The organism is Novilysobacter antarcticus (assembly GCF_019802285.1).
Classification (GTDB): domain Bacteria; phylum Pseudomonadota; class Gammaproteobacteria; order Xanthomonadales; family Xanthomonadaceae; genus Novilysobacter; species Novilysobacter antarcticus.
In genome coordinates this window covers 169093-226210 of record NZ_JAIEUJ010000003.1, presented here as the reverse complement: position 1 = coordinate 226210, position 57118 = coordinate 169093, and the positions used below count along the sequence as shown (strand labels likewise).

Genomic DNA, 57118 nt, shown 5'->3' with positions numbered 1-57118 from the left:
GAGGTGTGAAGCTCGATGCGCCAACCGCCAGGATCACCGCATCTGGCGCCAATGCCATCACGTTTTCGGGGGTCGCGATTTTGCCCAAGCGCAGTTTTACGCCCTCCCTGCGTACCGCGTGGACAAGATCTTCTGTGGCGCGGCGTATTTCTATCTTGCGCGGCGGCACGTCGGCAATGTTCAGCTGCCCGCCCAGCCGGGCTTCTTTCTCGAACAGCGTGACGCTGTGGCCCTTTTTCGCAGCCACCCTCGCCGCCTCAAGCCCTGCAGGGCCGCCTCCGATGACCACGACGTTTTTCGCTGTCTTCGCAGGTGTGATTTTTCGGGTTTCCTCAAAGCCGTTCTCGGGATTAACCACGCAGGCGATAAACCCACGGTTCAAGACAGCGTCGACGCAACCCTCGTTGCATGAAATGCACCGGACGATTTCCAACGCCTTTCCTGCCGCGGCCTTGTTCGCCCAGTCGGGATCGGCCAATAGCGCACGACCAATGCCGATCATGTCGGCCTTGCCGGACTGCAGTACACCCTCTCCCATTTCGGGGTCGATGATGCGCCCCGACGTACTGACCGGTATCGAGACGGCCTCTTTCACCGCGCCTGTGATCTCCACAAAGAACCCGTAGGGCTGAACGCCCATCGGCGGGATCGTGTCTGCCATGTTGCCCGTGTGGTTGGCCTGCCCCACATGCAACATATCGACGCCAGCTTCCTCAAGGCATTTCGCGAACTGCGGCGCGTCGACCTCATCAATGCCGCCCTTGCCGCGCTCTGGCGTGACAACGGACAATTTGTATTCAAGGACCATACTCGGCACGGCCCTTTTCAGCGCACGCACCAGCATCAATGCAAAACGCGTGCGGTTCTCAAAAGAGCCGCCGTATCTGTCTGCCCGCTGGTTCATTTTTGTGCTGCACAGCGCACCCACAAGCCTGTCGCCGTGCATCTGAACCACGTCCACACCCGCTTTCTGCGCGCGCAGCGCACAGGCGCACATCTTGTCGATGATTTGCATCAGGGTGTCTTCGGTCACGTCATTGACGAAGTGCTGCATATCGTGGTGCAACCGCGTGCGCACGTTGTCCATTTCGCCGTTGTCAAACAGCGCGTTGAGGGCATCAACGTCGTATTCGGGGTAAAAAATCTGCACACCGAGCTTTGCACCATAGGCATGCACGTTGTCGGCGAGTAGGCCGAAGCTCTCGATCTGGCGGTCGTCAAACAGCTTGGGGGTAGGAGCAAAGCTGCGGATAGGTGCTACATCCCCCAGAACGATGTAGCCAGTGCCGCCCTTGGCAAGGCGCGTGTAAAACGCCCGGCTCTGCGCGCTGATGCTGCCGTCCTTGGCCTCATACCCTGTCGTGAGCGGAGGGAACATGATGCGGTTCCTGAAAGTGACACCGCCGATACTGATCGGTTCCAGTAGTTTCATGACGAATGGTCTTCTGTGTTTAATCTGAAAAGGATATCGGCACGATTGCGGCGCACCGTCCCTTTCAACGTATGAGAGCTACCGACTAGCAACATCCATCTCAATCCGCAGTCAACCTTACGCTAGCAAAGCCACGATGCATCGCTATTTGCAGTGCCGGAGGTTTGTTTTGCTACTCGGCGGTCGCACCCTGCAACTTGCTGGGCTCGCCTCATCAGCCGCTGTCGAGCGCAGACGCCAAGGACTGCTCTTGGCCGAAAGCCGGCACCGCTGATTATCCGGGCCGGCTCAAGCGTTTCGATGCTCGCTGCGGGGATGTATACTCTCCCCCAGTATCCGAGGCCCCGCTCCATGCCGCATTCGCCCGAAGAGAAAAAGCGTGTTCTGGCCAGAGTCCGCCGTGTGCGGGGGCAGCTGGAAGCGCTGGAGCGATCGCTGGAAGCGGGCGCAGACTGTGGTCCGGTGCTGCAGCAGATCGCCGCGGTCCGCGGTGCGGTCAACGGGCTGATGTCGCAGGTGCTGGAAAGCCATCTGCGCGAAGAGCTGGGACAGCCTGCTGAAGATCCCTCCCGCCGCCAGGCGGGCATCGACGATGCCGTGGCCCTGGTGCGCGCCTACCTGAAATGAATTGGAGAACACCATGAAATCCCGTGCCGCTGTTGCCTTCGAGGCTGGAAAGCCGCTGCAGATTGTCGAGATCGATGTCGCACCGCCCCAGAAGGGCGAGGTGCTGGTCAAGATCACCCACACCGCGCTGTGCCACACCGATGCGTTCACCCTGTCTGGCGACGACCCCGAGGGCGTGTTCCCGGCGGTGCTCGGCCATGAGGGTGCGGGCGTTGTGGTGGAGGTGGGGGAGGGTGTGACCAGCGTCAAGCCGGGCGACCACGTGATTCCGCTGTACACCGCCGAGTGCGGCGAATGCCTGTTCTGCAAGAGCGGCAAGACCAACCTGTGCACCGCCGTGCGCGCGACCCAGGGCAAGGGCGTGATGCCCGACGGCACCACCCGGTTCTCCTACAACGGCAAGCCGATCTACCACTACATGGGCTGCTCGACGTTCAGCGAGTACACCGTGGTGGCCGAGGTCTCGCTGGCCAAGATCAATCCGGACGCGAACCCTGAGCAGGTCTGTCTACTGGGCTGCGGCGTGACCACCGGCATCGGCGCGGTGCACAACACCGCCAAGGTGGCCGAGGGCGACAGCGTTGCGGTATTCGGTCTGGGTGCGATCGGGCTGGCGGTGATCCAGGGCGCGGTGCAGGCCAAGGCCGGCCGGATCATCGCGATCGATACCAACCCGGACAAGTTTGAGCTGGCCCGGCAAATGGGCGCCACCGACTGCGTGAATCCGAAGGATCACGACAAGCCGATCCAGGAAGTCATCGTCGAGATGACCGGCTGGGGCGTGGACCACAGCTTCGAGTGCATCGGCAACGTCAATGTGATGCGTGCGGCGCTGGAATGCGCGCATCGTGGCTGGGGCCAGTCGGTGATCATCGGCGTCGCCGGTGCCGGTCAGGAGATCAGCACCCGGCCGTTCCAGCTGGTGACCGGGCGCAAGTGGATGGGCACCGCGTTCGGCGGGGTCAAGGGCCGCACCCAGCTGCCGGGCATGGTCGAAGACGCGATGCGCGGCGATATCCAGCTGGCGCCGTTTGTCACGCACACCCTGCCGCTGGACCGGATCAACGAGGCCTTCGAGCTGATGCATGCCGGCGAGTCGATCCGCGCCGTGATCCATTACTGATTGGCAGAGGTGAGTCATGAAACAGATTGAACAGCACGCCAGTTTTGGCGGCAGCCAGGAAGTCTGGCAGCACGCGTCTAGTACATTGGGCGTGGACATGAACTTCGCGGTCTACCTGCCGCCACAGGCCAAACAGGGGCCGTGCCCGGTGCTTTACTGGTTGTCGGGGCTGACCTGCAACGAGCAGAACTTCATCACCAAGGCCGGCGCGCAGGCGTATGCGGCCAAGCACGGGGTGATCCTGATCGCGCCTGACAGCAGCCCGCGCGGCGAGGGTGTCGCCGATGACGAGGCCTACGACCTCGGTCAGGGCGCGGGCTTCTACCTCAACGCGACGCGCGAGCCGTGGGCCAAGCACTACCGTATGTACGACTACATCACCCAAGAGTTGCCGGCGCTGGTGGATGCGCATTTTCCGACCACCACCGCGCGCGGCATCAGCGGCCACTCGATGGGTGGCCACGGCGCGCTGGTGATCGCGCTGCGCAACCCGGGCATGTTCCGCAGCGTGTCGGCGTTCTCGCCGATCGTCGCGCCCAGCCAGGTGCCGTGGGGCGAGAAGGCGTTCAGCGCGTATCTGGGCGACGACCGCGAGGCATGGAAGCAGTGGGATGCCACCGCGCTGGTTGCGAAGGCCGGTGAGCGGCTGCCACTGCTGGTCGATCAGGGCGATGCGGACAACTTCCTCGATGAGCAGTTGCGGCCGCATTTGCTGCAGCAGGCCTGCGAGGTCGCCGGCCATCCCCTGACCCTGCGCATGCAGCCCGGCTATGACCACAGCTACTACTTCATCGCCAGCTTCATCGGCGAGCACATTGCCCACCACGCCAAGGCGATGAAGGGCTGAGGCTGGGCTATCGGTCGGTAAGGGCGTAGTCGGTAAACGCGAAGCGCCCGTCGCGCAGCACGGTTTCCCCGCGCTGCAGGCGCAACGGCCCGGTGAACATCGGGCCGTCTTCGACCAAAGTGTGGAACTCGCCGTTCTCGCCGCAGGGGTCCGCCCCGGCCGGCAACTCGGCCAGCAGTTCCGCATCGAACAGGCGGCCGGCAAAGCGTGCGTCCAACTGCTGGGTATCAACGCAACACAGGTAAGTACGCAATCCGCCATCGAGCATCTCCTGCGCCAGTGCGGTGGTATCGCGACCGAACAGCGGGGTCAGGATGTTCCAGCCATGGCGTGCGCACAACGCCTCGCGCCACGCACGCACATCGGCCAGCAGCAGATCGCCAAAGGCGATGGTGTCGATTCCTGGCCAGCGCTGGCTCGCCTCGGACAGGGTGGCGGCGAACGCGGTTTCGTAGACGTGGTTGTCGGAGCCGTGCGGAATCATCGACTCCAGCAACGGCAGGCCGGTTGCCGCGGCCTGGGCCAGCAACACATCGCGGCGGATGCCGTGCATCGCGACGCGCTGGAAGTCGCTATTGAGTGTGGTCAGCAGTCCGACGACCTCGACATCGTCGCGGCCGCGCAGATGGTGCAGGGTCCAGGCGGCGTCCTTGCCGCCACTCCACGCGAGCAGGATCTTGCGGGGCATCGGCGGCTCAGGCCGCCTTGACGTCGCGCAGTTCCCACGCGCTGCCGGCCAACAAACGCAGGCGCTGTTTCAGCACCGCGCCGGGGATGCTGGTGGTCACCACCAGGTCGATATGCAGGTCGCGCTGCGCACCTTCCACCGTTGCGTCCGGGTCCGTCGCAGCGAGCGACCGGTCGACCTCGTCAGGCTCGTCCTGCTTGAGGCGCCAGCGCTCGAACAGGGTGTTCCCGCGCAAGGCGGACTGCAGTTCGGCGGCGAAGCCCTCGCCGCTCTGGGCGGTGAAGGACAGGTCCGGATCGGCGCCGCGTGCGCGCGCCCCGTCGGGCAGGGTGATGTAGTAGCGAGTGGCCATGCGGAATCTCTGGATGGAATGACGCCAGCTTACGGCCGGCGCCATCGGGTCACGGTGAACGCAGGTCGGGCGCAGCGCTCTGCGCCGGCACGTGGCCGTGTCCGGATGCATCACCGTCGAGGCGTATATCCAGGGGCACGGTCAGCGCGTGCGCATTGAATTCCGAGCTAGGGAGAAATCGTTTATGGCACGACGCGTGAGGGTTTTTCGGGCGCCCGACATGGCGTTGTGGGCCTTGGTACCAGCCGTACTGGCGGCGATCTTGGCAGCGGCACCGGCTGCGGCGATGGAGTCGCAGGCCGACTTCATGTTCGAGATGCTCGGCCCGACGACGTGTGCGTTTCCGCCCGCGGAGTTCGACCTGGACCAATACCGGCAACTGGTCGCCGACAACCCTGACCTGCCCCTGACGAGGGGCACGATGCAGGGAGGAATCAGCAGCGGCATTGCCGGTGGCACGGGCTACGGTGACGACGGCCGGGGCAGCTACATGGTCGGAATGCAGGGCATCCTGCTCGACCAGAGCGAGGAGGTCACCGTGCTGTGCGTCATCCTGGCCCACATCGGCGCGAAGGAGCCGGGGCCGGTCTCGGGAGCGATTTTCGGCGAGGAGCACATCGACGCGTCCCAGAGCGGGGACTTCCTGGGTGTATTCAAGCTGGTCAGGGCCGGTGAGGGCGACCAGTCGGATACCTACGCGACCGGCACCGTGAGCGGTGGCAGCCTGACACTCGATGAGCTGGAAAGCGACGTCGTGGCCGGCTCGCTCTTGCTCGAGGGCTCCTACACGCCCGTGGGCACCAAGGGCGTCATGCCCCTAAGTGTGAACGTCGCGATTCCCCGCGCCGAGAATGTGCTTGAGCCTGTCTGGACGCTGGAGCGCAAGTGAGGGCGCCCGGCCCCCTGCGGCGGTGGCATGATCGGTTTCCCGGGAGCGGTGTCGCTCCCACGCCACCTGGAGTGCCCATGCGTCGCATCCTTGCCGTCTCCGCGTTGTCCCTTGCCCTGTGCGTCGCGTGCTCGACCGGCGCGCCGACAAAAACCCAGGCGCCTACCGCCACAGCCCCCCAGACCTCTGCTGTCCAGGCCGCCACCGAGGACGCGCGGCTCAACGCGTGGTTCGAGCGCAAGTATGAGGAGCAACTCCAGTTCAGTCCCATCCAGATGACGTTCCTCGGGCGAAAGGACCGCTACTCCGAGATCGACGACATGTCGCGCGCGGCCGGCGAACGCCAACTGGCCTGGGAGGTTGCCGCGCTGGAGGAGATGCAGTCGAGTTTCGATTACGACGCCCTGGGGGATGACGCCCAACTGTCGTGGGACCTGTTCAAGTATCAGGTCGAGCAGTCCAAGGCCGGCCACCGGTTTGTGGACCACCAGTACCCGTTCGAGCAGATGGGCGGCATGCAGTCGCAGTTGCCGACGTTCCTGATCAATTTCCACAAGGTGGACGACGAGTCGGACTACCTCGCCTACATCGCGCGTTTGCGTGCGGCGCCGCGCGCATTCGGGCAGTTGATGGACCAGGTCCGCGCGTCCGCGAAGAAGGGCATCCGGCCGCCGCGTTTCGCCCATGAGGGGGTGATCGAGCAGGGCGGCAAGGTGGTTACCGGCGCGCCGTTCACCGAAGGGGCCGACAGCGCGTTGTGGGCCGATGCGCAGGCCAAGGCCGATGCGCTGGTGAAGGCCGGAAAGATCGACGCGGCGCGCGCGTCCGAGCTGAAGGCCCAAGCGCGCGCGGCGCTGGTGGAGGCAGTGCAGCCGGCCTATGCCGAGGTGCTGGAGTGGTTCAAGGCGGACCTCCCGAACGCGCGGGAGAATCCGTCCGGCGTCGGCACCACGCATCCCGATGGCAAGGCCTATTACGCCCAGCGCCTGCAGGCATCGACCACCACCAACCTCACCCCGGATCAGGTGCACCAGATCGGTCTGGACGAGGTGGTTCGTATCCGCGGCGAGATGGAAGCGCTCAAAGAGCGAGTCGGCTTCAAGGGAGATCTGCAGGCGTTCTTCCACTTCATGCGGACCGACCCGCAGTTCAAGTATCCCAACACCGATGCCGGGCGCCAGGCGTACATCGACGACGCCAGCAAGGCGATCGCCACCATCAAGCAGCAGTTGCCGAACTACTTCGGCCTGCTGCCCAAGGCGGACATCGTGGTCAAGCGCGTGGAGGCGTTCCGCGAGGTCGACGGCGCGGCGCAGCACTATTACCCGAGCACGCCCGATGGCAGTCGTCCGGGCGTGTACTACGCGCACCTGTCGGACATGAACGCGATGCCCAAGACGGAGCTGGAGGTGATCGCGTACCACGAGGGACTGCCGGGCCATCACATGCAGATCGCCATCGCGCAGGAACTGGACGGCGTGCCGGAATTCCGCAAACAAGCCGGGTTCACCGCCTACGCCGAGGGCTGGGGCCTGTACGCCGAGTGGCTTGCGCGTGAGATGCCGGGCACCTACACCGACCCGTACTCGGAGTACGGCCGGCTGACGTCGGAGATGTGGCGCGCGATCCGCCTGGTGGTCGATACCGGGATGCATGCCAAGGGCTGGACCCAGCAGCAGGCGGTGGCGTATTTCGCCGAGAACAGCTCAATCCCGACGGAGGCGGTTGAGGCCGAGGTGCGTCGCTACATCACCTGGCCCGGCCAGGCTACGGCCTACAAGATCGGCATGATCAAGATCCAGGAGCTGCGCGCCAAGGCCGAAGCCGAGTTGGGCGATGACTTCGACATCCGCGGTTTCCACGATGCCGTGCTCGGCGGCGGTGCAATGCCGCTCACCCTGCTGGAGCGGCGTATCGACCAGTGGATCGCTGGCGAGAAAAAGGCCGGGTGAGGTTGAGGCGGGACCTGCCGACCTTCGCGGCGAATGTCCCCCGGCCTCCGCCTGCGGCGGAGGCCTCCTCCTTTATTTCGCCCCGAAGGCCGGCAGGTCCCGCCCCTGCGCTGTCGGTGCACAGCCGCCGGGTTTACCTTCTGCAACCGCCGCCACTACGTAACGTCGGGGATGCATGCCCTTGGGTGTGAAGTAAAGGAGGAGGCACCGGCTTCACCGGTGCCGGGGGACATTCGCACCCAAGGGTATGCGTCCTCGGCGCTTCTACTAACGCACTGCCGCTGGATACGCCGGCGGCAGGCCGCCGCGCTCGGCCGGAACGTGCGGCTGCAGATATCGGTCCCGCAGATCCGTCTGCCGGCTGCGCATCTGGATCGGTTTGCCGTCGAACCAGACCTGGGTGGCCACCGCGTTGACCTCCAGCGGGTCGCCGCTCCACAGCACCAGGTCGGCGCGCTTGCCGACGGCGATGCTGCCCAGCGTGTCAGCGACACCAAAGACCTTCGCCGGCACCGAGGTCAATCCGGCGACGCCGGCCTCCCAGGGCAGACCGTTGGCCACGGCATTGCCCGCCGCCTGGCGGATCTTGCGCGCATTGTGGGACCCGTCGCCGCTCTGGCTGAAGCCAACCGCCACGCCGGCCGCTGCCAGCCGAGCGGCGTTTTCCGGCGTCGCACCGATCTGGTCGAAACCGCCCGGCAAGGTGTCCAGCGGATTGACGAACACCGCCACGTCGGCAGCGGCCAACTCGCGCGCCAGTTTCCAGGCCTCAGCGCCGCCAAGAATGGCGATCTTCACCTTGTTTTTCGCCGACCAGCGCAACAGCTGGCGGATATCGGCGGCGCGATCCACGCCAACCAGGACGCGGCCGCCGTTGTCGAGATAGGTGGCCAGGGATTTGCGTCCGGCAGGCGTCAGCAATGCCACCTTGGCGTCGCCCGGGATCCGGCCGCGCACCTCGTCCACGAGCTGGTCCAGGATCATCCACTGCGCGGCGCGCGAGTGCCCGCTCAGTCCGGCCGCATCCGCCCCGATATCGACATACAGGACTTTTGGTCCGATCGGATCCGCGCTGCCGTCGAGGCGGAACACACCGCCCTGACCACCGATGATCGAGCCCTCGCTGTCACTGCCGGCGCTCACCAGGGTCCAGCCAATGCCCTCGATGCGGGCAACCGGCAGCAGCAGGGAGTCGGGGTTGTAGGCCAGCGTCACGTCGAACTCCGGTCGCACCGGCATGCCCGCTGCGCCCAGCCCGAGCCGGCTGTCCACGGTCGACCGCTCGCCGGAGACCTCCTCGATGCCGATACCAGTGACCCCGCCGAACAGCCCCGGGGTCAGCCGGCGCTCGTTGGCCTCGACGACGCGGACGCCGGCCGGGGCGGTCAGTGCCGCACCCATCTGCCGGATGACGCCGCCGCTGACGAGCACGTCGGTGTTGGTCAAGGTGGCCGGGCTCGAGCCGGTATGCACGGTGGCGTTGCGGATCAGCAACTCCTGCGCGGTGGCAGGGAGTGCGCACAGGGCCAGCACGGCCGCAGCCAGCGACCTCATGGCGAGGCGCTTCACAGGGCACCTCCGGTGGTGGCGGGCTGGCCGAGCATGAAGTCGGAGGTCGCCCGGCGGGAAGCATCGTTGATGTCGTGCACGCGCGCGCCGTCGATATAGACCTGCTCGGCCTTGGTGTACACGCTGAAGGGGTTGCCGCTCCAGAGCACCACGTCGGCCATTTTTCCCGTTTCCAGGGTGCCGGTCTGATCGGCGATGCCCATGGATTTGGCCGGATTGGCGGTCAGCCACTGGATTGCGCGCTCGGGCGCGATCTCGATGCCGGCCAGTTGCGCGTGCGCCATCACCTTGGCGGCCTCCTGGTTGAGGCGCTGGATGTCGTCGGCCGAATCACTGTGCAGGATCGCGCAGCTGCCGGGCTGGCGGTCGACCAGCGCCAGGTTTTCCTGGATGCCGTCGAAGGCTTCCAGCTTGAAGCCCCACCAGTCGGACCAGAGCGCGGCGCAGGTGCCGGACTGGGCCAGTTTGTCGGCAATCTTGTAGGCCTCCACGCCGTGGTGGAAGGCGGCGATGCGAAAGCCGAACTCGTCAGCCAGATCGAGCATCGTGGCCATCTCATCGGCGCGGTAGCAGTGGATGTGCACGCGGATGTCGCCGTTGATTGCGCCGGCCAGGGTTTCCAGCTTCAGGTCCTGCTTGCCGGCGCTTTCGGCTTCGTCGGGCTTGCCCCAGCCGCGTTTCTTCTTCGCCGAATCGTTGCCGCCGCCGTTCTTTTTCAGGTACTCGGCGGCCTCGATGAACGCGGCCCGATAGCCGGCGACGTTGCCCATGCGCGTCGCCGGACCGCCCTTTTCGCCGTAGACGCGCTTGGGATTCTCGCCGCAGGCCATCTTCAGCCCCCACGGGGCGCCGGGAAACTTCATTGCCTGATAGCTGACCGCGGGCACGTTCTTCAACGTCACTCCCCGGCCGCCGATCAGGTTCGCCGAGCCCGGGAGGATCTGCAGCGAGGTGATGCCGCCGGCGCGGGCGGCGTTGAAGCCCGGATCCTGGGGCCAGACCGAATGCTCGGCCCAGACCGCGGCGGTCACCGGCGCTGTCATCTCGTTGCCGTCGCTGTGCGCGCGCACGCCCGGACTGGGGTACACGCCCAGGTGCGAGTGCACGTCGATGATGCCGGGGGTGACCCACTTGTTGCGTCCGTCCACGACGGCGGTGTTGGCCGGCACGGACAGGTTCTGACCCACCCCGGCGATTCGCCCGTCCACCATCAGCACGTCGGCGCCGTCCATCCGCTCGCCGGTGCCGGTGAGCACGGTGGCGCCCTGGATCAGGACGGCGGGCGAGGCGATGACCTGATAGGTGCTTGGGTAGGGGTCGGGGAGCGCGGAGGCGCGCGCGTCGGCAGTGGACGTCGCAACGCCCAGTGCCAGTGTCAGCGCTGCCGTGAGGAGCGCGGTGTGTGGTCGTAGCATTTGGATTTTTCCCCGGTATGTCGCGGCGGCGATGGCGCCAGCATGGTCATGTATTGACCGTAGCCGCGGACCGCAACGGTGCCAAGAGTGACAATGGTCATGCAGCCGGCCGGGATGGCGGCTCACCGCGCCTTAAACGCATGCCCTGCTACCTTCGGTACCCATTCCCATTGACGAGGTGCCTGATGGACACGACGGCCGAAGCGGTCCTTGAATTCTGGCGTGAGGCCGGCCCAGACAAGTGGTTCGGGGGCGGCGAAGCCTTCGACCGGCGCTGCCGCGAGCATCTGCTGGAGGCGCACATGGCGGCGTCGCGCGGTGAGTTGCAGGGGTGGCTGGAGTCGGCCGAAAGCGCGATGGCGCTGGTCCTGCTGCTGGACCAGATCCCGCGCCACATCTTTCGCGGCAGCGCCCACGCCTACGCGACTGATCCCCTGGCCTGCGAAGTCGCCACGCGCGCGGTCGGGCACGGCTTTGATACCCAGATTGATCCGGAGCTGCGGCGGTTCTTCTATCTGCCATTCACGCACAGCGAGGACCCGATGCAGCAGCAGCGGTCCGTCGAACTGCACCGGACCATGCCCGGAGAGGAACCCGACAAGTGGGCCTTGCACCATCAGGCGATCATCGAGCGGTTCGGACGGTTCCCGCACCGCAACCCGCTGTTCGGGCGCGCCACCACCCCGACCGAGCAGGCGTGGCTGGACGAGGGCGGCTTCAGTGGCTGAAGCCGCTCCCGCAGTGCTGACTCAGTAGGTCGGGACGCCCGGATCGACCTTCGCGCTCCAGTCGGCGATGCCGCCGGTAACGTTGTACAGGCGCTTGAAGCCGAGCGCGCGGAAGTCCTCGGCCAGTTGGGCACTACGTGCACCGGTGTGGCAGATAAACGCCAGGCCGGTGTCCTTGGGCAGGGCCTCCAGCTGCTCACGGCCGCTGCCGTCGAGCGTCTTGAACGGAACCTTGACCGAGGCCATCGCACGCTCCTCGGCGGGGCGCACGTCCACCAGCACGATGCTGCCGTCGGCCACCTTGGCGGCTGCCTCCGTCACATCCAGAGCGCCGACCTTGGGTGGCGCGTTGGGATTGTCGATCACCAGACCGCGGCCGCGCTCATCCTCGACCCAGTCAATCGTCAGGCCGCGCGCGCGCTGGGCGCTGGCGATGTCGAACTGCACGCGCAAGCCTTCGGCCTCGCTGGCAATGGCGTTGTCATCGACCGGGGCCAGCTGCAGGCGGGCGTTGAAGCGAGGGTCGATCTCGACCTGGAGCGCGTAACCCTTGCCGGCGTTGCCCACGGCCTCGCCAAGCATTTTCGCCGCTGCCGGGGTGATGGTGATCGCCGGTGGGGTGCGGTCCGGGGCCGGCACGCCCAGCGCGGTATACAGCTCGCCGGAGCGCGCGATCTGCTCGATGATGTCGCTGCCGCCCACCAGCTCTTTGTCGATGTAGAGCTGGGGGATCGTCGGCCATTCGCCGTAGACCTTGATGCCTTCACGGATCTCCGGGTCCGAGAGCACGTCGACGTGCTGGTACTTCACCCCGGTGGCGCCCAGCAGTCCGACCGCTTTGGCCGAGAACCCGCACTGGGGCGCGGCTGGCTCGCCTTTCATGAACAAGACGACGCGGTTGTTGGTAAGCAGTTCTTCGATGCGCGAACGCAGTGCGGGATCAAGTGACATGGCAAGGCTTCCGTAAGGTGCGGACGGATTACGTCCCGGGTTGGCTCGCCAGTGTAACGAGGGGTGGCTGACGCTGGCATGATCCAGATCATGGCGATCCCCGTACCGCACCGCGTTCCCCGCCGCCCCCACGCGTGGTGGATGCTCCTTCTCGTCTCGCAACTGCTGGTAGCGGCAATCTGGTGGCGCTGGGATTGGCCGGTCGGCCTGGCGGCGATGCTGGCCAGTCATCTGTCCTTCCTGTGGGGCACGCTGAAACCCGACTCGCGGCTATTCAGTCCTGTTCTCACCCGCCTGCCCACCCGCGAGCGCGCGGTCTGGCTCACCATCGACGACGGTCCATCCGCGGACACCGCAGCGGTGCTGGACCTGTTGGATGCCCACGGCGCCAAGGCGACGTTTTTCCTTGTTGGCGAGCGCGCGCGTGAGCGGCCCGAGCTGGTGCGGGAAATCGTGCGGCGCGGACATGGGATCGGCAACCACAGTCACAGCCATCCTCAATCGATGTTCTGGGCGCTGGGTCCGGCCCGCATGCGCGAGCAGATCGGACGTGCGCAGGCAGAGCTGACCGCAATCGCGGGTGTGCAGCCGCGCTGGTTCCGCGCCGTGGTCGGCATGGCCAATCCGTTCGTGGCCAGCGCGCTGCGCGAACACGGCCTGGCCCGTGTTGCATGGAGTGCCCGCGGGTTCGACGCCGTGGCCGCAGATCCGCAAGCGGTGGTTGCCCGCATCGAACGCGATCTGGCACCGGGCGTGATCGTGCTGATGCATGAAGGCGCCCGGCATGGACGCAACGTGGAGACGCTGCAACTACTCCTGCAGCTGCTGGAGAAGCAAGGATTTCGGGCGGTACTGCCGGTAGCGAATCCTGTCCACGGCAAAACGCCGCCCGGAGGCGGCGTTTCCTGATGCATCGGATGTTTTCGCGAACGCGGGGTGCCGCTCAGTAATCCAGCGCAGACTTCTCGCGTGCAAACGGGTTGAGCTTGCGCCAGTCGCCCGGGAACTTCGGCCAGCTGCCCGCCAGATACGGATGACTCGGATCGGCCTTCTGCAGGCGGTCGCGGGTATCGGCGGCCAGGGTCTCGTTGCCCAGGCCCGTGTACGCAGCAGCCAAGGCGGCGATCGCGTCATTCTGGTACTTGCTGTCCGGGTAAGTCTCCAGCAGGTAGGTCGCGCGTTCCACCGCCGCGACATAGGCGGTGCGGCGCAGGTTGTACAGCGAGACTTCAAGCTCATGTCGGGCGAAGGTGTTCTGCAGCTCCGCCATACGCTCACGCGCGTCGGCGGAATAGCGGCTGTTGGGATAGCGCTCTACGACGATGGAGAAGTCGTTGTAGGCCTGGTGCGGCGTGGCCAGGTCGCGGCGGCTGGGATCGAGCTTCCAGACCTTCTGCAGGAATACGGTATCGCGGCTGGAGTTCACCAGCCCCCGCAGGTAGTACAGGTAGGCGATGTTGCGGTGGGTCGGGTAGGTGCGGATGAAACGGTCGATGCTGCTGATCGCCTCCTCGTGGTTGCCGGCCTTGTACTGCGCGTAGGCGGTCTCGATCAGCGCCTGCTCGGTATAGGGACCGTACGGGTACTGGGCCACCAGGCCCTTGAAGTTGGCGGCACCGGCGGACCAGTTGCCACGCTTCATGGCGGAGTGGCCTTTCTCGTAGAGTTCCTCGACCGGCGCGGCCTCCGGAGTGGTGTCTTTCTTCTTGAACATCGAGCAGCCGGGGCCGATCAGGACAACGATCAGCAGCAGCGACAGCGCGCGGAGGGGGGCATAACGATGGGTCATGGTCGATATCACGGGCGCCGGGGGCACGAAGCGCCGATAATAGCAGTCCCGCGCCGTGTGCCCTTAACCGTGTCCTGCCAATGAGCCAACCCGACATCGCCCTCCAGGCCACCGTGCCCGCCGCCGCCGCCGGGCGCCGCTTCGATGCCGTGGTGGCGGAGCTCTTCCCGTCCTATTCGCGCTCGCGCTTGTCTGGCTGGATCAAGTCCGGAGAGGTCCTGCTGGACGGCAATACGGTACGCCCGCGCGATCCGGTGCACGGCGGCGAGCTGGTCAGCCTGAACGTGACGCCGGACGTACAGACCCGCTCGGAGCCGGAGGACATTCCGCTGGACGTCCTGTTCGAGGACGAGCACGTGATCGTCATCGACAAACCCGCCGGCCTGGTCGTGCATCCCGGCGCCGGCAATCCGGACGGCACCCTGGTCAACGCGCTGCTGTACCGCCAGCCGGACCTGAACGCACTGCCGCGCGCGGGCATCGTCCATCGCCTGGACAAGGACACCTCCGGGGTGATGGTGGTCGCCCGAACGCTGGTCGCCCATACCGCACTGGTTGAGCAACTGTCATCGCGCGAGGTCCATCGCCAGTACCTGGCCGTGGTGTCGGGTGCATTGGTGTCAGGCGGCACCGCCAAGGCGCCGATTGATCGCCACCCGCGCGACCGCATCCGCATGGCGGTGCGTGAGGACGGCCGCGACGCGATCACCCATTTCCGCCTGCGCGAGCGCTTTCGCGCGCACACCCTGCTGGAGTGCCGGCTGGAAACGGGTCGTACCCACCAGATCCGCGTCCACATGGCCCACCTCAAGCACCCGATCATCGGTGATCCGCTGTATGGCGGATCGCTGAAACTGCCCCGCGGCGCCAACGAGTCGCTGGTGACCGCGCTGAAAGGGTTCAGGCGTCAGGCCTTGCACGCCGAGACGCTGGAGTTCGTGCATCCGGTAACCAACGAGCCGGTGCGGTGCAGCGCACCGATGCCGGAGGACATGCAGGCCCTGGTGACGGCGCTGCGCGACGACACCGCCGAGGCGCTCGAGCGAGGCCGCTGAGTGGCGGCCTCTCCGCTCCTGTGGGCTGATTGGCCCGCGCCGCGAGGGGTGCACGGGTTGACCACGCTGCGCTACGGCGCAGGCGGGTCCTTGGCGCCATTCGACCGGTTCAACCTTGGCAACCGTTATGCACTGGATGGTGACGATCCGTCGGCGGTGGACGCCAACCGTGCGGCACTGATCGCTCTGGCGGGACTGCCCTCAGCGCCCGTGTGGTTGCGGCAGGTGCATGGAACGACAGTGTTCCGTGCGGGCGCGCGTCGTGGAAATGCGGACATCACCGAACCGGAAGCCGACGCCGCGGTGACTTCCGTTCCCGGCACCGTGCTTGCCATCCTTACCGCCGACTGCCTGCCGGTGCTGTTCTGCGCCGATGACGGCAGCGAGGTGGGTGCGGCGCATGCCGGCTGGCGGGGCCTGGCGGGCGGCGTACTGGAAGCCACGGTGGCCGCGATGACGGCCCCGCCGGAGCGGCTGATCGCCTGGCTTGGGCCGGCGGCCGGGCCGCAGCGTTACGAGGTCGGTGCCGAGGTCCGCGAGGCGTTCGTGTCGCGCGACGCGTTGGCGGAAAGCGCGTTCATTGCAACCCGGCAGGGGCACTGGAATGTCGATCTGTACGCGCTGGCCCGGCGACGGCTGATGCAGGCGGGACTGGCGGCGGACCGTATCTACGGCGGCGGGCTGTGCACGATCGCCGAACCCGCGCGCTTCTACTCGCACCGTCGCGACCAGCGGACCGGACGGATGGCGTCATTGGTGTGGCTGCAACCGGATGCCTGAACCCGAACCGGGTCACGCGGGTCGAGTTCAAACGGCTAGTTGCGGTCGAACGCATCAAGCCCGAGGCGCATCCAGCGTTTCGCCACCTCGTCGCGGTCGGTCAGCATGTTCCACAGGGTGTCCTCGCTGAGGATGCAGTATTCGCCGTTGTTGCATTCGATCGGCACATTGTTGGCGTGATCCTCGCGCCACTGAAGGCTTTGGTAGTACGCCTGCAGCTCGTGAAGCAGCGCCTCCGCCTCGAGCCACTGCGCTTGAGCCTGCTCCTGTTGCCGGTGCAGCTCGCGCCAGCGCTCGTACTTCTGCTGCAGTGCCTGGGGGTCGTATTGGGGCATGTTGGACTCGCGATTGTGGAGATTGCTCAAGCCGTTGGTCGGCCGTCCCGGGGTTCTCTAGTGGGGGCAATCAGCGCTGGTGCGCCTGCCCCGGAGCGTTGCCTGAAGCATGCAAGCATGCCCGGATGGTGTTGTAGCGATGCTGACCGGCGAGCGACAGTCGCCGCGGGATCTTGAACTGGGCGCTGCAAACCTCATGTCTGGGTTATCGCGACCCGGCGTGGTCGCCCTGACCCTTGAGGACACGACATGCGGATGGACAAGCTCACATCGCGCTTCCAGCAAGCGCTTGCCGACGCGCAATCAATGGCGGTCGGGCGCGACCACAGCGTCATCGAACCGGTGCACCTGCTGACGGCTCTGATCGACCAGAAAGACGGCAGCACGCGACCGCTGCTGTCGCAGGCGGGCGTCAACGTACCGCTTCTGCGCGAGCGGCTCGGTGAGGCGCTGCAGAAACTGCCGACCGTGTCCGGCCAGGCCGGAAACGTCAGTGTTGGCAACGATCTCTCGCGGCTGCTCAACCTGACCGACAAGTACGCCCAGCAGCGTGGGGATGGCTTCATCGCCACCGAGCTGTTCGTGCTGGCCGCGTTGGAGGATGGTGGAGAAACCGGTCGCGCGCTGAAGGCCGCCGGTGCGGACAAGTCCCGCCTGGAGGCGGCGATCGACAAGATTCGTGGAGGTGAGGCTGTGCAGTCGGAAAATGCCGAGGACCAGCGGCAGGCGCTGGAGAAATACACCGTCGACCTGACCGCGCTGGCCGAGTCGGGCAAGCTCGACCCGGTGATCGGTCGCGACGAGGAAATCCGTCGAACCATCCAGGTCCTGCAGCGCCGGACCAAGAACAACCCGGTGCTGATCGGCGAGCCCGGCGTCGGCAAGACCGCCATCGCCGAAGGTCTGGCCCAGCGAATCATCAACAACGAGGTGCCCGAAGGGCTGCGCGGCCGGCGCCTGCTGTCGCTGGATATGGGCGCGCTGATCGCCGGAGCGAAGTTCCGCGGCGAATTCGAGGAGCGTCTCAAGGGCGTGCTCAGCGACCTGGCCAAGAGCGAGGGCCAGGTGATCCTGTTCATCGACGAGTTGCACACCGTGGTCGGCGCGGGCAAGGCCGAAGGCTCGATGGACGCCGGCAACATGCTCAAGCCAGCGCTGGCGCGCGGCGAGCTGCACTGCATCGGCGCGACCACGCTGGACGAGTACCGCCAGTACATCGAGAAGGACGCCGCGCTGGAGCGGCGCTTCCAGAAGGTGCTGGTTGGCGAGCCGAGCGTGGAGGACACCATCGCCATCCTGCGCGGGCTGAAGGAGCGCTACGCGGTGCACCACGGGGTGGAGATCACCGACCCGGCGATCGTCGCCGCCGCGACCCTGAGCCACCGTTACATCGCCGATCGCCAGTTGCCCGACAAGGCGATCGACCTGATGGACGAGGCCGCCAGCCGGATCCGGATGGAAATCGACTCCAAGCCCGAGGAGCTGGACCGCAAGGAACGCCGGCTGATCCAGCTGAAGATCCAGCGCGAGGCACTGAAGAAGGAAAAGGACGACGCGTCCAAGCAGCGCCTGGCCGACCTCGAGGACGAGATCGCCGTGCTTGAGCGCGAGTTCAACGACCTGGAGGAGGTCTGGAAGGCCGAGAAGGCAACGTTGCAGGGCGCCACGAAGATCAAGGAGAAGATCGAGGCGGCCAAGCTGGAATTGGAGGCCGCGCAGCGCGCCCAGGACTACGCCCGCATGAGCGAGATCCAGTACGGCCGCCTGCCCGAGCTGGAGAAGCAGGCCCAGGCCGCGCACGAAGCCGAGACCAAGGGCTTCACCCTCCTGCAGGACAAGGTGACCGACGAGGAGATCGCCGAGGTGGTCAGCCGCTGGACCGGCATTCCGGTGGCGAAGATGCTTGAGGGCGAGCGCGAGAAGCTGCTGCAGATGGAAGACCTGCTGCACCAGCGGGTCATTGGCCAGGACGAGGCGATCAAGGTCGTTTCCGACTCGGTGCGCCGCTCGCGTGCCGGGCTGTCCGATCCCAACCGGCCGTCGGGTTCCTTCCTGTTCCTCGGTCCCACGGGTGTCGGCAAGACCGAGCTGTGCAAGGCGCTGGCCGAGTTCCTGTTCGACAGTTCCGAGGCAATGATCCGCATCGACATGAGCGAGTTCATGGAGAAGCACGCGGTCAGCCGGCTGGTTGGTGCGCCCCCGGGCTACGTCGGCTACGAGGAGGGCGGTTACCTGACCGAGGCGGTCCGCCGCCGCCCCTACAGCGTGATCCTGCTGGACGAGGTCGAAAAGGCGCACCCGGACGTGTTCAACATCCTGCTGCAGGTGCTCGACGACGGCCGTCTGACCGACGGCCAGGGCCGCACGGTCGATTTCCGCAACACGGTGATCGTGATGACCTCCAACCTGGGCAGTCAGATGATCCAGGAAATGGATGGCGACGATTCACCCGAGAGCTACACGCAAATGAAGGCCGCGGTGATGGGCGTGGTGCAGAGCCACTTCCGCCCGGAGTTCATCAACCGTTTGGACGACATCGTCGTGTTCCATTCGCTGGACAAGCAGCAGATCCGCGAGATCGCCAAGGTCCAGCTGCACGGTCTGGACAAGCGTCTGGCCGAACGTGGACTGGCGCTGGAGTTGTCCGACAGCGCACTGGCGTTGCTGGCCGATGTCGGCTTTGACCCGGTCTACGGCGCGCGCCCACTCAAGCGCGCGATCCAGCAGCAACTGGAGAACCCGCTGGCCAGCAAGATCCTGTCGGGCGAGTTCCTCAGCGGCGAGACCATCCACGTCGATGCCGAGCGCGGCAACCTGGTGTTCACGAAGGCCTGACCGGCCGCCGGACTGAATCGCGCTGGGCCCTGGAGCCCCTGGCGGAAATGGAAAGAGCCCCGCATGTGCGGGGCTCTTTTTTTATCACTCCGGCCCGGACGGGCGCCGGCTACACAGCGACGGTGCTTACCACTTGTAGGCGATGCGGCCGTAGACGAATGCGCCGTTGAAGCCGCTCGGCGATTGGCTGCTGTACGGGAACTGGTTGTGGTTGGCGTTGGGCGCGATGGTGCGATCGGGGTACTCGTTGAGCAGGTTGTCCGCACCGACCGTCAAAGCCCAGCCCTGGCTTGGCTTGAAGCTGGCTGATGCATCCACCGTCCAGATGCCGCCGTAGGTCTGGTCATTGGCCGGGTCTCCGGCCGAGTTTACGCGGGTGGTGAATTTGCCGTAGCGGGTCGCACCCAGCAGGAAGTCCCAGCGGTCCAGAGTCCAGGCGCCGCTTAGCGTGGTCTTGTCACGTGGGAAGCCTTCCTCTATCCGGCCGCGTTCGTCGCGGTCGACGCGATTGAAAGTCGTTCCCAGACTGTCCAGAACTGCCGGGTTGGGCGCGATACGGGTGAGTTCGGTCTTGTTGTAGTTGTACCCCGCGGTCAGGGTGACCTTGCCCGCATCCAGCGGGATCGCGTAGCTGCCGACGAGATCAATACCGCGGGTACGGGTATCGATGGCGTTGTTGAAGTAACGCAGCGCGTCTACGCCGTTGACGCCGAGTGCCGCCAGCAGGTCCTGTGCCGGCTGGCTGTCACGCACCTTGAGATTGGAAGACAGCACGATGCGGTCGTCGATCTCGATCTGATAGGCGTCGACGGTGATGTACAGGCGGTCTACCGGTTGCAGGACCAGACCCAGGCTGTAGGACAGCGAGGTTTCGGCCTGCAGCGGCTCCGCACCCAGGGCACGCGCCGCGGCGCTGCTGGCGGGGAAGGTTCCGGAGTCAAAGAAGCGATCCAGCGCGCCGTCGTAGTTCGAGGTCACCACCTGGTAGTGCTGCTGCGACAGCGAGGGCGCGCGGAATCCGCTGGCAACGGTGCCGCGCAGCGCCACCGCATCGGTGAAGGCGTAGCGCGCCGACAGCTTGCCGGACGTCTCGCTGCCGAAATCGCTGTAGTCCTCGTAGCGCCCTGCGATGCCGGCGGAGAACTGGTCGGTGAAGTCCGCTTCCAGGCCGATGTAGGCGGCGTAGCTGTCACGGTCGAAGTGGCCGGAGTTCTCCGGAGTGAAACCCTGGAAGCCCTGCGCACCGCCATTGGTATAGGAGTTGGGTTCGCCTGGCGACTGGTTCCACTTCTCGCGGCGGTACTCGGCGCCAAACGAGAGCGTCGCCGGGTACTGCATTCCCCAGTCCAGGGTTTTGGTGACGTCCGCGTTGACCAGGTTCTGGGTGTACTCCAGCGCGCCGTCGTAGAATCGGGTCGGGCTGGCGCTACCCAGGCTGTAGTTGAGCGAGTTGCGGGTCTGGAAGTCGATGTGGTTGTAGCCGTAGTTGTAGCTGACGTCCCACATCCAGCCGCTGTCGTTGCCGCCTTTCAGCCCGGCCACCAGCGAGCGGTCCTGCGAGAGCATCGCGATCTCAGGCACGTAGCCGCCGTCATAGAACTGCGAGATCAACGCACCCTGTCCGCTGTGGTTGCGCGAGCGGTGGAAGGCGTAGGAGGTGATGTCGCGATTGCTGGCAGCGGCGGTGGCGTAGGCGCTGATGTTGTCGCTGACGTCGAATCCGGCATTCGCCGAGACCGCGCGCGAGTCGACCTGTGGGTCGCCGTACATGTAGGCCACTTCGCCCAGACCCGGGTTGTTGCCCTCGTTGGGCAGCGTCGACGGCGTGTACGGCTGGAACGGACCGGCACGGTTGGTGGCGTCCTGCTGCCCCAGCTGACCGGCCACGTGGAGGAAGCCGCGGTCCTCGGCGAAGCGCACGCCGGTGTCGCCGGAAATCTGGAACTGAGACCCGTCGCCGGCCGAGTAGCGGCCGAAGTCGACGGCCAGGCCGCCGCCGGTTTCGCTGCCCTTGAGCACGATGTTGACCACACCGGCAATCGCATCCGAGCCGTACTGGGCGGAGGCGCCGTCGCGCAGCACCTCGACCCGGGCGATCGCGGCGACCGGAATGGCGTTCAGATCCACCGCCGACGAGCCGCGGCCGATGCTGCCGTTGACGTTGAGCAGCGCGGACACATGGCGGCGCTTGCCGTTGACCAGCACCAGCACCTGGTCGGGCGAGAGGCCGCGCAGCTGCGCCGGACGGATCGCGCTGGTGCCGTCAGTCACCGCAGGGCGCGGGAAGTTCAGCGAGGGCAGGGCGCGCGCCAAGGCGGTGGCCAGCTCGGTGGTGCCGGTGGCCTGCAGGATCTCGGGCGTGATGATGTCAATCGGCGACTGCGACTCGGCGACCGTGCGGTCGCTGACCCTGGTCCCGGTGACGATGATCTGGTCGAGCGTGGTGGCGTCCTTGGAAGCAGGCGCGGTCTGGGCGAATGCAACCGGTGCAGCGATGGCCAATGCAATGGCCAGGGGGAGGCGGCGGGGTGTCATGGGGGGAGTTTTCCGGAATTGGCCGTAAACACGGCGTCTTTCCTATTAACGCAATTTTAGCGCTTGGGTCAAATGCTCCGAATGGGACGCCGGGCACGCACGGGTGCAACGACGGTTTGCGACGGCAGTCACGCTTTGCTGGCTGATCTCAGTCGGTCGCCACCCGCGGCAGATGATTTGCGCCGCGATAGGGGGGCGTCGCCATCACCATTTCCGCCAGGCTGTGGGCCAGTTCCCGCTCGGCCAGTACCACCCCGTCGGCGCCGTGGGCGAGCAGGTGTTGCACCTCGCCATCGCTGTGCGCGCGCGCCAGCAGGGTCAGCGACGGGTTGATCGCGCGCAGCTTGGCCATGGTCTCGCCGGCCTCCAGCGGTTGCGGGATGGCGAGGATCGCGATGGTGGCGTTTTCCGGATGCGCCTCGGCCAGCACCAGGTCGGCGGCGGCGTTGCCGCGGATCGCCGGGATGCCCATCGCATGCGCGAGGTCGACGTGATGGCCACTGTCGTCGATCACCAGCACCGGCACGCCGTTTTCGCGCAGTAGCTTGACCAGCTCGCGGCCGACCCGGCCAAAGCCGATCACGATGGCGTGGTTGTCCAGTTCCAGCGCCGGGCCGGCCGTGGGTACGGACTCTCCCTGCTGGGCGGCGCGTTGCTCGTTGCGGGCCTGCCAGCGGTCCACCAGCACGAAAATCAGCGGGTTCAGCATGATGGTGATCAGCGCCCCGGCCAGCACGAGGTCCTGCGCCTCGTCATTCATGATTCCCAGCGCCACGCCCAGGCCGGCAATGATGAAGGCGAACTCGCCAATCTGCGCCAGGCTGGCGGAGATGGTCAGCGCGGTGATGTTGGGGTAACCGAACGCGCGCACGATGACGTAGGCCGCCGCGGATTTGCCAAACAGGATGATCAGGACGGTGGCCAGCACGTGCAGCGGCTGTTCCACCAGAATCCGCGGGTCGAACAGCATGCCCACCGAGACGAAGAACAGCACGGCGAACGCATCGCGCAGGGGCAGGGAGTCGCTGGCGGCCTTGTGGCTGAACTCCGATTCGTTGAGCAGCAGTCCGGCAAAGAAGGCGCCCAGCGCGAACGACACCCCGAACAGCTCGGCCGAGCCGTAGGCCACGCCGAGCGCGATGGACAGGACCGCGAGGGTGAACAGTTCGCGTGACCCTGTTCCGGCCGTTCGCTCCAACACCCACGGGATCACCCGGCGTCCAACGACCAGCATCACCGCGACGAACGCGGACACCTGCATCACCGTCAGCAACATCGAGACCACGATGGAGCCGAACGTGTGAACCTCGCCGCCGGGGCTGGGGTTGGTGATCTCGCCCAGCACCGGCATCAGCACAAGCGCGACCACGCACAGCAGGTCCTCGACGATCAGCCAACCCACCGCGATCCGGCCGCGGTTAGTGTCCAGCAGGCGTCGATCCTCCATGGCCCGAAGCAACACCACGGTGCTCGCTGTCGCCAGCGAGAACCCGAACACCAGCCCGTGCACGGTGGACCAGCCCATCCATGACGCCAGTCCCCAGCCCAGCAAGGTTGCTACCGTGGTCTGCGCCAGAGCGCCGGGGATGGCGATCCACTTCACCGCCATCAGGTCCTTGATGGAGAAGTGCAGGCCGACCCCGAACATCAGCAGCATCACGCCGATCTCGGCCAGCTGGGCCGCAAGGTCCTGATCGCCGACGAAGCCGGGAGTGAAGGGCCCGGCCACAATGCCTGCCGCCAGGTAGCCCACCAACGGCGACAGCCGCAGCCGGTTGGCCAGCGCGCCGAACACGAACGCCAGCAACAACCCCACGGCAATGATGTTGATCAGGTCGGTTTCGTGGGGCATCGGCGCTCCGCGCGCGTTCGGGAGTCGATCATGTCGGTGCCACCGCGCATCCACAAGGCCGAAGACCGCGTCCGACGGCCTCCCGTCACGGGCTGAACGGCGCGCGTCCGGCGCACGCAATCAAATTCGGCGGCCGCTGCCGCAGGCGCCGCCCACGTACAATGCCCCGATGATTGCCTTCAAAGATTTCGCCCTTCGTCGCGGCGAACGCCTGCTGCTGTCCAAAGTCGACCTGGTCCTGCAGGCCGGCTGGCGCGTGGGCGTGATCGGCCGCAACGGCACCGGAAAATCTTCGTTGTTCGCCGCCATGCAGGGAGAGCTGGAGGCCGACCGCGGCGACCTGGACATCCCCGGCCGGGTGCGCGTGGCCAGCGTCGCGCAGGAGACGCCCTCGCTGCCGGATGCGGCCATCGATTTCGTCCTCTCCGGTGATGCGCCGGTGCATGCGGCGATCCAGGCCGAAGCCAACGCCTTCGCCAGCGAGGACTGGGAAGCGGTCGCCGAGGCGCATCACCGACTCGAAGAGCTCAATGGTTACGATGCCAGCGCGCGTGCCGGCAAGCTGCTGCATGGGTTGGGCTTCTCGGCCGACACCCATTCCCGGGCGGTCAGCACGTTCTCCGGTGGCTGGCGGGTGCGGCTCAACCTCGCCCGCGCCCTGATGACACCCAGTGATCTGCTGCTGCTGGACGAGCCGACCAACCACCTGGATCTGGACGCGGTGCTGTGGCTGGAGCAGTGGTTGCTGCACTACCCCGGCACGCTGTTGTTGATCAGTCATGACCGCGAGTTCCTCGACGAGGTCACCACTCACACGTTGCACCTGCACGACGGCAGCGCGCGCCTGTACACGGGCAACTACACGGCCTTCGAACGCCAGCGCGCGGAACACCTGCGGCTGCAGCAGATCACCCATGAGAAGACCCAGGCCGAACGCGCCCACCTGCAGAGCTTCGTTGACCGGTTCAGCGCGAGCGCCGCGAAGGCCAAGCAGGCGCAGTCGCGGGTCAAGCGTCTGGCCAAGATGGCCGATACCGAGGCGGTGCGTGTGGAGCGCGCATTCCGCATCGAGTTTCCCGCTCCCGCCAAGCTGCCGTTCGCCCTGTTGCGCATCGCCCATGCCGATTGCGGTTACAGCACCGATGCGGGTCCGGCGACGATCCTGCACGACATCGGCTTCATCCTGGAGGCGGGTGACCGGATCGCGTTGCTGGGCCCCAACGGCGCCGGCAAATCAACGTTGGTGAAGACCCTGGTCGGCGAGCTGCCCCTGCTCGCCGGCGAGCGCAGCGGTCATCCAGACCTGCGGATCGGCTACTTCGCCCAGCACACGGTCGAATCCCTGCGCGCCGGCACCAGCGCGATCGACCACCTGGCCGACATCGCCCCCGGCGTGTCCACCCAGCAGCTGCGCGACTTCCTCGGCAAGTGGAATTTTCCCGGCGATCGCGCGTTCGAGTCGGTCGACACCTTCTCCGGCGGCGAACGCGCCCGGCTGGCGCTGGCCCTGATCGCGTGGCGACAGCCCAACGTGCTGCTACTGGACGAGCCCACCAACCATCTGGACCTCGACATGCGCGAGGCATTGGCCGAAGCGCTGGCGGTCTTCGAAGGCGCCATCGTGCTGGTTAGTCATGATCGCCACCTGATCGGACTGGTCTGCGACACGTTCTGGCGCGTGGCCGACGGCACCGCGCAGGCATTCGACGGCGATCTGGACGCCTACGCCGTCTGGCTGCGCTCGCGCGACAGCTCCAATGACGGCAAGGCGCGCGAGAAGAAGGACGCTGCCGCACCCGCCATGGCGGCCCCGGTGTCGCCGGCAAAGCCGCGCCGAGGCAAAGCGAACGCGCACAAGTTGGCCCGGGCGGAAGAGCGCGTCGGTGAGCTCGAAGTGCGCCTGGAGAAACTGGCGGCCAGTCTCGCCGATCCGGCGGTGTATGCCGACGGCGGTATACAGGCGGTCGAGCTGGGCCGTGAGCAGGCGCGGTTGCAGGCCGAGCTGGATGCGGCCGAAGCGGAACTCTTGCAACTCTACGAGGAAGACGCGGCCTGAGTGACATCGCACGCGGCCATTGCGGCCGCCGTGCTCAACCGCGCGGGTGATGGCTGGCGTGCAGTTGCTTGAGTTTTTCGCGCGCCACCAGGGTGTAGATCTGGGTCGTCGACAGGGAGCTGTGGCCCAGCAGCATCTGCAGGGCGCGCAGGTCGGCGCCGTGGTTCAGCAGGTGGGTGGCGAAGCTGTGGCGCAGGCCGTGCGGGCTGATCTTCTGCGGATCGATGCCGGCAGCGGCAGCGTAGCGCTTGACCAGCTGCCACAGTTGCTGCCGGGACAGCGGCTCCGCGGCACTGTCAATGAAGACCGCATCGCGGATGGTCCCGCCGGACAGGCGCGGACGTGTCCCGGTCAGATAGCGCTCGACCCAGTGCCGGGCCTCATCGCCCAACGGCACCAGCCGGTCGCGATTGCCTTTGCCGGTCACCCGCAACACGCCCTGACGAAGGTTGACCGCGCCCATCGACAGGCCGGTGAGTTCGCTCGCGCGCAGCCCGCAGGCGTACATGAGTTCGAGCATTGCCCGGTCACGCAGGCCCAGATCGGTGCTGTCATCGGGTGCGGCGAGCAAGGCCTCGACCTGGCTTTCGCTGAGGGCTTTGGGCAGCAGGCGTGGCAGCCGCGGCGGTTCCAGCAGCGCGGTGGGGTCGTGGCGCCGCGCGCCGCGGCGCACCTGCCAGGCGTGGAAGGCGCGCAGGCTCGACAACAGTCGCGCGGTGCTGCGCGGCGAGTAGTGCTGGCGGCTGCGCCATTGCAGGTAGTCGTAGAGGGCGACGGGATCGGTGCCTGCCAGCCCGCCAGCGCGGCCGTTGCGCCAGCGCGCAAACCCCTGCAGGTCGCGGCGGTAGCTGGCCAGGGTGGGCTTTGCGAGTCCGTTCTCAGCCCAGATCGCCTCCAGGAACGCCTCGATCAGCAGCGCATCCGCGTCAGCCAGCGGTGGCTGCGCCATGGCCACCTGCCTGCGCTCGGCAGGCGTGGTCGGCGTGGCGGGAGGTGACGGGTCGCTCATGCCCGCAGCTTAGCGGAGCGAGCCGCGGTGGCGTGGCCTAGAATTCCCGGGCTCCCAGAGAAGAGATGCCTCCAGATGCAATGCCGATGAATCCAGCGCCCGCTCCGTCCTCCCGCTCCCCGCGGCGTCCAGGCACGCCATCGTCCTCGCCGTTGCTTGGGTGGCGAGTGCTCGCGCTGGTCTACGACTTCTTCCCGGTACTGGGTCTGTGGCTGCTGGTTGCGGCGATTTTTGTCGCAGCCCACCACGATGCCATCACCGGCGGCCTGCTCGGCACGCTGGAATTCATCGTCCTGTGGTTAGTTACCGCCGCCTACAGCATGGCCAGTTGGCGTTTCGGCGGGCAGACACTGGGCATGCGTCCGTGGCGCTTGCAGGTGGTCGGCGTGGACGGTGCGGTGCCGTCGTGGCGCGCGCTGCTGGTGCGCTATGCGGTTGGGAACCTCTCGCTGCTGCTGGTTGGGCTGGGGTTCTGGTGGGCGTGGTGGGACCGCGACGGACTGACCTGGCACGACCGCGCCAGCGGCACCCGCATGCGGCGGCTGCCGAAGGCGGAATGACGAAGCGCTCAGCCCGAGCGCTTGCGGAACAGCAACATCGACACCCCGACCATGATCAGCGTGGGCAAGGCATAGGCGACCCGGAAGTCGAACTTGAACGCGCTGGCCATCTTCACGAACTGGGTTTGAAGCAACCAGAAGCCGAGCGCGAACACGATGCCAATGAAGAGTCGTTTGCCCAGCCCGCCGCTACGCAGGCTGCCGAAGGCGAACGGGATCGCCGCCAGGCACAGCGCCAGCACATTGAGCGGATAGAACCAGCGGCCCCAGTAATGCTCTTCGTAGTCGCTGGCGTCCAAGCCGTTGCGCTGGCGGTAGGCGACGGAATCGTGCAGCTCGCGGGCGGTGAGGTAGCGCGGTCGGTCGATGTCCGCACTCAGGGCGGTCGCATCCAGCTGCGAGTCCCAGCGCTCCTCGGCGACCTGGGTGCGGGTGACCGCGTTGGCGTCGAAGGTGGTCCGGGTGACGTCGCGCAACAGCCAGCCGCCCGGGCGGTGCTCGGCGACCTTGGCGACGGCCAGTGACTGCAGCCGGCCATCATCCTCGAACTCGTACAGGCGCACGTCGCTGAGCTCCAGCCAGCGGTCATCGCCATCGCTGCGCTCCTCGCCGCCCTCGGCGTTGAGGATGATCGCGCCCTCCCGGGCCCAAACACCCGAATAGCGGGCAACGATGAGGTTGTCGGACCGCGACGAGGCCTTGAGGATGTCCGCGCTGCGTTGGCCCATCGGTGCCAGCGTCTCGCCATTGATCACCATCAATGCGGTTAGCAAGGACAGCGCGATCATCACCGCCAATGTCATGCGCCGGCGCGAAAGACCGATTGCACGCAGCGCGGTGAGCTCCGAAGTGGCAGCCAGTTGCCCCAGCGCCATCAACGCTCCGATCACCGCCGCGGTCGGGAACAGCGTATAGGCATGGCGCGGGACGGTGTAGAGCACGTAGGTCAGCGCCTGGACGACACCGTAGCTGCCTTCACCGACGTTGCCGAACTCGCTGACCATCGCCAGCATCATGTCCAGGCCCAGCAGCACCGCCCAGGTCAGCAACACCGTGGACAGGACCGTGCGCGCCAGATACAGGTCGTGGATCTTCGGGAAGCTCACTACCCGGCCCCTCATGACGCGGCTCCCTTGCGCAGGCGCAGCCGCGGCATTGCGATCGCCCCGTCCTTGACGTACATCCACACGCCCGCCGCGAGCAGAGGCAGGATCAGCCACCACAGCCCGAGTGCGGGCGGAATGCGACCACTGGCGAGCCAGCCCTGGCCGACCTGCATCAGGTTCATGCCGATCAGGTAGGAGAAGAAGCCCATCATCGCGCCGCCAAACCGGGCCTGGCGCGGCGTGCTGCGCGCCAGCGGCACGGCCAGCAAGGCAAATGCCAGCGTCAACAATGGCGGCGCCAGGCGCCCGTGCAACTGGGCGATGGAGGCCCTGCGCGGATCACCCAGCAACTCGAGCGTGGACATCGTTCGCGGGTCGTTCGGGTCGTAGCGCTCCTTGCCGGCTGGCAGGCGCACGTCGTTGCTGGCGTAGCGCATCAGGCGGTAGTCCTTGCCGCCGCCATCCACCGGCCCTTCCACCTGGAAGCCGTTGTCGAGGGTGAGGTAACGCTCACCGTCGTCCGCCACGCTCAATGAGCCGGTATTTGCGGTGGTGATGTCCAGCCGGCCTTCCTTCTGGCGATGGATGAAGATCCGCTGGAAGCGCGTGCCGTCACCCGACATCGAGCCCACATACACCACGCCACCGCCGCCCGGGATCTCGGTGAAGCTGCCCGGCGACAGGCCGGAGATGACCAGGTTGCGGTTGGCTTCGTTGATCATCTGGCGCGACACGCGTTCGGCTGTGGGCCCCAGCCACAGCGAGCACAGCGCCACGATCACCACCACCGGCACCACCAGCGCCATGACCGGGCGCAGCAGGCGGAGCGGTCCAACGCCCATGGCGTGGATGACCGGCATTTCCGAGTCGCGGTAGAGCCGGCCGATGCCGAGCATCATTCCCAGCATCAGCGCCAGCGGCAGGATCAGTGGCAGCCAGCTCAGCAGGACCAGTCCCAGCTGGCTGAGCATCAGCCCTGCCGGCAGGCGCCCGGATGCGATGTCCTTGAGCACGTCGGTGATCACGCCGCCGACGCTGACGACGAGCAACACCACCAGCGTGGCAAAGGTGGATTGGGCGAGTTCGCTCAGCAGGTAACGGTCGAGCTTGAGCATCGGAGGCCTTGGACTTGCGCGCCACGCGGCGCTTTTTTAATTAAGACAGGGGCTTGCTTTAGACTTGCAGGTTCGTTCGCTCGCTTCCAGCCTGTTCGAACCGGCCGGTATTGTCGCCCGGATCGGCGCTTTCCGCCGCCGCGACAGCGCGAACGCTCCCTCCCACTTCCCGGAATCTGCTGCATGGCCCTCGAATTCGACCTGAATCATGATGAGCTCGCCACCGTAAAGGCGGACTGCATCGTCGTTGGCGCCTTCGCCGACAAAACCCTGAACGCCGCCGGCACCGCGCTCGACAGCGCGACCAACGGCCGCCTGAAAACCCTCATTGAGCGCGGCGACGCCAGCGGCAAGATCGGCAAGACCGCCATCCTCCACGATCTGGACGGCGTGACTGCGGTCCGCGTGCTGGTGGTTGGCCTGGGTGATGCCGAGAAGCTCGACGCCGCCCAATACCTGAAGGCGGTCGACGCCGCCGCGCGGGCGCTGAAGACCGGTCCGGTCGAGCATGCGGTGTTCGCGATCGCCGATGCACCCATCAAGGGTCGCGATGGCGCCTGGGCCGTTCGCCACGCCGTGATAGCCGCCGACCACGCCTGCTACACCTACACCGCCACCTTGGGCGAGAAGAACAAGGCCAAGACCGGCGAGCCGGGCCTGCGCCGGGTGTCCGTCAGCGTGCCCTCGGGCATGGGCGATGCTGCCAAGGCGCTGGAGCAGGGCGCCTCGATCGCCGCCGGTGTCGCGTTCGCCCGCGAGCTGGGCAACCTGCCGCCGAACGTGTGCAACCCCGCGTACCTGGCCGATCAGGCGGTCGAGTTCACCGGTCGCTCCGGCGATACCTCCTGCGAGGTGCTGGAAGACGCGGACATGGAGAAGCTCGGCATGGGTTCGCTGCTCGCGGTGGCCCGCGGCTCGGCCAACCGCCCGCGCCTGATCGCGATGAAGTACAACGGCGCCGGCGACGACAGCAAGCCCTACGTGCTGGTCGGCAAGGGCCTGACCTTCGACACCGGCGGCATCAACCTCAAGGTCCAGGGTGGCATCGAGGAGATGAAGTTCGACATGTGCGGCGGCGCCAGCGTGATGGGCACCTTTGTCGCCGTGGTCGGCATGAAGCTGAAGATCAACCTGGTGGTGATCGTTGCCGCCGTGGAAAACATGCCCGACGCCGACGCTTACCGTCCCTCCGATGTGCTGACCAGCATGTCGGGCACGACGATCGAGGTCGGCAACACCGACGCCGAGGGTCGGCTGGTGCTGTGCGACGCGCTGACCTGGTCGAAGAAGTTCGAGCCTGCCGCGCTGGTCGACGTCGCCACCCTCACCGGCGCCTGCATGGTCGCGCTGGGCAAGTACGCCAGCGGGCTGATGACCAAGACCGACGACCTGGCCGAGGAGTTGCTGGCCGCCGGCGAGAAGACCTACGACCGTGCCTGGCGCCTGCCGCTGTGGGACGAGTACCAGACGATGCTGGAGTCCAGCTTCGCCGACGTCTACAACATCGGCGGTCGCTGGGGCGGCGCGATCACGGCCGGCTGCTTCCTGTCGCGATTCGCCGAGGACCAGCGTTGGGCGCACCTGGACATTGCCGGCAGCGGCAGCGAGGAAGGCAAGCGCGGCATGTCCACCGGTCGTCCGGTCGGACTGCTCAGCCAGTGGCTGATCGACCGCGCCGCGCAGTAGTCGCTGCCCACCGTGCGTGCCGATTTCTACCTGATCCAGAAGCCGCGGTTCCGCGAGGAGCCGCTGCTGCTGGTCTGCGAGCTGGCCCGCAAGGCCCAGCAGGCTGGGCAGCCGTGCATCGTGCTGGCGCGCGACGCCGCCCAGGCCGAGAAGCTCGATGATCTGCTGTGGTCCTTCGATCCTGACGCCTTCATCCCGCACCAGATCGTCGATCCGGAGATGGACGAGGGCGATGACGAGGAGATCGAGGTCCTGATCGCCACGCCTGAGCACGACGTTGCCTTGCGTCCGCTGGTGATCAACCTGCGCGATGCGGCGGTGGATGGCGCGTTCGAGCGCGTGCTGGAAGTGGTGCCCGCGGACGATTCCGCTCGCGGCCCGCTCCGCCAGCGCTGGGTCCAGTACAGGGACCGCGGTTTCACCCTCAACAAGCACGACATGTAGCCATTGGCGCCTGCCCCGGGCGCCTGTCCACCTCCTCCGCGACGATACCGATGACCGACACCCTGGCCTCCAGCTACGACCCCACCCAGTTCGAAACCCGGCTGTACGAGCAATGGGAGGCCAGCGGCGTGTTCAAGCCGCGCGGGCAGGGCGAGCCGTACAGCATCCTGCTGCCGCCGCCCAACGTTACCGGCACCCTGCACATGGGCCACGCCTTCCAGCACACCCTGCAGGACGCGCTGGTGCGCTACCACCGCATGCGCGGGTTCGACACGTTGTGGCAGGTCGGCAGCGACCACGCCGGCATCGCCACCGAGATGGTGGTGGCGCGCAACCTGGGCGTGGAAGGCAGGGGCGAGACCCGCGATTCGCTGGGCCGGGACGGCTTCATCGACAAGGTCTGGGAGTGGAAGCAGCACTCCGGCGACACCATCGAGCGCCAGATGCGCCGCATCGGTGCCTCCGGTGACTGGTCTCGCAGCGTGTTTACGATGGATCCGATGGCCGCCGAGGCGGTGATCGAGGCCTTCGTGAAGCTGCACGAGGAAGGTCTGATCTACCGCGGCCAGCGTCTGGTCAACTGGGATCCGGTGCTGAAGACCGCGATCTCCGACCTGGAAGTCCTCAGCGATGAGGAGGACGGTTTTCTGTGGTCGATCCGCTACCCGCTCAGTGACGGCAGCGGCAGCGTCGTTGTCGCCACCACCCGCCCGGAGACGATGCTCGGCGACAGCGCCGTTATGGTGCATCCCGGCGATGAGCGCTACGCCCATCTGGTCGGCAAATCGGTCACCCTGCCGTTGACCGGTCGCGAGATCCCGGTAATCGCCGATGATTATGTGGACCGCGAGTTCGGCACCGGCGTGGTCAAGGTCACCCCGGCGCATGACTTCAACGATTACGCGGTCGGCCAACGGCACGGTTTGCCGCTGATCAACATCTTCACGCCCGACGCGGCGACCAACGACGACGTCCCAGAGCCGTATCGTGGCCTGGACCGCTACGACGCGCGCAAGGCGGTACTGGCGGATCTGGAGGCTCAGGGCCTGCTGGTGGAAACCAAGCCGCACAAGCTGCAGGTCCCGCGTGGCGACCGCACCGGCCAGGTAATCGAGCCCTACCTGACCGACCAGTGGTTCGTGAAGATGGACACACTGGGCCAGCGCGGTCTGGAGCTGGTTCAGGGCGTGGACGGCCAACCCGGTGCGGTGAAGTTTGTGCCGCCCAACTGGATCAACACGTACCGCCACTGGATGGAGAACATCCAGGACTGGTGCATCAGCCGCCAGCTCTGGTGGGGCCACCGGATCCCCGCCTGGTACGGCGAGGACGGGCGGATCTTCGTCGGCCGCGACGAACCCGAAGCGCGTGCGTCGGCCGACGCGGCCGGCTACACCGGCGCGCTGCGCCAGGATGAGGACGTGCTGGAGACTTGGTTCTCCTCCTCGCTGTGGCCGTTCAGCACCATGGGCTGGCCGAACGCGGAGCGCATGGCCGAGCGCGGCTTCGATCGTTTCGTGCCGTCCTCGGCGCTGGTGACCGGCTTCGACATCATTTTCTTCTGGGTCGCCCGGATGATCATGATGACCGACCACTTCACCGGGCAGGTGCCGTTCAAGGACGTCTACATCACCGGCCTGATCCGTGATGCGCATGGCCAGAAGATGTCCAAGTCCAAGGGCAACATCATCGATCCGCTGGACCTGATCGATGGCATCTCCGCCGATGACCTGGTCGCCAAGCGCACCACCGGCCTGATGCGGCCGACCGATGCACCCAAGATCGAGAAGGCGACCCGGCGCGAGTTTCCCGACGGCATCCCGGCATTCGGCGCCGACGCGCTGCGCTTCACGATCGCCGCGCTGGCTACCCACGGCCGCGACATCCGCTTCGACATGGGCCGCGCCGAGGGGTACAAGAACTTCTGCAACAAGCTCTGGAACGCCACCCGCTTCGTGCTGATGAACACAGACGGTGCGAGCTTCAGTGGCGTGCCGCAGCCACAGACCGACGCCGGACGCTGGATCCTGTCGCGGCTGGATCAGGCGTCCGCGCAGGCCGAAAAGCATTTCGTCGCCTATCGCTTCGATCTGCTGGCCCAGACCCTGTACGAGTTTGCGTGGAACGATTTCTGCGACTGGTTCGTCGAGCTGGCCAAGCCGGCCCTGCATGGCGAGGACAGCGACGCTGCCCAGAACACGCGTCACGTGCTGCTGTATGTACTGGAACGGCTGCTGTGCCTGCTGCACCCGCTCATCCCGTTTGTCAGCGAGGAGCTGTGGCAGTCGGTGGCGCCGCGTCTGGGCATCGACGGCACCACGATCATGCTGCAGCCGTATCCACAGGCCGGCGACATCAGCGTGGACGACGCCGAACGCGCGACCGCCGACGTGGAGTGGCTGAAGGCGATGGTGTCCGCGGTGCGCCGTGTGCGCAGCGAGCTCAACGTGGCGCCCTCCAAACAGGTGACCCTGCTGCTGGCCGGCGCCAACGACCGCGAGCGCGAGCGCACCGCACGCTTCCATGGCTCGCTGTCGTTCCTGACCCGGCTGGAGCGCATCGAGTTCATCGACGGCATCGCCAACGCGCCGGCCGCGGCGACGGCGGTGGTTGGCGAGCTGCAGCTGCTGGTGCCACTGGAAGGACTGGTGGACTTGGACGCCGAGCGCGCGCGGCTCGACAAGGAGTTGAAGAAGGTCGACGTTGAGATCGGCAAGTGCAAGGGCAAGCTGGCCAGCGAGACGTTCGTCAACAACGCTCCGCCAGCGGTGGTCGAGCAGGAGCGAAAGCGCCTGGCCGACTGGAACTCGCAGCGGGAGGCCCTGGCCGCGCAGCGAACCCGACTGGGATAACGCCGGTCGGGTGGAAGCTGCGTTACCTCGCCCGTGTCGTTACGACGGGTTGCGGGAAACGACGCCGGTCAGGCGTCGTTGAACAGCTCCAGCGCCATCACCAGGGCATCTTCGCGCCCCTTGCGCGCCGGGTAGTAGCGCGGTCGACGCCCGATCTCGTTGAAACCCTCGTCGTGGTAGAGCGCGATCGCGTGCGGATTGCTCGGACGCACTTCCAGGAAGATGCGCTCCACGCCGCGCGCGCGCGCGATCTGCAGCAGCACGTGCAGTAGCGCGCGGCCGTGGCCTTGACCCTGTAGCTCGGGGGCGATGCAGATGTTGAGGATGTGCGCCTCACCGGCGGCGATGCTGAGCAGGAAGTAGCCGACGATGGCGCCGTCGCGCTCCACTACCCGGGCCGGGTAATCCGAGGCCAGGCAGTCACGGAAGATCCCTTGGGTCCACGGAAACTCGTAGGCACGCACTTCCAAGGCGTGCACCGCGGCGAGGTCGTCCGGACGCATCGGGCGGTGCGGCAGTGGCTGAAAGGACGGTTCGGCAGCCACGGCGTTCATCCGTTGCGGTTGCGACGCGTCTTGCGCATCTGCTGCCACAAAGCGCGCTTGGCCGCGGGCTCGGCGCGCAGGCGGGCCAGGTCGATCCGCCAGGCCTGTGCCGCGACCTCGAATACCGTTGCCTCCATGTCGCTGGCGCGGAGGATTGCAAGCAGCAGTGGATCGTCGCTGGGCAGCAGTGACGGGCGCGCCGACCGCCGCGCGCCCCGCGCCGCCTCCAGGGCGGCTTTTTTCGCCGCAGCGTCGGTGCGTCTGGCCCCGGCGACGGTACCGGGCGCCGGCGCGTCCGGCGCGCTGATCGGCTTGATGGACGGTGATGGTCGCGCCACTTGCACAGGACGAACCGACCGGGCGGCACCCGCGACCGCAGGGGCCGCCGGGGGCGGCGCGGGCGGCGCCTCCAGGGCAGGGTCCCCGACCAGCAGCAGCACCGGATGTCCCAGCGCCTGCAGCCACTCGTGTTGCTGGACCGTCCACAGGCTCATGGCGTCGCCGTTTCCACCGGAGATCGGCGCACGCGCCGGTAGATGGCGTGCACCGGACCCGACATCGCGTACAGCGCGATGATGGCCAGCAACACCCGTGGCGGATCAATGGCGATGGCTGCAACCACCGCGATCACCACCAGCACGGAAAGAAATGGCAGGCGGTCGTGCTTGGGTCCGCCACCCTTGAAGCTGAAGTAGCGGATCGGGCTGACCATCAGCAACGCCGCGACAACGGTTGCAACCACGGCCAGATAGCGCAGTTCGACCCCCGAGTAGCCCATCGCGAAGCAGGTCCAGACGAAGCTCGCCAACAGGCCCGCGGCGGCCGGGCTGGCGAGGCCGATGAACCAGCGCTTGTCCACTTGCCCGACCTGGGAGTTGAACCGCGCCAGGCGCAGCGCAGCACACGCGGCATACAGGAACGCCGCCACCCAGCCGATCTTGCGTGCGGTAACGCCGTCCAACGACATCGACGCCAGCGACCAGTGATACATCACCAGCGCCGGTGCAAGGCCGAAGCTGATCAGGTCCGCCAACGAGTCGTACTGCACGCCGAACTCGCTCTGGGTGTTGGTCAGCCGCGCCACCCGTCCGTCCAGACCATCGAGGATGGCGGCAACGAAAATCGCGATGCAGGCATTGTCGAAATGGCCCTGGGTGGCGGAAATGATGGCGTAAAAGCCGGCAAAGAGGCCACCCGTGGTAAACAGGTTGGGCAACAGGTAGATACCGCGGGGTCGCTGGCGTGCCGGTGGGGTAATGGGTTGCGTAGGTTCCATTTCAGCAGTCTAGCGCTTGCTTGCGTTGCGGCGGGATGCTGCAATCATCGCAGTGCCATCCCCCAACACTGCAATGGAAGCTCTCATGACCGGTCTGCTTGCTCTGCCTGTACGTCGTCTTGCGGCCTGCCTGGCCCTCGTCACCTTGATGGTGGCGTTGCCGCTCTCGGCCGGTGAGCTGTTCCAGTGGAAGGATGCCAGCGGGGTCACCCATTACTCCGATGCGCCGCCACCCAGCGGCCAATACCAGAACCGCCGCATCACCGACTCGGGTGCCGGCACCGCAAGTGAGGCGACTGCAGAGGCGACAGTGGAGAACAGCCAGTGCACCACTGCGCGTGCCAACCTGGCGCTGCTTGAGGGCGAGGGGCCGATCCAGATGCAGGGCAGCGATGGCGATGGCGAGGCCACCGCGATGAACGCAGAACAGCGCGAAGCGCAGAAGCAGTTGGCCCAGGCAGCGATCAACGCCTACTGCGGCGGGGCGGCCAACCAGTAACGGCGTGCGAACGGCGCCGCGCCGGCACCAACCGGCTGCGCGCGCCTGCGCGGGCTGACCTACAATAGTCGGCCCGTCGACCTACGGTTTTCCGGACATGATCGTCCTCGAGGGCGCCTCCGCCCTGTCTACGTTCCGACGCGAACGTCTCCAAGCCCGGCTCCAGAGCCACCACCCCGACGTGCGCCTGCTTGGCGCGTGGCCGGTGTACTGGGTCAAGCCCGATCAGGGCGCCCAGGTTGACGGACCCGTTCTGGGCCGGATCCTGCAGGCCGGGCCTGAGTTTGCGCCACTTCAGGCCGGCGCGGTCTCGCGTTTCGTCACGCCGCGCCTGGGCACCCAGTCGCCCTGGGCGAGCAAGGCCACCGAGCTGGTCCGTGATGCCGGGCTGGCGGTCTATCGCGTCGAGCACGGCACCCGTTTCGACCTCGCCGGCTGGCCGGACGACCCTGCAGTCTGCGACCGGCTCGCCGCCGAGCTGCACGATCCGATGACCCAGTCGCTGCTCACCTCGCGCGACGCGGCGCTGGCGTTGTTCGACGTTCCGCAGCAGGTTGCCCTGGAGCGGATCGATCTGGATGTCCTGGAAGCCGCCAACAGCCGTCTCGGACTGGCCCTGGCCGACGACGAGATTGCCTACCTGCGTGATCGTTACGCGGAGCTGGGGCGCGCGCCGTCCGACGTCGAGCTGATGATGTTCGCCCAGGCGAACTCCGAGCACTGCCGACACAAGATCTTCAACGCCAGCTGGACCATCGACGGCATCGACCAACCGATGTCGCTGTTCGGGATGATCAAGCACACCCACGCGACCACGCCGCAGCATACGCTGTCGGCGTATAGCGACAACGCGGCCGTGGTGGCGGGCTACCCCAGCCAGCGTTTCAGGCCCGACCCGATCGGCGCCGGATATCGCCTCGAGGCGCCGGTGGATTCCGCGTTCTGCATCAAGGTGGAGACCCACAACCACCCCACGGCGATCTCGCCGTTTGCCGGCGCCGCCACCGGAGCCGGCGGCGAGATCCGCGACGAGGGCGCCACCGGCCGCGGCGGCAAGCCCAAGGCCGGCCTGTGCGGGTTCACCGTGTCGCACCTGCGCATCCCGACACTGCCGCAGCCCTGGGAGGGTGAGCGCGTACTCAACCCGCGCATGGCCAGCGCGTTGGAGATCATGCTAGACGGCCCGCTGGGCGCGGCGGCGTTCAACAACGAATTCGGCCGTGCCAACCTGGCCGGTTACTTCCGCAGCTTCGAACTGGCCGCTGCCGCCACCGACGCGAGCACGCTGACGCGCGCCTACGACAAGCCAATCATGCTGGCGGGCGGCCTGGGCGCGATGGACCGCATTCAGGTGGAGAAGCGCGGCCTCAAACCGGGGCATGCGGTGGTCGTACTGGGCGGGCCGTCGATGCTGATCGGCCTGGGCGGTGGCGCGGCCAGTTCGGTCGCCTCCGGTGACAGCGACGAGGCGGTGGACTTTGCCAGCGTCCAGCGCGACAACCCGGAGATGGAGCGGCGCTGCCAGGAAGTCATCGACAGTTGCGTTGCGCTCGGCGCGGACAACCCCATCGACAGTGCCCACGACGTCGGCGCCGGCGGCCTGTCCAACGCGATACCCGAGCTGCTGCACGACTCGCGCCTGGGCGGTGTCATCGACCTGGCCAAGGTGCCCAGCGACGACCCCTCGTTGTCGCCGATGCAACTGTGGTGCAACGAATCCCAGGAACGCTACGTGCTCGGCCTGCCGGCCGACCGTGTGGCGCAGTTCGCGGCGATCTGCGAGCGCGAGCGTTGCCCGTTCGCGGTGGTCGGCCATGCAACGGCCAACGAGCGGCTGGTGGTGGGTTACGGGGTGACGGTGGAGAGCGTCTACGGCACAGACGGTTGCACGCCGGCCGCTGTTGCCCACCCGATCGACCTGCCGATGGACGTGCTGTTCGGCAAGGCGCCCAAGATGCATCGCGACACCCACCGCCCCGCCGCGCCGGCCTGGCCTTCGCTGGCCTGGGACGGCCTGGATTTGCGCGACGCGGCCCTGCGCGTGCTCGCTCACCCGGTGGTCGCGGCCAAGCAGTTCCTGATCACGATTGGCGACCGCAGTGTCGGCGGCCTGACCGCGCGCGACCAGATGGTGGGCCCGTGGCAGGTGCCGGTGGCCGATTGCGCGATCACGTTTGCCGGTTTCAGCGGTTTTGCGGGCGAGGCGATGGCGATCGGCGAACGCACGCCGCTTGCGCTGCTGGACGCCGCGGCGTCCGCTCGCATGGCCGTTGGTGAGGCGATCACCAATCTGTGTGCTGCGCCGGTCGAGTCGCTGGAGCGGATCAAGCTCTCCGCCAACTGGATGGCCGCCGCCGGACACGACGGCGAGGATGCGTTGCTGTTCGACGCGGTCAAGGCGGTCGGCATGGAGCTGTGCCCGCAGATCGAACTGAGCATTCCGGTCGGCAAGGATTCCCTGTCGATGCAGGCGCAATGGGAAGTGGACGGCAAGGCGCACAAGTCCGTGTCGCCCGTGTCGCTGGTGGTCACCGCGTTCGCCCCGGTCGCCGACGTGCGCAGCCAGCTGACGCCGTTGCTGACGTCCGGGCCGGAGTCCGAGCTGTGGTTGATTGGCCTGGGCGCAGGCAAGCAGCGCATGGGCGGATCGGTCCTGGCGCAGGTCCATCCCCATGCCACCGGCGGCGGTGCGGGCGGGCTGCCGGCCTTTGCCGGGCAATCCTCCGAGGACGGACGGCGGACGTCGGGCGTGCCGGACCTGGATGATCCCGAGCGGCTGCGCGCGTTCTTCGAGCTGATCCGTGACGCGCGTGCGGCGGGCCTGCTGCAGGCCTATCACGACCGTTCCGACGGCGGTGCGTTCGCCACCCTGTGCGAGATGGCGTTCTGCTCGCACACCGGCCTGGAGATCAATCTGGACGGCTGGGGCGAGGATGCGTTCCGGACCCTGTTCAACGAGGAGCTGGGCGCAGTCGTGCAGGTCAACGCGGCTGACCGGGTCGAATTCGCCGACCTGCTGGCACGCCACGGACTGGTGGATTGTGCCCAGCGCATTGCCAAGCCGAGCACGGCGCCCAGTATCCGTGTCCATGGCGGCGGCGAGTTGCTGGCCGAATGGGCCTGGGACGAGCTGTTCGATGCGTGGTGGTCGACCACCCACGCGATGCAGAAGTTGCGCGACAACCCGGAGTGCGCGGATCAAGAGCGCGCAACGATGCGCGATTTCAACGCGCCCGGCCTGTTACCGAAGCTGTCCTTCGACGCGGCCGAGGATGTCGCCAGCGCATTCGTCCACGTCCAGCGCAGGCCGAGGGTCGCGATCCTGCGCGAGCAGGGCGTCAATGGCCAGGTCGAGATGGCGGCGGCGTTCGACCGTGCCGGCTTCGAGGCCGTCGACGTGCACATGAGCGACCTGCTCAATGGACGGGTAGCGCTGGACGGTTTCAAGGGCCTGGCTGCCGGCGGTGGCTTCAGCTACGGCGACGTGCTCGGCGCGGGCCGCGGCTGGGCGACCTCGATCCTGGAACATCCGGCGCTGCACGACGGGTTTGCCGCCTTCTTCGACCGCGATGACACATTCACGCTGGGCATCTGCAACGGTTGCCAGATGCTCAGCCAGCTGGGGTCGATCATCCCGGGGGCGGGCCATTGGCCGCGTTTCCTGCGCAACCGCAGCGAGCAATTCGAGGCCCGCCTCAGCCTGCTGGAAATCAACGACTCGCCGTCCATCTTCATGGCTGGCATGGTCGGGTCGCGGATTCCGGTGGTGGTGTCGCATGGCGAGGGTCGTACGGCGTTCGCCGCCCCCGCCGACCAGGCGGCGGTCCACGCGGCGGCACGTTACGTGTCGGCCGGCGGGCAGCCCGCGGCCGATTATCCGGCCAATCCCAACGGATCGGCCGAGGCGATCGCTGCGGTGACCAGTGCCGATGGCCGGGCGACGATCCTGATGCCGCATCCCGAGCGCACCCTGCGCACCGCCAACCTGAGTTGGGCGCCATCGGAATGGGGCGAAGACTCGCCGTGGCTGCGGATGTTCCGCAACGCGCGCGTTTTCGCCGGCTGAGTTTCCACGACGGGGCGGATGCGCCACACCGCCCCGTCGTTTCGCCAGGTCTTGTCTGATTGTCCGGCCGCGCTCCCCGACGACGTACACCCCTGCAAGCAACGGCCACTTGCCGGCGACGGTTGCGGGGAGGCATTTCGATGGGGGTCGCGATGCACGCGTTGGAAGACGTGGACTGCGGTCGCTGCAAGCCCGCAGCGACCAGGACGGGGAGGGCGCGCCTGGGCGGAGCGTTGGCTCTTGCCCTGGCGCTAGTGGTCGGCTGCGCCTCGGACCACACGGTCCCGGCGTCGCCGGCGGGCCTATCGGAAGGCGACGACGGCCTGCGCAGCACACCCTGCGCGGTGGTGAGCCGCGACATGGTCTCGGCCGCTTTCGCCGTCGATGCGGCGCTGATCGAGCAGTCCTCGATGTCGTCACTGTGCGTGTATCGCCGGGAGAACGGGAGCGACCTGCTGGATGTCACGGTCCATGTCAGCGCCGTGGCCGGGGATGCCGACGAGGCCCGGGCATTGTTCGAGCAAGCAACCGCCGCTGACCTGCAGTCCTCCCCAGCCGGGAGCGCCGGGCCGTTCGAGGAAGTGCCCGACGTGGGCGATCAGGCGCGCTTCGATGTCGGCAACAGCGACCTGCATATCCGCAGCGACCGTCTGTATTTCACTCTCAACGCGTATTCCGGGCCGAAGATGGAGGCGGCCATCGTCGACACGGAAGCCGCGGGCAGGATCGATGCCCACGCCCAATGGTGGCAGGCCACGCTGCCGCAGCGCCGACTGGCTGCACGGACGCTCGGCAACGCGTGGATGGCGGCACAAAAGGACCGTTGAGGTCGGCACGATGAGCCGCTGCCGGCTGCGGGCCGCCGGCGTCCCGCGCGCGGATCGGGGTCTCCCGCGCGATTCATCGCCCGGCCCACGATCGTCAGCGGCGTGTATCCTCCGGCCCAAGGAAGGCGACGCAGGCATCTGTCGCGTATTTGGAGGAGGGAGTCCGCCATGGGGAAGGGGATTGAACCGGGTCGACAAGGACCGGACGAGGGGATCGAGCCGGACACGACCGGCGTGGGTGCGGCCGAGCTGGCGCCATTGCTTTATCCGGACCTGCGCCGCGCGGCGCGGGGCATCCGTGCGCGCTCATCCGGCAGCGCGCTGCAAACGACGGCCCTGATCCACGAGGCCTATCTGAAGATGGCCAACGTGGGGCCGTGGAAGTCGCACCGGCACTTCCTCGCCTCCGCCGCGGTGGCGATGCGCCACGTGATGGTCGACGAGGCCCGTTCGCGGTTGCGACTGCGGCGCGGCGAGGGACGGACGCCCATCTCCCTGGATGATCCGGACAACCACATCCAGGCGCAGGCTGCGCTGATGGTGACCGAGTGTGAAACGCGGGTCGTGGTGGGCGAGGCAGTCGAGCAGCTGGCGGCGATCGAACCGCGGATGGCGCGGGTGGTGGAGTGCCGGTATTTCGCCGGCTACACCGAAGTGGAAACCGCCGACATCCTCGGTATCACCGAGCGGACCGTGCGCCGTGACTGGATCAAGGCGCGCGCGTGGCTGCAAAAGGAACTTGGCGACTACCGCGGCGACAGTGGCGAAGCGGGCGAGGGCGCGACCTCCTGAGCCGGCAGGAGGGGTTGTTTCCGGCGATGTGTGCTGCGCGCCCTGTCTGTGCTCACTCGCGCCATTGCTGCTGAAGGGCATCCAGTTGGGCCAGGTAGGCGGCGCCGGAAGGGCCCATCGCCTGTAGCCGTTGCCGCGCCAGCTTCAGCGCGGCGCTCGCGCGATCCGCACGACCTTCTGCATGTTCCACCCGCGCGCGCGAGATTTCGAGCATCGCGGCAAACGGGTGCTCGCTGCCAAAGGTCTCCATGATTGCCGGCGTCAGACTACCGAGCTTCGCGCGCGCCTCCTCAAGCTCGCCATGCCCGACCAGCGCATCAACCAGGCCCAGACCGGCGGCCAGCGCTATCGTGCCGGTCTCCCCGCCCGCGTGCACGCGTCCCATTTCAATGGCTTCGCGCAGCAGCGGGACGGCTTCGTCGTGGCGGCCCAGCTGGACGAGTGTCTTGCCCAGATTATTCATCAACGCCGCCAGCGCGCCGGACGGGCCGTAGAGCTCGCGGCGCAGTTCCAGCGCGCGGTAGAAGATTTCCGCGGCCTCCTCCCGCCGACCCGATTGCACTGCGGCACTGGCCCAGTTGTTCAGTGTGTTGAGCGCGTCAGAGCTGTTTTCCTGGCCGAGCGTTTGCCAGATGGCGTGTGCGTGCTTCAACTGGATAATTGCCTCCTCGAGGCGTCCGAGCTGGTAATACGCCAGCCCCAGGTTGTTGATCAGCACCGCGGTGTCACGGTGTTGCAGACCGGACAGTTCGACGCGTTGCGGCAGTGCATCCTCCAGCGTACGCAGGGCAAGCTCGGCGTCTCCTTGCGCCCGTTCGATCTGCGATTGCAGCAGGCGGCTGTCGAGCAGTTCGTCGCGGAATTTGCCGGGCTCGGCCTGCCAGAACTTTTGCGCCTGGTCGAGCAGGTCGCGGGCCTGAGCCGTTTGGCTCTCGCGGAAACTGACCTGGGCCAGGTCGTGCATCGCCATGGCGCGCACGTGCTGCGCGACACCGGCGTCATCGCGCAGCAGGCGCACCAGCAGCGGCCGTGCGCCGGTGTAGTCGTTGATCTGGAAGTACAGTTCCGCCAGCGCCAGGGCCACGTCCGCGTAACTTTCCGGATCGTCGGCAAACTCCTCATGCACCCGCTCGGCGGCACGGTCCAGAACCGACTTGGCCGTCACTTCCTCATGCTCCTGGGTGCCGCTGGCGGAGCGGAACATCAGCATCAGGTACTGGCGCACGGCGTCATTGCGTACCGCCTCGCGGCGCGCGTGGTCGCGCTCGATGGTGGCCTTGTGGCCCTGCCATGCAACCCCCACCAGGCCCAGGGCCAGACTGGCAAATACCGCGGCGGCCAGCGCGTAGGCGACGCGGTGACGCCGGATCCGGCAGCCCATCCGATAGCGGGCCGTCTGCTTGCGGGCGGCCACGGGGTGCTGGCCCAAATGCGCCCGCAGGTCGGATGCCAGCTCGTCCACCGTGCGGTAACGTTGCGCCGGATCGGTCTGCAGGGCTTTCAACACGATCGCGTCCAGGTCGCCACGCAAGGCCTTGCGCATCCGACCTTCGACGCGTGTGCTGGGCGGCTGCGGTGCCGGCAGTGACAGGCGCTCAAGGGCGCGGATCTGCGGGGCCCCGGTCAACTGCCAGGGGCGTTCGCCTGTCAGCAGTTCGTAAAGGATCACGCCCAGCGAATAGACGTCGGTAGCGGTCGAGACCGGAGCTCCGGTCAGCTGCTCTGGTGCGCAGTAATCCGGCGAGGCAGGGCCGGTGGGTGCGGGATCGCGATCGCGTTCGCGGGTCGGCGCGAGGCGCTTGGCGATGCCGAAGTCCAGCAGCTTCAGCCGCCCATCGGGCGAGACCAGTATGTTGCCGGGCTTGAGGTCACGGTGGATGACCAGGTGCTGGTGGGCGTGGCTGACCGCGTCGCAGGCCTGCAGTACCAACGCCAGTTTCCGTTCCAGCCCCGGGCCCAGGTCCGGGACTTCGGTCAGCGGTACGCCTTCCACATACTCCATCACTGCAAACGGGACGCCCTGGTATTCGCCGCCGTCCAGCAGATGGGCGATTCCGGGATGCTCCAGGCGGGCGAGGATCTGGCGCTCGGCGACGAAGCCGGCGCGGTCTTCAGCCGACTCCATCCGCATCAACAGTTTCAGGGCCGCCCGCTGCTCATAGTCGTCGCCAAAGCGGTGGGCCATGTAGACCTCACCCATGCCGCCGCGGCCGAGCAGCTTGTCGATTTCCCAGCGCCCGACACGGGTTCCCGGAGCCAACAGCGGCGGCAACGGCGCGCGCAAGGCGTCTGCATCGACGGTGTGGGTATCGGCGTCGTGCAACAGCGCCTGGACCTGGGTGCGGATTTCCGCGTCAGGTTCCAGATCTGCCAATCCGCGGGCACGCGCTCCCGGAGGCAGTTCGACGACGAGGTCGAACAGCTCCCATACCCGTTGCAACCGCTTTGCATCCTGCATCGAACCGCTCCCCCGTTTCGCGTTTGGGGGTATCCACAGCCGTGCCGGTCCCCCGACCTGCGTCCCGTTGCTCCCCCGAATGCCGCGATCATAGCCAAACGCGGAATGCGTCACCCATCCAGGGCTATGTCCAGCTGATAAAGTCGAGCGTTCGAGGCGACAGGGACCCGACGTGGAAACTGCTGGAATCATTGCCCGGGTTGACGACAGGGAAGGCGGGGTCGATGCCGCGCTGGTCGATGCGCTGCGTACAAAAGGCCGCCTGAAGGATGCCGATCTCGCGCGTGCGCGGCGGCTGCACGCGGAGACTGGCGGCAGCCTTCTGGGCCTGTTGGCCCGGCTGGGTCTGGTCTCGGAGCGGGACCATGCCGAGACCGTGGCCGAAGTGCTGCAGTTGCCGCTGGTGAGCACCAAGGACGCGCCGGAACTGCCGCCCGAGGGCGTCGCGCTGACTACAAAATTCATGAAGCAGTTTGCGATCTGCCCGGTGGCGGAGACCGCGGAGGCGGTCGAGGTGCTCGCGGCCGACCCGCAGGATCCCTACACCCTGGATGCGGTGCGCCTGGCGACGGGGCGCGAAGTGCGCGCCAGTGTCGCGCTGCGCTCGGAAATCGATGAGCTGATCGAGCGCTGGCACGGCCAGGGGCGCAGCGCGATGGGTACCATCATCGAGACCGCCGAAGGCGAAACCGGCGGCGATCTGGACGATGTTGAGCATTTGCGCGACCTCGCGTCCGAGGCGCCGGTGATCCGGCTGGTCAACCTGGTGATCCAGCGTGCGGTCGAGCTGCGGGCCTCGGACATCCATATCGAGCCGTTCGAGAACCGGCTCAAGGTCCGCTACCGCGTGGACGGGGTGCTGATCGACGGCGAGAGCCCGCCGGTCAACCTGACCGCCGCGGTGATCAGCCGGATCAAGATCATGGCCAAGCTCAACATCGCCGAGCGGCGCCTGCCGCAGGACGGGCGGATCATGCTGCGGGTGCAGGGCAAGGAGCTGGACCTGCGCGTGAGCACCGTGCCGACCGCGCACGGCGAGTCGGTGGTGATGCGCCTGCTGGATCGCGAGTCGGTGGTGCTGGACTTCCACCGGCTGGGCTTCACCGACGAATTCCTGCCCCGGTTCGAGCACGTGCTGCAGCAGCCGCACGGCATCCTGCTGGTGACCGGCCCGACCGGCTCGGGCAAGACCACGACGCTGTACACCGCGCTGAGCAAGCTGAATACGCCGGACGTGAAGATCATCACGGTTGAGGATCCGGTCGAGTACCAGATCGAAGGCATCAACCAGATCCAGGCCAAGCCGCAGATCGGACTGGATTTCTCCCACGCGCTGCGATCCATCGTGCGCCAGGATCCGGACATCATCATGATCGGCGAGATGCGCGATCTGGAGACTGCGCGCATCGCCATCCAGTCCGCCCTCACCGGCCATCTGGTGCTGAGCACGCTGCATACCAACAATGCGGCTGGCGGCATCACCCGCCTGCTGGACATGGGGGTGGAGGACTACCTGCTGACCTCGACCATCAATGGCATCCTCGCCCAGCGGTTGGTGCGACGGCTGGAGCCGACCCACGCGCAGCGTGTCCCGGCCACGCCGGAGGAAATCGAGCGGTTTGAGCTGCGCCGCTACCAGCCCGAGGGCGAGATCCTGCTGTACCGCCCGCAGCCCTCGGCGCTGGCGCCAACCGGGTATCAGGGACGCACGACGATCATGGAGTTCATGGTCATCAACGACGCGCTGCGCAGCGCGGTGATGCGCCACGCCGGCATGGGCGAGATCGAGCGGATCGCCCGCGACGGCGGCATGCGCACGATGTACGAGGACGGCATCACCAAGGCACTGGCCGGGCTGACCACGATCGAGGAAGTCCTGCGGGTCACCGAGGACGCCTGAGCCGATGGCCCTCTACAGCTACAAGGCTATCAACGCGCGCGGCGAGATGCTCGACGGCCAGATGGAGGCCGCCAGCGACGCCGAGGTGGCGGCGCGCCTGCAGGAACAGGGCCACCTGCCGGTGGAAGCACGCCTGGCCAGCGAGGGCAGCGGACTGCCCGCATGGCGCACGCTTTTCAAGCCGCGGCCGTTCGCGGGCGAGCGGCTGGTCCAGTTCACCCAACAGCTGGCGACTCTGCTTGGTGCCGGCCAGCCGCTGGACCGGGCGCTGACGATCCTGCTGGAGCTGCCCGAGGACGAGGCCGCGCGACGGGTGGTCAGTGACGTACGCGACGCGGTGCGCGGCGGTGCCTCCCTTTCGACCGCGCTGGAGCGCCAGCACGGTACGTTCTCGCGCCTGTACGTGAACATGGTGCGCGCCGGCGAGGCCGGCGGCAGCATGCACGAGACGCTGTCGCGGCTGGCCGATTACCTGGAGCGCTCGCGGGCGATGCAGTCGCGGGTCATCAACGCGCTGATCTATCCGGCGATCCTGTTGGTGATGGTCGGGCTCAGCCTGCTGTTCCTGCTCGGCTACGTCGTGCCCCAGTTCGCCCAGATGTACGAGAGCCTCGACGCGCCGCTGCCGGGCTTTACCAAGGTCGTACTCGGGGTCGGCCTGTTCGTGCGGGACTGGTGGATCATGCTGGTGGTGATCCCGGCGGTGGTGTTGCTGGTATTCGACCGCAAGCGCCGGGATCCGGTGTTCCGCGAGAAACTGGACGGCTGGCTGCTGCGCCGTCGTTTCTTCGGTGACCTGGTTGCCAAGGTCGAGACCGCGCGTCTGGCCCGTACCCTGGGCACGCTGGTGCGCAACGGCGTGCCGTTGATGGCCGCGTTGGGCATTGGCCAGAAGGTGCTGGGCAACCGGGTGCTGGCGGCAGATGTCCTGGCCGCCAGCGACGAGGTAAAGAACGGTGTCGCCCTGTCCACCGCGCTCGCGCGTGGCAAGCGCTTCCCGCGCCTGGCCCTGCAGATGATCCAGGTCGGCGAGGAATCCGGCGCGCTGGATACGATGCTGGTTAAGACCGCGGAGACCTTCGAGCACCAGACCTCGATCGCCCTGGACCGAATGCTCGCTGCACTGGTGCCCATTGTTACCGTCGTCCTGGCCGGACTGGTCGGTGTGGTGGTGATGGCAGTGCTGACGCCGCTTTACGACCTCACCAGTTCGATCGGATAACCCGCGGCCTCGGCGGCTCGCTCGCCGGCAAGCACTTTCCCACAAAGGACCTTCAACGATGCGCAACAAACGCTCCCTCACCCGTTCTCCCGCCCCCGCCGCGCAGGCTGGCATGAGCCTGATCGAGATCATCATCGTGATCGTGTTGATCGGCGCGGTGCTGACCTTCGTTGGCTCGCGCGTGCTCGGCGGCGCGGACCGCGCCAAGGCGAACCTGGCCAAATCCCAGGTCATGACGCTGGGGCAGAAGGTCGAGGCATTCCAGATGGATACCGGCCGCCTGCCGGCCACACTCGATGAGTTGGTGACGGCGCCGGGCAGCGCTGCCGGCTGGCTGGGGCCGTATGCCAAGCCGGCCGAGTTGAACGACCCGTGGGGGCATCCGGTGGAGTACCGCACCCCCGGCGAGAGCGGTCCGTTCGATCTGGTCATTTTGGGCAAGGACGGCAAGGTCGGCGGCACCAGCGTCGACAGCGACATCCACTACGACTGACATTGCCCGAGTTCCTGCCAACGCCATGGCGCGCCCGGTCGGGCCGTGGGGCGCGTTCCTCTCGCGGTCGCCACGCGGGAATTTCGCTGCTGGAGATGCTTCTGGTGATCGGGCTCATCGCAGGCGCGAGCCTGCTGGCGGCAGCGGCGTTCAGCGGCGGCGTGAAGGGCACCCAGTTGCGATCGGCGGTGAAGGAGGTGGCGGCGCAGTTGCGCTTCACGCGTACCCACGCGATCGCCACCGGTGAGCCCCAGCGTTTCGTGATCGATCCCGCGGCGCGTACGTGGCAGGCCCCAAAGGACCGTGCCGGCACCATCCCGGCCGCGATCGACGTGCGCTTTATCGGCGCCCGCCAGATCCAGCCTGCACAGGGACAGGGGGCGGTGATGTTCTTTGCCGACGGCGCCGCCACCGGTGGACGGGTGCAGCTCAGCCGCGACGGCGTGGTGTGGGACATCGACGTAGCCTGGCTGACCGGGCAGGTCAGCGTGAAGCGGGCCGGGAGCGGGGATTGATGCAATCGGCCAAGGCCCAGCGCGGATACACCCTGATCGAGGTGATTGTTGCCTTTGCTTTGCTGGCGATGGGTCTGACCTTGCTGCTGGGGACACTTTCCGGTGCGACCCGGCAGGTGCGCTGGTCGGCCGATGCGGGACGGGCGGCGCTGCATGCGCAATCCCTGCTGGACACTGTTGGTATCAGTGAGCCGTTGCGGGTAGGGCAACGTGAGGGCGACTTTGAAGACGGCCGCTATCGCTGGTCGCTTTCCGTGGCCCCGTGGCAGGATCCGGCGCTGATGAACCTGCCGCAGGCGCCGGGCGATCCGTCGTTGGTTGAGTTGGATCTGGCGGTGCAATGGGGTGACGGTGGGCCGGGTCAACAGTTGCAAGTGCGCAGTTTGAGATTGGCGCCGCCGGATGCCGCTGTAGGAGGTGTCCGGTGAGGCGTTCTGTGGAAAGAGGGGAGGGTGTGCGCGGGCGATTGGCTATCGCAGTCCGTTGCGACGGCATCATTCGCGCGGGACCGGCCAAGGCGGCCGGGCGCGGCTTCACTCTGGTCGAAGTGATGCTGGCCACGGTGCTTCTCGCCGCCGGGCTGGCGCTCGCGTTTGCGACGCTGACAGCGGCCAGCCAGACCGCGACCCGGGGCGAGGCGCTGGCCGAACGCAGCGAGCGCATGCGCGCGGTGGAGGGATTCCTGCGCAGGCGCATCAGCGCGGCGCGGCCGGTTGCCTTCCACACCGGTCAGGCCAATGAGCGTCCGCAACGCTTCCTTGGCGAGGCGGAGCGGATGCGCTTCGTCGCCGACCTGCCCGATTACCTGGGTCGAGGCGGTCCCTACTCGCACGATTTCCGCATTGAGCGCAGTGACGGTGCGCATCGGATCGTGCTCGCGCTGGACATCGTGTCGGCCGGTGAAACCGTGGAGGATCCGCGTGGCCGTGCGCCCGACGTACTGGTCGATGGGCTGGCATCGGCGCGGTTTCGCTATCGCGGCATCGACCCGGAGAACGGCGAGCTGGGTGAGTGGACCGACCGCTGGTCGGCAGTCGATCGCTTGCCGGTCTTGGTCGAGGCGAGCCTTACCGACGCGGACGGCGGCAAGTGGCCAACACTGGTCGTGGCGATTCCGCAGGCGTTGGGTGGCGCGACCGGACCTGCGGGTGGCGGCTGGTGACTGCGGTTGCCCGTCATCTGCATCGATCCCCGCGCCGCAGTGGAGGTGCCGCCTTGCTGCTGGTGCTGTGGATGATCGTGCTGCTCACCGCACTGGTGGGCGCGTTCGCGATGACCGCCCGGGTCGAGCACATGCAAGGCCAGGTCCTGGCGCGTGGGATCGGCGCCCAGGGCGCCGCGCGCGCCGGACTGGAGTACTCGCTGCACCGCCTGGCCCAATCCGATCCGCGGGCGCAGTGGCAGCCCGACGGCCGGCTCTATGAGTGGGAGTACCAGGGTGCGCAGGTCCAGGTGCGGGTCGTGGCAGAAGGCGGCAAGGTCGATCTCAACCAGTCCGATGCGATGCTGCTGGCCGGTCTGCTGCGGGCACTGGGCAGTGATCCCGCCGAAGCCACGCGCCTGGCCGGGGCGATCATCGACTGGCGTGACGCGGATTCCCTGAGCCAACCGTCCGGCGGCGCCGAGGACTCCGATTACGCCGCCGCCGGTCGCGCCTACGGAGCCAAGGACGCCGAGTTTGAAAGCATCGCCGAACTGGAACAGGTGTTGGGCTTCACCCCGGCGCTGTATGCCAGGATCGCTCCCCACGTGACGGTCCACAGCCGGTCGCCGCGCCCCGACCCCGCGTTCGCGACCGCTCCGGTTCTGGACGCCATGGGCATGGATGGCGAACGGATTGTCGCCGGGCGCGGCGTCGTCGATCCCGCAACCGGACTGCCCCTGGCCGGCGGAGGCGCCTTGCCCGTTCTGGGCGGCGGTCCGGCAGCGGGCGGAACGTATAGTATCGACAGCCGCGCGCAGCTGGCAGACGGCCGCCAGTCACTGTTACGCGCCGTCGTGCAGACCAGCGCCGCTGCGGGTCTGGGCGCGGCCTACACCACGTTGCATTGGGAAGAGGGAGCTTCGCCACGATGAGCCAGCCAGGTTCCACCTTCGGCGATCGCCTGGGGCGCATGGGCACGCGCGTGGTGCCGGGCGTGGGCGGCTATCTGTCGTGGTGGGGCCGCTCGCTGGCCGCCTGGCTGCCGCCGTCGGTGCGGCAGACGTTGGGCCTGGGGCGCGGCCGCCTGCTGCTCCAGATCGACCAGGCCGAGGTGCAGTTGCGGCGGCAACGCGACGATGCGCTGATTGATATCGAACGGCTGCCTTTGCCCGCGCTGGTGGCCCGGTCCCGGGTCGGAGAGGATCCTTTGGCGGCCCTGCTGGGCCCGCGCTTGGGCGAGCTTCCGCGCTGGCTGATGCTGCCTGCCGCCAGCAGCCTGACACGGCGGATCAGCTTGCCGTCCAGCGCGTTGGAGCGCTTGCGTGACGTGGTCGGTTTCGAGATCGACCGGCAGACACCGTTCACCGCCGATGCCGTCGCCTTTGATGCCCGCGTGCGTGGGCGCCGGGAAAGTGACGGCCAACTTGACGTAGAGCTGGTGGTGGTTCCGCGGCAACTGCTGGATGAGCAGCGCACGGCCTTGGGACCGCTGGCTTCGGGGCTGGCCGGGATCGACGTGGCCGGAGCGGACGGTGCTCCGCTCGGGGTAAACCTGCTGGCGCCGGCGGAACGTCGGCAACGGCGGGATCCGGCGGCGACGTGGAACGTCGCGCTGGCTGTCGTTGCGCTGCTCGCGGTTCTGGCATTGATGTGGCAGTTGCTGGAGAACCGTCGCAGCGCCGCAGTTGCGCTCGAGCAGACGATCGCCAGTCAGGCCGAGTCCGGTCGGCGCGCCGCCGTACAGCGCCAGCAACTCGCGGCAGTGATGGAGGGGCGGGTGTTCCTCGACCGCCTGCGGGCGGAACGCGCCCCCGCGACCGAAATCCTCGATGAACTCACCCGGCGCCTGCCCGACTCCACCTATCTGGAAAAACTGTCCATCAACGGCGACCAGTTGATGCTGATCGGGCTGAGCAAGCAGGCGGCGGCGCTGATCGGCGAGCTGCAGGGTTCCGATCAGTGGCGCTCGCCGGCCCTTGCCGGTGCGCTGCAACCAGATCCTGAGAGCGGGCGCGACCGGTTCACCCTGACAGCCAACCTTGCCTCTGCCACGGCAAAACCGGCCCCTGCGGAGGCCACCGATGCGCCTGCACAGCCCGGTCGCTGACGCGCCCTCACGCCGCGACCGATGGCTGGCGGCGGGCCTGCTGCTGCTGGTCCTGGCGATCGGCTACGGCATGTTGGTGCACCCGTGGTGGACCGTGCCAATGCGCGAGGCGGACGCGCGCATCGAGTCCCTGCAGCAGCGCGAGCTGCGGTTGAGGATGCAGTTGCAGCAAGCGCCCCAGGTGGCCGAGCGCCTGCAAGAGCTGAGCCAGCAGGAGGAAGGCATCCCCGGCTTCCTGCCGGAGGCGAACACGGAGCTGGCCACGGCAAGCCTGATCCAGCGGCTGGAAACGGTCGTGGCGGAGGCCAGCCCCGGCAACCGCAGTTGCGCCATCACCAATCGCTCGCCACTGGACTCCGACAACCGCCAGTCCTATCGTCGCGTGGTCGCCCAGGTTCGCCTGCGCTGCGGCACGCCCGAGCTGAGCCGGGTCCTGTACCTGCTGGAAAGCGGCAGTCCGCGCCTGTTCGTGGACAACCTAAACATCCTGACCCAGACGCTCTACTTGAGCCGAAGTCAGTCGGTGAGCCTGGGTGGCCTGGATGTCTCCTTCGACCTGCAGGGCTATCTGTTGCCGCTCGACGCGCCGCCGCCTGCCGAGGTGACCGATGCGCGTTGACGATCTGGGGCCTCGCACCTGGCTGCTGGCCGGCGTGGCTGGGTGGGCGCTGCTGGCCTGGGTGCTGGCCGTGGCCGGGATGGGCGGGCGGGTGACAACCTTGGCCGACGATCCCGACATGCTGGTCGCGCTGCCGCAGGCGGTGAGCGTGCAAGCCGCGCTCGGCCCGCCTGAGCAGTACCAGGCGATTGCCGACCGACCGCTGTTTGCCAGTGATCGCAGCCCGCACCCGTTCTTCCTCGAAGGTGGCGAGGAAGCGGATCCCGGCGAAGAGTTCGACTACGTACTCACCAGCGTCCTGATCACGCCGGCCACTCAAATGGCGATCGTCCGCCGGCGCGACGGTGGGGACGCGGTGCGGGTAAAGCTGGACGAGTCCCTGGCCCAGTCGGGCTGGCGTCTGGTCGAGCTGGCGCCACGCGGCGCGGTGTTTGACGGTCCCCAGGGACGTCGCAACCTGGAGTTGACGGTGTTTGAAGGCCAGGGCGCCGAGCAGACCAGCGCTGCGTTGGAGGCGGGCCGCGCGCCAGCAACGTCGGCGTCCCGTGCAGCGCGGATGCCGGAGGACGCGCAAGCCCCGTCGCCAGTACCCCGGCCGCAGGCGGAGCGTCGTCCCGAACCCGCCGCCATGGCCAAGGACGCTACGCCAGCAGAGCAGGACAGCGAGTCCGCCGCGCCTGTCAACACGGCGCCCGAGCCGGCCCAGGCACAGATGGACTCCATCCGCCAGCGGATTGAAGCCCGCCGCGCGGCGCTGCGAAAAGAAGAAATGTAGCCACCTGACGATCCAATAGAGTGCACGCAATGAAGCAACACGCCATCGATACCTTCCTCGCGACGTCGTCCGCGCGCCGCCCGCTCCCGGACCGGGGGCGCCTGTGCGCGGTCGTCGCCGTCCTGGTGGTGATGGCGCTGTTGGCCGGTTGTGCCAGTGGGCCGGTTCCCAGCATCCGTCGCGATGCTGTGCCGCGCACCGCCGAGCAGGCAGCGCAGCCCGGCACAAACGGCGTGCAGACCCATGCGCTGGGCAGCGTCTCGAACGTGGAGCCGGACCAGGACGGACCCCGCCCGCAGATCCGGCGCGGTACCGGCCGCTTCATCGACACCACGGTGGCCAATTCCCCACCGCCCGGGCTGCCGGCAACCACCGGGGAGGCGACGTTCAACTTCGAGGGTGAATCGCTGCACGCCGTGGTCAAGGCCATCCTGGGCGACATGCTCGGGCAGAACTACGTCATCGCCCCGGGCGTGCAAGGCACCGTCACCCTGGCTACACCCAAACCGGTCAGTGCCGCCGAGGCGATCAACCTGCTGGACCAGGTGCTGGGCTGGAACAACGCCCGCATGATCTACAGCGGCGGGCGCTACAACGTCGTCGCCGCCGACCAGCCGCTGGCCGGCACGGTCGCACCGCGCGCCGGTGGCGCTGCGAGCGCGCGCGGTTTCGAGCTGCGCACCGTTCCGCTTCGTTATGTCTCCGCCGAGGAGATGAAGAAGATCCTCGAGCCCTACGCGCGGCCCAACGCGATCGTGGACACCGACGCGTCCCGCAACGTGATCACGGTCGGTGGCACACGCGCGGAGCTGCAGAACTACCTGCGCACGATCGAGATCTTCGACGTCGACTGGCTGGCGGGCATGTCGGTGGGCGTCTACCCGCTGCAGTCCGGCAAGGCGGTGCGCGTGGTGGAGGACCTGGAGAAGGTGTTCGGCCAGGAGAGCAAATCGCCGGTGGCCGGGATGTTCCGGTTCATGCCGCTGGAGGGCACCAACGCGGTGATGGTGATCACCTCGCAGCCGAGCTACCTGGACGACATCCAGCAATGGCTGGACCGCATCGATGGCGCAGGCGGTGCGGTGCAGCTGTACTCCTACCAGCTCAAGTACATCAAGGCGCGTGACCTCGCCGACCGCCTGGCGGAAGTCTTTGGCGGCTCGTCCGCTGGCGGCGATGGAGCAGGCGGCGACCGCGGCCCGAGCCTGATGCCCGGCCTGGATTCGGCGGAAATCACCTCCGGAGACGACGGCTCCAGCATGGGGTTCGGCGACAAGGGTGGCGGCAGTGGCGGCAGTGGCGGCGCAAGCCTGTCACTGGGCAACCGCCGCGACGGCAATGCCAGCGTGTCGCTGGAGATCGGCGGCGACAAGGTCGGTGTCTCGGCGGTGGAGGAAACCAATGCGCTGTTGGTGCGTTCCACCCCGCAGGCCTGGAAGTCCATCCGCGACGTGATCGGCCAGCTGGACGTGATGCCCATGCAGGTCCACATCGAGGCCCAGGTGGTCGAGGTGCAGTTGTCCGGCGAGTTGGAATACGGCGTCAACTGGTTCTTCGAGAACGCGGTGACCGACAACGACCTGCCCAGCGCGGTCGGCCGCAGCACCTGGAGCACCCTGGCGGGCAGCGTCGGCGACGCGAAGGGCACGACTGGCGGACTGGCGTGGACGTTCCTGGGTCGCAATGCGGCCGCGGTGATCAAGGCGCTGGATTCGGTGACCGACGTCAACATGCTGCAGACCCCCTCGGTGGTGGTGCGCAACAACGCGGAGGCAACTTTCAACGTCGGCAGCCGTATTCCGGTGTCCTCGGTGACGGTGAACCCGGGGATCGGCAACGACACCAGCTACAGCCAGGTCCAGTACCTCGACACCGGCGTGATCCTGACGGTTCGCCCGCGCATCACCAAGGACGGCATGGTGTTCCTGGACATCGTCCAGGAGGTCAGCGCACCAGGCGGTGAGCCGGACCGGTTCGGCAATGTCCGCATCGACACCCGCAAGCTGAAAACCGAGGCGGCGATCCAGAGCGGCGACACGGTGATGCTGGCCGGCCTGATTCGCGACAGTGCCGCGCGGGGATCGCGCGGCTTCCCCGGGCTGAACCGGATTCCGGTGCTGGGCGGACTGTTCGGTACCCAGAGCTCGGTGACCCGGCGTGAGGAAACCATCGTCCTGCTGACGCCGAAGATCATTCGCGACCCCAACGAGGCTCGCGATTTGACTGACGAATACGGTCGCCGCTTTCGTGCCCTGCAACCGCTGCAGGCCCCGGCACGGCCGTGACGACGGCGCTGGAGCGCCCGATGACGCCTTCACGCGCTGTCCGCGCCGCGGCGTGTGGCTGAGGGGACGGCTCCCATGGACGCCGACATCGGCGTGGTGGTGGTCAGCTACCAGAGCATGAGCACCATCGAGGACTGCCTGGACCGGCTGCGCGGCGCCGTCGGCGTGGCCGCGATCAGGGTGGTCGACAACGACTCCAGCGATGGCACGGTGGCGGTTGTCCAGCGCCACGCGGTGGCCGATCCGCGGGTCCAGTTCATCGCCAACCCCGACAATGCCGGCTTTGGAGTGGCCTGCAACCAGGGCGCCGCAGCGATCGCGGCGCAGACGCCCTCCTGCCGCTGGCTGGCCTTCGTCAATCCCGATGCGCTGGTGGAAGTCGACACCTTGTCGCGACTGCGTGAGCTTGCGCTGCAGCGCCACGCGGTTGGCGTGGACGTGTTGCTGGGCGTCGATCTGGTGGACGAGGCTGGAACGCGCGATCCTGCCGCGCGTCGCCGCGCGCCGGATTTCCTGGCGATGCTCGGTGGTATCGCGGCACGGCTGCGCGGACGCCGGTCCGGAGCGGGCCCGGCGCTGGCGATCGAGCCCGACGACGCTGTGGAGCTGCAGCCGGTGGAGGCGATTTCCGGCGCGCTGATGTTCCTGGCGCAAACGCGTTTCGAGCGTATTGGCGGCTTTGACGAGGCGTATCGACTGCATGCCGAGGACCTGGATCTCTGCCGGCGACTGGCCGCCGATGGGGTGGAACTCGCGGTGGCGAACCGGGTGCGCGTCGTCCACGTGCGCGGGGTCTCCAGCCGCTCCAATCCCTGGTTCGTGGAGTGGCACAAGCACCGCGGGCTGTGGCGCTACTTCGGCAAGTTCGAAGCGGCCGATCGCGGCGTCGGTGCGCGCGCGCTGGTGTTTGCCGTCATCTGGGCCAGGTTTCCCTTCGCCGTGGTCCGGGCGATGCTGCGCAGCCGGACCTGAGCTTCAGCGGTAGCGGTTGATCTGCTCGCGCAGCGTGCGCG

Annotated in this window: 49 protein-coding genes (2 of these 49 running past the window's edge); 31 read left to right on the top strand and 18 right to left on the bottom strand. The window is 67.2% G+C overall.

Going from position 1 to position 57118, the window contains the following annotated elements; all coding sequences use genetic code 11:
* Positions 1-1432, bottom strand: partial view of a bilirubin reductase, long form gene (bilR, locus tag KZ491_RS10100; RefSeq protein ID WP_222565735.1) — the 5' portion only. Its footprint begins 488 nt before the window's first position; only the first 1432 of its 1920 coding nucleotides appear in the window; it begins with the start codon at positions 1430-1432; its stop codon lies off the left edge, out of view.
* Between the two features lie 351 nt (positions 1433-1783).
* Between bilR and frmR the strand changes: the two genes are divergently transcribed.
* Genes frmR through fghA form a run of 3 tightly spaced genes read left to right on the top strand, consistent with a single transcriptional unit; the run spans position 1784 to position 4029 of the window.
* Entirely contained in the window at positions 1784-2059 is a 276-nt protein-coding gene (frmR, locus tag KZ491_RS10095) for a formaldehyde-responsive transcriptional repressor FrmR (RefSeq protein ID WP_043958668.1), read from the top strand.
* A 13-nt stretch (positions 2060-2072) separates the two neighbouring features.
* On the top strand, positions 2073-3182 hold the full coding sequence (locus KZ491_RS10090) for an S-(hydroxymethyl)glutathione dehydrogenase/class III alcohol dehydrogenase (RefSeq protein WP_222565734.1): 1110 nt from the start codon (positions 2073-2075) through the stop codon (positions 3180-3182).
* A gap of 16 nt (positions 3183-3198) precedes the next feature.
* Positions 3199-4029 (top strand): S-formylglutathione hydrolase, encoded by an 831-nt coding sequence (gene fghA / locus KZ491_RS10085; protein ID WP_222565733.1) that lies wholly within the window; start codon positions 3199-3201, stop codon positions 4027-4029.
* Positions 4030-4036: 7 nt separating this feature from the next.
* Here the strand turns inward: fghA and KZ491_RS10080 are convergent, their stop codons facing one another.
* Complete coding sequence (locus KZ491_RS10080) at positions 4037-4717, bottom strand: adenine nucleotide alpha hydrolase (RefSeq protein ID WP_222565732.1); 681 nt, start codon at positions 4715-4717, stop codon at positions 4037-4039.
* A 7-nt stretch (positions 4718-4724) separates the two neighbouring features.
* Positions 4725-5069, bottom strand: coding sequence for a hypothetical protein (locus KZ491_RS10075; protein ID WP_222565731.1), 345 nt, complete (start codon positions 5067-5069; stop codon positions 4725-4727).
* Between the two features lie 196 nt (positions 5070-5265).
* Here KZ491_RS10075 and KZ491_RS10070 point away from each other — a divergent pair, with 196 nt between their 5' ends.
* Complete coding sequence (locus KZ491_RS10070; RefSeq protein ID WP_222565730.1) at positions 5266-5958, top strand: hypothetical protein; 693 nt, start codon at positions 5266-5268, stop codon at positions 5956-5958.
* A 77-nt stretch (positions 5959-6035) separates the two neighbouring features.
* Positions 6036-7910, top strand: a complete 1875-nt coding sequence (locus KZ491_RS10065) for a DUF885 domain-containing protein (protein WP_222565729.1) — start codon at positions 6036-6038, stop codon at positions 7908-7910.
* Positions 7911-8177: 267 nt separating this feature from the next.
* Here the strand turns inward: KZ491_RS10065 and KZ491_RS10060 are convergent, their stop codons facing one another.
* Positions 8178-9464 (bottom strand): amidohydrolase family protein, encoded by a 1287-nt coding sequence (locus KZ491_RS10060; protein WP_222565940.1) that lies wholly within the window; start codon positions 9462-9464, stop codon positions 8178-8180.
* A gap of 11 nt (positions 9465-9475) precedes the next feature.
* On the bottom strand, positions 9476-10894 hold the full coding sequence (locus KZ491_RS10055) for an amidohydrolase (RefSeq protein ID WP_222565728.1): 1419 nt from the start codon (positions 10892-10894) through the stop codon (positions 9476-9478).
* Positions 10895-11079: 185 nt separating this feature from the next.
* Here KZ491_RS10055 and KZ491_RS10050 point away from each other — a divergent pair, with 185 nt between their 5' ends.
* On the top strand, positions 11080-11622 hold the full coding sequence (locus KZ491_RS10050) for a DUF924 family protein (protein ID WP_222565727.1): 543 nt from the start codon (positions 11080-11082) through the stop codon (positions 11620-11622).
* 21 nt (positions 11623-11643) lie between these two features.
* Here the strand turns inward: KZ491_RS10050 and grxD are convergent, their stop codons facing one another.
* Positions 11644-12573: a Grx4 family monothiol glutaredoxin gene (gene grxD / locus KZ491_RS10045; RefSeq protein WP_222565726.1), complete on the bottom strand. Its 930-nt coding sequence runs from the start codon at positions 12571-12573 to the stop codon at positions 11644-11646.
* Between the two features lie 90 nt (positions 12574-12663).
* Here grxD and KZ491_RS10040 point away from each other — a divergent pair, with 90 nt between their 5' ends.
* Positions 12664-13482 carry a polysaccharide deacetylase family protein gene (locus KZ491_RS10040; protein ID WP_222565725.1) on the top strand — a complete coding sequence of 273 codons (819 nt, stop codon included), beginning with the start codon at positions 12664-12666 and terminating at the stop codon, positions 13480-13482.
* A 34-nt stretch (positions 13483-13516) separates the two neighbouring features.
* On the opposite strand, the gene KZ491_RS10035 is transcribed toward KZ491_RS10040, so the two are convergent.
* The gene (locus KZ491_RS10035) at positions 13517-14362 is read right to left on the bottom strand and encodes an outer membrane protein assembly factor BamD (protein WP_222565724.1); all 846 of its coding nucleotides are present in this window, start codon (positions 14360-14362) and stop codon (positions 13517-13519) included.
* A gap of 80 nt (positions 14363-14442) precedes the next feature.
* Between KZ491_RS10035 and rluD the strand changes: the two genes are divergently transcribed.
* Together rluD and pgeF are read left to right on the top strand one after the other, a co-directional pair.
* Positions 14443-15417, top strand: coding sequence for a 23S rRNA pseudouridine(1911/1915/1917) synthase RluD (rluD, locus tag KZ491_RS10030; RefSeq protein WP_222565723.1), 975 nt, complete (start codon positions 14443-14445; stop codon positions 15415-15417).
* A complete protein-coding gene (gene pgeF / locus KZ491_RS10025; protein WP_222565722.1) occupies positions 15418-16197 on the top strand; it encodes a peptidoglycan editing factor PgeF in 780 nt (259 codons plus the stop codon).
* Positions 16198-16232: 35 nt separating this feature from the next.
* Here the strand turns inward: pgeF and KZ491_RS10020 are convergent, their stop codons facing one another.
* Entirely contained in the window at positions 16233-16532 is a 300-nt protein-coding gene (locus tag KZ491_RS10020) for a DUF4298 domain-containing protein (protein ID WP_222565721.1), read from the bottom strand.
* A 249-nt stretch (positions 16533-16781) separates the two neighbouring features.
* Between KZ491_RS10020 and clpB the strand changes: the two genes are divergently transcribed.
* On the top strand, positions 16782-19367 hold the full coding sequence (clpB, locus tag KZ491_RS10015) for an ATP-dependent chaperone ClpB (RefSeq protein WP_222565720.1): 2586 nt from the start codon (positions 16782-16784) through the stop codon (positions 19365-19367).
* 126 nt (positions 19368-19493) lie between these two features.
* Here clpB and KZ491_RS10010 read toward each other — a convergent pair whose 3' ends face one another.
* A complete protein-coding gene (locus tag KZ491_RS10010) occupies positions 19494-21902 on the bottom strand; it encodes a TonB-dependent receptor plug domain-containing protein (protein ID WP_222565719.1) in 2409 nt (802 codons plus the stop codon).
* A gap of 148 nt (positions 21903-22050) precedes the next feature.
* Positions 22051-23754: a YbaL family putative K(+) efflux transporter gene (gene ybaL, locus KZ491_RS10005; RefSeq protein ID WP_222565718.1), complete on the bottom strand. Its 1704-nt coding sequence runs from the start codon at positions 23752-23754 to the stop codon at positions 22051-22053.
* A 169-nt stretch (positions 23755-23923) separates the two neighbouring features.
* On the opposite strand from ybaL, the gene KZ491_RS10000 reads away from it, so the two are divergent.
* A complete protein-coding gene (locus tag KZ491_RS10000; RefSeq protein WP_222565717.1) occupies positions 23924-25810 on the top strand; it encodes an ABC-F family ATP-binding cassette domain-containing protein in 1887 nt (628 codons plus the stop codon).
* A gap of 34 nt (positions 25811-25844) precedes the next feature.
* Here KZ491_RS10000 and xerD read toward each other — a convergent pair whose 3' ends face one another.
* Complete coding sequence (xerD, locus tag KZ491_RS09995) at positions 25845-26819, bottom strand: site-specific tyrosine recombinase XerD (protein WP_222565716.1); 975 nt, start codon at positions 26817-26819, stop codon at positions 25845-25847.
* Positions 26820-26899: 80 nt separating this feature from the next.
* On the opposite strand from xerD, the gene KZ491_RS09990 reads away from it, so the two are divergent.
* A complete protein-coding gene (locus tag KZ491_RS09990) occupies positions 26900-27379 on the top strand; it encodes an RDD family protein (RefSeq protein WP_425493150.1) in 480 nt (159 codons plus the stop codon).
* A gap of 8 nt (positions 27380-27387) precedes the next feature.
* Here the strand turns inward: KZ491_RS09990 and lptG are convergent, their stop codons facing one another.
* On the bottom strand, positions 27388-28500 hold the full coding sequence (lptG, locus tag KZ491_RS09985; RefSeq protein WP_222565714.1) for an LPS export ABC transporter permease LptG: 1113 nt from the start codon (positions 28498-28500) through the stop codon (positions 27388-27390).
* A complete protein-coding gene (lptF, locus tag KZ491_RS09980) occupies positions 28497-29600 on the bottom strand; it encodes an LPS export ABC transporter permease LptF (protein ID WP_222565713.1) in 1104 nt (367 codons plus the stop codon). Before lptF ends, lptG begins: the two co-directional genes overlap by 4 nt.
* 183 nt (positions 29601-29783) lie before the next feature.
* On the opposite strand from lptF, the gene KZ491_RS09975 reads away from it, so the two are divergent.
* From KZ491_RS09975 to KZ491_RS09965, 3 genes are read left to right on the top strand one after another with little or no spacing between them, the layout of a single operon-like run.
* Complete coding sequence (locus tag KZ491_RS09975; RefSeq protein ID WP_222565712.1) at positions 29784-31286, top strand: leucyl aminopeptidase; 1503 nt, start codon at positions 29784-29786, stop codon at positions 31284-31286.
* A gap of 12 nt (positions 31287-31298) precedes the next feature.
* Positions 31299-31730, top strand: a complete 432-nt coding sequence (locus tag KZ491_RS09970) for a DNA polymerase III subunit chi (protein ID WP_222565711.1) — start codon at positions 31299-31301, stop codon at positions 31728-31730.
* A 50-nt stretch (positions 31731-31780) separates the two neighbouring features.
* On the top strand, positions 31781-34582 hold the full coding sequence (locus KZ491_RS09965) for a valine--tRNA ligase (protein WP_222565710.1): 2802 nt from the start codon (positions 31781-31783) through the stop codon (positions 34580-34582).
* A gap of 68 nt (positions 34583-34650) precedes the next feature.
* On the opposite strand, the gene rimI is transcribed toward KZ491_RS09965, so the two are convergent.
* From rimI to pssA, 3 genes are read right to left on the bottom strand one after another with little or no spacing between them, the layout of a single operon-like run.
* Positions 34651-35127 (bottom strand): ribosomal protein S18-alanine N-acetyltransferase, encoded by a 477-nt coding sequence (gene rimI, locus KZ491_RS09960; RefSeq protein WP_425493140.1) that lies wholly within the window; start codon positions 35125-35127, stop codon positions 34651-34653.
* 5 nt (positions 35128-35132) lie between these two features.
* Entirely contained in the window at positions 35133-35621 is a 489-nt protein-coding gene (locus KZ491_RS09955; RefSeq protein WP_222565708.1) for a hypothetical protein, read from the bottom strand.
* Complete coding sequence (gene pssA / locus KZ491_RS09950) at positions 35618-36403, bottom strand: CDP-diacylglycerol--serine O-phosphatidyltransferase (protein ID WP_222565707.1); 786 nt, start codon at positions 36401-36403, stop codon at positions 35618-35620. Before pssA ends, KZ491_RS09955 begins: the two co-directional genes overlap by 4 nt.
* An 85-nt stretch (positions 36404-36488) precedes the next feature.
* Here pssA and KZ491_RS09945 point away from each other — a divergent pair, with 85 nt between their 5' ends.
* The 4 genes from KZ491_RS09945 (at position 36489) to KZ491_RS09930 (ending at position 42587) form a co-directional block, all read left to right on the top strand.
* Positions 36489-36902, top strand: a complete 414-nt coding sequence (locus KZ491_RS09945) for a DUF4124 domain-containing protein (protein ID WP_246606746.1) — start codon at positions 36489-36491, stop codon at positions 36900-36902.
* A 97-nt stretch (positions 36903-36999) separates the two neighbouring features.
* Positions 37000-40968, top strand: coding sequence for a phosphoribosylformylglycinamidine synthase (purL, locus tag KZ491_RS09940; RefSeq protein WP_222565706.1), 3969 nt, complete (start codon positions 37000-37002; stop codon positions 40966-40968).
* 140 nt (positions 40969-41108) lie between these two features.
* On the top strand, positions 41109-41795 hold the full coding sequence (locus KZ491_RS09935) for a hypothetical protein (RefSeq protein WP_222565705.1): 687 nt from the start codon (positions 41109-41111) through the stop codon (positions 41793-41795).
* A gap of 168 nt (positions 41796-41963) precedes the next feature.
* The gene (locus KZ491_RS09930) at positions 41964-42587 is read left to right on the top strand and encodes an ECF-type sigma factor (protein WP_222565704.1); all 624 of its coding nucleotides are present in this window, start codon (positions 41964-41966) and stop codon (positions 42585-42587) included.
* A 52-nt stretch (positions 42588-42639) separates the two neighbouring features.
* Here KZ491_RS09930 and KZ491_RS09925 read toward each other — a convergent pair whose 3' ends face one another.
* A complete protein-coding gene (locus tag KZ491_RS09925; RefSeq protein WP_222565703.1) occupies positions 42640-45045 on the bottom strand; it encodes a serine/threonine-protein kinase in 2406 nt (801 codons plus the stop codon).
* Between the two features lie 187 nt (positions 45046-45232).
* On the opposite strand from KZ491_RS09925, the gene gspE reads away from it, so the two are divergent.
* From gspE to KZ491_RS09865, 12 genes are all read left to right on the top strand, one after another.
* Positions 45233-46945, top strand: a complete 1713-nt coding sequence (gspE, locus tag KZ491_RS09920; protein WP_222565938.1) for a type II secretion system ATPase GspE — start codon at positions 45233-45235, stop codon at positions 46943-46945.
* Between the two features lie 4 nt (positions 46946-46949).
* Positions 46950-48167 (top strand): type II secretion system protein XpsF, encoded by a 1218-nt coding sequence (gene xpsF / locus KZ491_RS09915; RefSeq protein ID WP_222565702.1) that lies wholly within the window; start codon positions 46950-46952, stop codon positions 48165-48167.
* A 58-nt stretch (positions 48168-48225) separates the two neighbouring features.
* On the top strand, positions 48226-48660 hold the full coding sequence (locus tag KZ491_RS09910; protein ID WP_043958830.1) for a type II secretion system protein GspG: 435 nt from the start codon (positions 48226-48228) through the stop codon (positions 48658-48660).
* Positions 48661-48674: 14 nt separating this feature from the next.
* Complete coding sequence (xpsH, locus tag KZ491_RS09905; protein ID WP_425493149.1) at positions 48675-49175, top strand: type II secretion system protein XpsH; 501 nt, start codon at positions 48675-48677, stop codon at positions 49173-49175.
* Complete coding sequence (gene xpsI / locus KZ491_RS09900; RefSeq protein ID WP_222565700.1) at positions 49175-49603, top strand: type II secretion system protein XpsI; 429 nt, start codon at positions 49175-49177, stop codon at positions 49601-49603. The genes xpsH and xpsI overlap by 1 nt, the downstream gene beginning before the upstream one ends.
* Before the next feature lie 38 nt (positions 49604-49641).
* Positions 49642-50337 carry a prepilin-type N-terminal cleavage/methylation domain-containing protein gene (locus KZ491_RS09895; RefSeq protein WP_246606745.1) on the top strand — a complete coding sequence of 232 codons (696 nt, stop codon included), beginning with the start codon at positions 49642-49644 and terminating at the stop codon, positions 50335-50337.
* A 71-nt stretch (positions 50338-50408) separates the two neighbouring features.
* Positions 50409-51251, top strand: coding sequence for a type II secretion system minor pseudopilin (locus KZ491_RS09890; protein ID WP_222565936.1), 843 nt, complete (start codon positions 50409-50411; stop codon positions 51249-51251).
* Positions 51248-52426: a PilN domain-containing protein gene (locus tag KZ491_RS09885; RefSeq protein ID WP_222565699.1), complete on the top strand. Its 1179-nt coding sequence runs from the start codon at positions 51248-51250 to the stop codon at positions 52424-52426. Before KZ491_RS09890 ends, KZ491_RS09885 begins: the two co-directional genes overlap by 4 nt.
* The gene (gene gspM, locus KZ491_RS09880; RefSeq protein WP_222565698.1) at positions 52401-53045 is read left to right on the top strand and encodes a type II secretion system protein GspM; all 645 of its coding nucleotides are present in this window, start codon (positions 52401-52403) and stop codon (positions 53043-53045) included. The genes KZ491_RS09885 and gspM overlap by 26 nt, the downstream gene beginning before the upstream one ends.
* On the top strand, positions 53035-53820 hold the full coding sequence (locus tag KZ491_RS09875) for a dihydrolipoyllysine-residue succinyltransferase component of 2-oxoglutarate dehydrogenase complex (protein WP_222565697.1): 786 nt from the start codon (positions 53035-53037) through the stop codon (positions 53818-53820). Before gspM ends, KZ491_RS09875 begins: the two co-directional genes overlap by 11 nt.
* Positions 53821-53951: 131 nt before the next feature.
* On the top strand, positions 53952-56105 hold the full coding sequence (gspD, locus tag KZ491_RS09870) for a type II secretion system secretin GspD (protein WP_246606779.1): 2154 nt from the start codon (positions 53952-53954) through the stop codon (positions 56103-56105).
* 75 nt (positions 56106-56180) lie between these two features.
* Positions 56181-57077 (top strand): glycosyltransferase, encoded by an 897-nt coding sequence (locus KZ491_RS09865; RefSeq protein ID WP_222565695.1) that lies wholly within the window; start codon positions 56181-56183, stop codon positions 57075-57077.
* A 3-nt stretch (positions 57078-57080) separates the two neighbouring features.
* On the opposite strand, the gene pyrF is transcribed toward KZ491_RS09865, so the two are convergent.
* Positions 57081-57118: the 3' portion of an orotidine-5'-phosphate decarboxylase gene (gene pyrF / locus KZ491_RS09860; RefSeq protein ID WP_222565694.1), read on the bottom strand. It continues 790 nt past the right edge of the window; the window shows 38 of its 828 coding nt (coding positions 791-828); its start codon lies off the right edge, out of view — the gene reads right to left on this strand; its stop codon occupies positions 57081-57083.

Excerpts from the sequence above, each read along its gene's own strand:
- KZ491_RS09955 (WP_222565708.1), bottom strand. The coding sequence starts at position 35,621 with ATGAGCCTGTGGACGGTCCAGCAACACGAGTGGCTGCAGGCGCTGGGA.
- fghA (WP_222565733.1), top strand. The coding sequence starts at position 3,199 with ATGAAACAGATTGAACAGCACGCCAGTTTTGGCGGCAGCCAGGAAGTC.
- KZ491_RS09910 (WP_043958830.1), top strand. The coding sequence starts at position 48,226 with ATGCGCAACAAACGCTCCCTCACCCGTTCTCCCGCCCCCGCCGCGCAG.
- KZ491_RS09875 (WP_222565697.1), top strand. The coding sequence starts at position 53,035 with ATGCGCGTTGACGATCTGGGGCCTCGCACCTGGCTGCTGGCCGGCGTG.
- KZ491_RS10055 (WP_222565728.1), bottom strand. The coding sequence starts at position 10,894 with ATGCTACGACCACACACCGCGCTCCTCACGGCAGCGCTGACACTGGCA.
- xerD (WP_222565716.1), bottom strand. The coding sequence starts at position 26,819 with ATGAGCGACCCGTCACCTCCCGCCACGCCGACCACGCCTGCCGAGCGC.
- KZ491_RS10090 (WP_222565734.1), top strand. The coding sequence starts at position 2,073 with ATGAAATCCCGTGCCGCTGTTGCCTTCGAGGCTGGAAAGCCGCTGCAG.
- grxD (WP_222565726.1), bottom strand. The coding sequence starts at position 12,573 with ATGTCACTTGATCCCGCACTGCGTTCGCGCATCGAAGAACTGCTTACC.
- KZ491_RS09935 (WP_222565705.1), top strand. The coding sequence starts at position 41,109 with ATGGGGGTCGCGATGCACGCGTTGGAAGACGTGGACTGCGGTCGCTGC.
- KZ491_RS10060 (WP_222565940.1), bottom strand. The coding sequence starts at position 9,464 with ATGAGGTCGCTGGCTGCGGCCGTGCTGGCCCTGTGCGCACTCCCTGCC.
- purL (WP_222565706.1), top strand. The coding sequence starts at position 37,000 with ATGATCGTCCTCGAGGGCGCCTCCGCCCTGTCTACGTTCCGACGCGAA.
- lptG (WP_222565714.1), bottom strand. The coding sequence starts at position 28,500 with ATGAGGGGCCGGGTAGTGAGCTTCCCGAAGATCCACGACCTGTATCTG.
- KZ491_RS09975 (WP_222565712.1), top strand. The coding sequence starts at position 29,784 with ATGGCCCTCGAATTCGACCTGAATCATGATGAGCTCGCCACCGTAAAG.
- lptF (WP_222565713.1), bottom strand. The coding sequence starts at position 29,600 with ATGCTCAAGCTCGACCGTTACCTGCTGAGCGAACTCGCCCAATCCACC.
- KZ491_RS09865 (WP_222565695.1), top strand. The coding sequence starts at position 56,181 with ATGGACGCCGACATCGGCGTGGTGGTGGTCAGCTACCAGAGCATGAGC.
- frmR (WP_043958668.1), top strand. The coding sequence starts at position 1,784 with ATGCCGCATTCGCCCGAAGAGAAAAAGCGTGTTCTGGCCAGAGTCCGC.
- KZ491_RS10020 (WP_222565721.1), bottom strand. The coding sequence starts at position 16,532 with ATGCCCCAATACGACCCCCAGGCACTGCAGCAGAAGTACGAGCGCTGG.
- KZ491_RS10080 (WP_222565732.1), bottom strand. The coding sequence starts at position 4,717 with ATGCCCCGCAAGATCCTGCTCGCGTGGAGTGGCGGCAAGGACGCCGCC.
- KZ491_RS09890 (WP_222565936.1), top strand. The coding sequence starts at position 50,409 with ATGATCGTGCTGCTCACCGCACTGGTGGGCGCGTTCGCGATGACCGCC.
- KZ491_RS09930 (WP_222565704.1), top strand. The coding sequence starts at position 41,964 with ATGGGGAAGGGGATTGAACCGGGTCGACAAGGACCGGACGAGGGGATC.
- xpsI (WP_222565700.1), top strand. The coding sequence starts at position 49,175 with ATGCAATCGGCCAAGGCCCAGCGCGGATACACCCTGATCGAGGTGATT.
- KZ491_RS09990 (WP_425493150.1), top strand. The coding sequence starts at position 26,900 with ATGCCGATGAATCCAGCGCCCGCTCCGTCCTCCCGCTCCCCGCGGCGT.
- clpB (WP_222565720.1), top strand. The coding sequence starts at position 16,782 with ATGCGGATGGACAAGCTCACATCGCGCTTCCAGCAAGCGCTTGCCGAC.
- KZ491_RS10040 (WP_222565725.1), top strand. The coding sequence starts at position 12,664 with ATGGCGATCCCCGTACCGCACCGCGTTCCCCGCCGCCCCCACGCGTGG.
- KZ491_RS09945 (WP_246606746.1), top strand. The coding sequence starts at position 36,489 with ATGACCGGTCTGCTTGCTCTGCCTGTACGTCGTCTTGCGGCCTGCCTG.
- KZ491_RS09885 (WP_222565699.1), top strand. The coding sequence starts at position 51,248 with ATGAGCCAGCCAGGTTCCACCTTCGGCGATCGCCTGGGGCGCATGGGC.
- KZ491_RS10000 (WP_222565717.1), top strand. The coding sequence starts at position 23,924 with ATGATTGCCTTCAAAGATTTCGCCCTTCGTCGCGGCGAACGCCTGCTG.
- pssA (WP_222565707.1), bottom strand. The coding sequence starts at position 36,403 with ATGGAACCTACGCAACCCATTACCCCACCGGCACGCCAGCGACCCCGC.
- KZ491_RS10010 (WP_222565719.1), bottom strand. The coding sequence starts at position 21,902 with ATGACACCCCGCCGCCTCCCCCTGGCCATTGCATTGGCCATCGCTGCA.
- KZ491_RS10050 (WP_222565727.1), top strand. The coding sequence starts at position 11,080 with ATGGACACGACGGCCGAAGCGGTCCTTGAATTCTGGCGTGAGGCCGGC.
- KZ491_RS10075 (WP_222565731.1), bottom strand. The coding sequence starts at position 5,069 with ATGGCCACTCGCTACTACATCACCCTGCCCGACGGGGCGCGCGCACGC.
- gspM (WP_222565698.1), top strand. The coding sequence starts at position 52,401 with ATGCGCCTGCACAGCCCGGTCGCTGACGCGCCCTCACGCCGCGACCGA.
- rluD (WP_222565723.1), top strand. The coding sequence starts at position 14,443 with ATGAGCCAACCCGACATCGCCCTCCAGGCCACCGTGCCCGCCGCCGCC.
- xpsF (WP_222565702.1), top strand. The coding sequence starts at position 46,950 with ATGGCCCTCTACAGCTACAAGGCTATCAACGCGCGCGGCGAGATGCTC.
- KZ491_RS09925 (WP_222565703.1), bottom strand. The coding sequence starts at position 45,045 with ATGCAGGATGCAAAGCGGTTGCAACGGGTATGGGAGCTGTTCGACCTC.
- gspD (WP_246606779.1), top strand. The coding sequence starts at position 53,952 with ATGGCGCTGTTGGCCGGTTGTGCCAGTGGGCCGGTTCCCAGCATCCGT.
- ybaL (WP_222565718.1), bottom strand. The coding sequence starts at position 23,754 with ATGCCCCACGAAACCGACCTGATCAACATCATTGCCGTGGGGTTGTTG.
- KZ491_RS10065 (WP_222565729.1), top strand. The coding sequence starts at position 6,036 with ATGCGTCGCATCCTTGCCGTCTCCGCGTTGTCCCTTGCCCTGTGCGTC.
- KZ491_RS09965 (WP_222565710.1), top strand. The coding sequence starts at position 31,781 with ATGACCGACACCCTGGCCTCCAGCTACGACCCCACCCAGTTCGAAACC.
- KZ491_RS10035 (WP_222565724.1), bottom strand. The coding sequence starts at position 14,362 with ATGACCCATCGTTATGCCCCCCTCCGCGCGCTGTCGCTGCTGCTGATC.